This window comes from Streptomyces sp. NPDC058701 (assembly GCF_042715295.1).
In the GTDB taxonomy this organism is placed as follows: Bacteria; Actinomycetota; Actinomycetes; order Streptomycetales; family Streptomycetaceae; genus Streptomyces.
Window position 1 is genome coordinate 56,791 of sequence record NZ_JBHXSY010000009.1, and the last position, 57,317, is coordinate 114,107.

48 protein-coding genes and 5 pseudogenes (2 of these 53 only partly in view) are annotated in these 57,317 nt (G+C 70.0%); 10 read left to right on the plus strand and 43 right to left on the minus strand.

The genetic code is table 11. From position 1 onward, the window contains the following. On the minus strand, positions 1-229 hold the start of the coding sequence (rpsB, locus tag ACFWW8_RS12325; protein ID WP_386527169.1) for a 30S ribosomal protein S2. Its footprint begins 686 nt before the window's first position; 229 of the gene's 915 nt are visible here — the first part of the coding sequence; it begins with the start codon at positions 227-229; the stop codon falls past the left edge of the window. Between the two features lie 249 nt (positions 230-478). On the opposite strand from rpsB, the gene ACFWW8_RS12330 reads away from it, so the two are divergent. After that, on the plus strand, positions 479-958 hold the full coding sequence (locus ACFWW8_RS12330; RefSeq protein ID WP_386527171.1) for a M23 family metallopeptidase: 480 nt from the start codon (positions 479-481) through the stop codon (positions 956-958). A gap of 18 nt (positions 959-976) precedes the next feature. Here the strand turns inward: ACFWW8_RS12330 and ACFWW8_RS12335 are convergent, their stop codons facing one another. The 12 genes and pseudogenes from ACFWW8_RS12335 to ACFWW8_RS12390 all read right to left on the minus strand — a co-directional run. Then, positions 977-1,534: a TetR/AcrR family transcriptional regulator gene (locus ACFWW8_RS12335; RefSeq protein WP_386527564.1), complete on the minus strand. Its 558-nt coding sequence runs from the start codon at positions 1,532-1,534 to the stop codon at positions 977-979. 52 nt (positions 1,535-1,586) lie between these two features. Beyond that, a complete protein-coding gene (gene whiG / locus ACFWW8_RS12340) occupies positions 1,587-2,423 on the minus strand; it encodes an RNA polymerase sigma factor WhiG (protein ID WP_386527173.1) in 837 nt (278 codons plus the stop codon). Positions 2,424-2,632: 209 nt separating this feature from the next. Further along, positions 2,633-3,337: pseudogene (locus ACFWW8_RS12345) on the minus strand (DNA-processing protein DprA); the annotation flags it as partial. Positions 3,338-3,853: 516 nt separating this feature from the next. Further along, a pseudogene (locus ACFWW8_RS12350) lies at positions 3,854-4,024 on the minus strand (transposase family protein); the annotation flags it as partial. Between the two features lie 195 nt (positions 4,025-4,219). After that, a complete protein-coding gene (locus tag ACFWW8_RS12355; RefSeq protein ID WP_386527176.1) occupies positions 4,220-5,254 on the minus strand; it encodes a UvrD-helicase domain-containing protein in 1,035 nt (344 codons plus the stop codon). Then, positions 5,241-6,836, minus strand: coding sequence for an ATP-dependent endonuclease (locus ACFWW8_RS12360; RefSeq protein WP_386527178.1), 1,596 nt, complete (start codon positions 6,834-6,836; stop codon positions 5,241-5,243). Before ACFWW8_RS12360 ends, ACFWW8_RS12355 begins: the two co-directional genes overlap by 14 nt. Before the next feature lie 854 nt (positions 6,837-7,690). Beyond that, positions 7,691-8,119, minus strand: a complete 429-nt coding sequence (locus ACFWW8_RS12365) for a hypothetical protein (protein WP_386527180.1) — start codon at positions 8,117-8,119, stop codon at positions 7,691-7,693. Then, positions 8,116-10,278 (minus strand): hypothetical protein, encoded by a 2,163-nt coding sequence (locus tag ACFWW8_RS12370; RefSeq protein WP_386527183.1) that lies wholly within the window; start codon positions 10,276-10,278, stop codon positions 8,116-8,118. The genes ACFWW8_RS12365 and ACFWW8_RS12370 overlap by 4 nt, the downstream gene beginning before the upstream one ends. Next, entirely contained in the window at positions 10,275-12,119 is a 1,845-nt protein-coding gene (locus ACFWW8_RS12375; protein WP_386527186.1) for a hypothetical protein, read from the minus strand. The genes ACFWW8_RS12370 and ACFWW8_RS12375 overlap by 4 nt, the downstream gene beginning before the upstream one ends. A 53-nt stretch (positions 12,120-12,172) precedes the next feature. Continuing rightward, on the minus strand, positions 12,173-13,561 hold the full coding sequence (locus ACFWW8_RS12380) for a hypothetical protein (RefSeq protein ID WP_386527189.1): 1,389 nt from the start codon (positions 13,559-13,561) through the stop codon (positions 12,173-12,175). A 124-nt stretch (positions 13,562-13,685) separates the two neighbouring features. Continuing rightward, a pseudogene (locus ACFWW8_RS12385) lies at positions 13,686-14,141 on the minus strand (DNA-processing protein DprA); the annotation flags it as partial. 434 nt (positions 14,142-14,575) lie between these two features. Continuing rightward, positions 14,576-15,496: pseudogene (locus ACFWW8_RS12390) on the minus strand (YifB family Mg chelatase-like AAA ATPase); the annotation flags it as partial. A gap of 225 nt (positions 15,497-15,721) precedes the next feature. On the opposite strand from ACFWW8_RS12390, the gene ACFWW8_RS12395 reads away from it, so the two are divergent. Genes ACFWW8_RS12395 through ACFWW8_RS12405 form a run of 3 tightly spaced genes read left to right on the plus strand, consistent with a single transcriptional unit; the run spans position 15,722 to position 19,526 of the window. Further along, complete coding sequence (locus ACFWW8_RS12395) at positions 15,722-16,765, plus strand: tyrosine-type recombinase/integrase (protein ID WP_386527192.1); 1,044 nt, start codon at positions 15,722-15,724, stop codon at positions 16,763-16,765. Positions 16,766-16,767: 2 nt separating this feature from the next. After that, the gene (locus tag ACFWW8_RS12400; RefSeq protein ID WP_386527194.1) at positions 16,768-17,103 is read left to right on the plus strand and encodes a helix-turn-helix domain-containing protein; all 336 of its coding nucleotides are present in this window, start codon (positions 16,768-16,770) and stop codon (positions 17,101-17,103) included. Beyond that, positions 17,100-19,526, plus strand: a complete 2,427-nt coding sequence (locus ACFWW8_RS12405) for a hypothetical protein (RefSeq protein ID WP_386527197.1) — start codon at positions 17,100-17,102, stop codon at positions 19,524-19,526. The genes ACFWW8_RS12400 and ACFWW8_RS12405 overlap by 4 nt, the downstream gene beginning before the upstream one ends. Positions 19,527-19,595: 69 nt before the next feature. On the opposite strand, the gene ACFWW8_RS12410 is transcribed toward ACFWW8_RS12405, so the two are convergent. From ACFWW8_RS12410 to proS, 17 genes and pseudogenes are all read right to left on the minus strand, one after another. Then, positions 19,596-20,831, minus strand: coding sequence for a hypothetical protein (locus tag ACFWW8_RS12410; RefSeq protein ID WP_386527200.1), 1,236 nt, complete (start codon positions 20,829-20,831; stop codon positions 19,596-19,598). After that, positions 20,797-22,050 carry a hypothetical protein gene (locus ACFWW8_RS12415; protein ID WP_386527202.1) on the minus strand — a complete coding sequence of 418 codons (1,254 nt, stop codon included), beginning with the start codon at positions 22,048-22,050 and terminating at the stop codon, positions 20,797-20,799. The genes ACFWW8_RS12410 and ACFWW8_RS12415 overlap by 35 nt, the downstream gene beginning before the upstream one ends. A gap of 319 nt (positions 22,051-22,369) precedes the next feature. Further along, positions 22,370-23,122, minus strand: a pseudogene (locus tag ACFWW8_RS12420) (magnesium chelatase domain-containing protein); the annotation flags it as partial. Further along, positions 23,122-23,493, minus strand: a complete 372-nt coding sequence (locus ACFWW8_RS12425) for a YraN family protein (protein WP_386527204.1) — start codon at positions 23,491-23,493, stop codon at positions 23,122-23,124. The pseudogene ACFWW8_RS12420 and the gene ACFWW8_RS12425, both read right to left, overlap by 1 nt. Positions 23,494-23,665: 172 nt before the next feature. Next, a complete protein-coding gene (locus ACFWW8_RS12430) occupies positions 23,666-23,974 on the minus strand; it encodes a DUF2469 domain-containing protein (protein ID WP_003993268.1) in 309 nt (102 codons plus the stop codon). Positions 23,975-24,029: 55 nt separating this feature from the next. Beyond that, on the minus strand, positions 24,030-24,536 hold the full coding sequence (locus ACFWW8_RS12435; protein ID WP_386527206.1) for an NUDIX hydrolase: 507 nt from the start codon (positions 24,534-24,536) through the stop codon (positions 24,030-24,032). Further along, on the minus strand, positions 24,526-25,305 hold the full coding sequence (gene lepB / locus ACFWW8_RS12440; protein WP_386527208.1) for a signal peptidase I: 780 nt from the start codon (positions 25,303-25,305) through the stop codon (positions 24,526-24,528). The genes ACFWW8_RS12435 and lepB (ACFWW8_RS12440) overlap by 11 nt, the downstream gene beginning before the upstream one ends. 43 nt (positions 25,306-25,348) lie before the next feature. Next, positions 25,349-26,245 carry a signal peptidase I gene (gene lepB / locus ACFWW8_RS12445; protein WP_386527566.1) on the minus strand — a complete coding sequence of 299 codons (897 nt, stop codon included), beginning with the start codon at positions 26,243-26,245 and terminating at the stop codon, positions 25,349-25,351. A gap of 112 nt (positions 26,246-26,357) precedes the next feature. Further along, on the minus strand, positions 26,358-27,212 hold the full coding sequence (gene lepB / locus ACFWW8_RS12450) for a signal peptidase I (RefSeq protein WP_386527569.1): 855 nt from the start codon (positions 27,210-27,212) through the stop codon (positions 26,358-26,360). After that, positions 27,205-27,927, minus strand: coding sequence for a signal peptidase I (lepB, locus tag ACFWW8_RS12455; protein ID WP_386527210.1), 723 nt, complete (start codon positions 27,925-27,927; stop codon positions 27,205-27,207). Before lepB (ACFWW8_RS12455) ends, lepB (ACFWW8_RS12450) begins: the two co-directional genes overlap by 8 nt. 44 nt (positions 27,928-27,971) lie before the next feature. Beyond that, positions 27,972-28,322, minus strand: a complete 351-nt coding sequence (rplS, locus tag ACFWW8_RS12460; RefSeq protein ID WP_383932300.1) for a 50S ribosomal protein L19 — start codon at positions 28,320-28,322, stop codon at positions 27,972-27,974. A 133-nt stretch (positions 28,323-28,455) separates the two neighbouring features. After that, positions 28,456-29,277, minus strand: coding sequence for a tRNA (guanosine(37)-N1)-methyltransferase TrmD (trmD, locus tag ACFWW8_RS12465; RefSeq protein ID WP_386527212.1), 822 nt, complete (start codon positions 29,275-29,277; stop codon positions 28,456-28,458). Further along, entirely contained in the window at positions 29,277-29,828 is a 552-nt protein-coding gene (rimM, locus tag ACFWW8_RS12470; protein WP_383932296.1) for a ribosome maturation factor RimM, read from the minus strand. The genes trmD and rimM overlap by 1 nt, the downstream gene beginning before the upstream one ends. A gap of 93 nt (positions 29,829-29,921) precedes the next feature. Next, positions 29,922-30,161, minus strand: a complete 240-nt coding sequence (locus ACFWW8_RS12475; protein ID WP_330332869.1) for an RNA-binding protein — start codon at positions 30,159-30,161, stop codon at positions 29,922-29,924. 2 nt (positions 30,162-30,163) lie between these two features. Continuing rightward, the gene (gene rpsP / locus ACFWW8_RS12480) at positions 30,164-30,604 is read right to left on the minus strand and encodes a 30S ribosomal protein S16 (protein WP_267717590.1); all 441 of its coding nucleotides are present in this window, start codon (positions 30,602-30,604) and stop codon (positions 30,164-30,166) included. 168 nt (positions 30,605-30,772) lie between these two features. After that, entirely contained in the window at positions 30,773-31,369 is a 597-nt protein-coding gene (locus ACFWW8_RS12485) for a hypothetical protein (protein WP_386527215.1), read from the minus strand. Positions 31,370-31,560: 191 nt separating this feature from the next. Beyond that, positions 31,561-32,973, minus strand: a complete 1,413-nt coding sequence (proS, locus tag ACFWW8_RS12490; protein WP_386527218.1) for a proline--tRNA ligase — start codon at positions 32,971-32,973, stop codon at positions 31,561-31,563. Between the two features lie 131 nt (positions 32,974-33,104). Between proS and ACFWW8_RS12495 the strand changes: the two genes are divergently transcribed. Next, positions 33,105-33,836, plus strand: coding sequence for a methyltransferase type 11 (locus ACFWW8_RS12495; RefSeq protein ID WP_386527221.1), 732 nt, complete (start codon positions 33,105-33,107; stop codon positions 33,834-33,836). Positions 33,837-33,923: 87 nt separating this feature from the next. On the opposite strand, the gene ffh is transcribed toward ACFWW8_RS12495, so the two are convergent. From ffh to ACFWW8_RS12520, 5 genes are all read right to left on the minus strand, one after another. Further along, entirely contained in the window at positions 33,924-35,498 is a 1,575-nt protein-coding gene (ffh, locus tag ACFWW8_RS12500; protein WP_386527222.1) for a signal recognition particle protein, read from the minus strand. Between the two features lie 157 nt (positions 35,499-35,655). Beyond that, positions 35,656-38,082, minus strand: a complete 2,427-nt coding sequence (locus ACFWW8_RS12505) for a [protein-PII] uridylyltransferase (protein ID WP_386527225.1) — start codon at positions 38,080-38,082, stop codon at positions 35,656-35,658. 17 nt (positions 38,083-38,099) lie between these two features. Then, on the minus strand, positions 38,100-38,438 hold the full coding sequence (locus ACFWW8_RS12510) for a P-II family nitrogen regulator (RefSeq protein WP_267717597.1): 339 nt from the start codon (positions 38,436-38,438) through the stop codon (positions 38,100-38,102). Then, complete coding sequence (locus tag ACFWW8_RS12515) at positions 38,435-39,775, minus strand: ammonium transporter (RefSeq protein WP_386527228.1); 1,341 nt, start codon at positions 39,773-39,775, stop codon at positions 38,435-38,437. Before ACFWW8_RS12515 ends, ACFWW8_RS12510 begins: the two co-directional genes overlap by 4 nt. Before the next feature lie 367 nt (positions 39,776-40,142). Next, positions 40,143-41,633: a hypothetical protein gene (locus tag ACFWW8_RS12520; protein WP_386527230.1), complete on the minus strand. Its 1,491-nt coding sequence runs from the start codon at positions 41,631-41,633 to the stop codon at positions 40,143-40,145. Positions 41,634-42,042: 409 nt separating this feature from the next. On the opposite strand from ACFWW8_RS12520, the gene ACFWW8_RS12525 reads away from it, so the two are divergent. Next, positions 42,043-42,711 carry a bifunctional DNA primase/polymerase gene (locus tag ACFWW8_RS12525; RefSeq protein WP_386527572.1) on the plus strand — a complete coding sequence of 223 codons (669 nt, stop codon included), beginning with the start codon at positions 42,043-42,045 and terminating at the stop codon, positions 42,709-42,711. Positions 42,712-42,797: 86 nt separating this feature from the next. Here ACFWW8_RS12525 and ftsY read toward each other — a convergent pair whose 3' ends face one another. Then, on the minus strand, positions 42,798-44,021 hold the full coding sequence (gene ftsY, locus ACFWW8_RS12530; RefSeq protein WP_386527233.1) for a signal recognition particle-docking protein FtsY: 1,224 nt from the start codon (positions 44,019-44,021) through the stop codon (positions 42,798-42,800). Positions 44,022-44,163: 142 nt separating this feature from the next. Between ftsY and ACFWW8_RS12535 the strand changes: the two genes are divergently transcribed. Continuing rightward, positions 44,164-45,624, plus strand: coding sequence for a cytosine permease (locus ACFWW8_RS12535; RefSeq protein WP_386527235.1), 1,461 nt, complete (start codon positions 44,164-44,166; stop codon positions 45,622-45,624). 63 nt (positions 45,625-45,687) lie between these two features. Next, positions 45,688-46,674, plus strand: a complete 987-nt coding sequence (locus tag ACFWW8_RS12540) for an LLM class flavin-dependent oxidoreductase (RefSeq protein ID WP_386527238.1) — start codon at positions 45,688-45,690, stop codon at positions 46,672-46,674. 48 nt (positions 46,675-46,722) lie between these two features. Here ACFWW8_RS12540 and ACFWW8_RS12545 read toward each other — a convergent pair whose 3' ends face one another. The 4 genes from ACFWW8_RS12545 to ACFWW8_RS12560 all read right to left on the minus strand — a co-directional run bounded on the left by ACFWW8_RS12545 (position 46,723) and on the right by ACFWW8_RS12560 (position 53,362). Beyond that, positions 46,723-48,150, minus strand: coding sequence for a sugar porter family MFS transporter (locus ACFWW8_RS12545; RefSeq protein WP_386527241.1), 1,428 nt, complete (start codon positions 48,148-48,150; stop codon positions 46,723-46,725). Positions 48,151-48,405: 255 nt separating this feature from the next. Next, complete coding sequence (locus tag ACFWW8_RS12550; RefSeq protein WP_386527243.1) at positions 48,406-52,311, minus strand: AAA family ATPase; 3,906 nt, start codon at positions 52,309-52,311, stop codon at positions 48,406-48,408. Between the two features lie 201 nt (positions 52,312-52,512). Further along, complete coding sequence (locus ACFWW8_RS12555) at positions 52,513-52,731, minus strand: hypothetical protein (protein ID WP_030032603.1); 219 nt, start codon at positions 52,729-52,731, stop codon at positions 52,513-52,515. Positions 52,732-53,080: 349 nt separating this feature from the next. Further along, the gene (locus tag ACFWW8_RS12560) at positions 53,081-53,362 is read right to left on the minus strand and encodes an acylphosphatase (protein WP_386527246.1); all 282 of its coding nucleotides are present in this window, start codon (positions 53,360-53,362) and stop codon (positions 53,081-53,083) included. A gap of 136 nt (positions 53,363-53,498) precedes the next feature. On the opposite strand from ACFWW8_RS12560, the gene ACFWW8_RS12565 reads away from it, so the two are divergent. Next, entirely contained in the window at positions 53,499-54,473 is a 975-nt protein-coding gene (locus tag ACFWW8_RS12565) for a CAP domain-containing protein (protein ID WP_386527248.1), read from the plus strand. Positions 54,474-54,571: 98 nt separating this feature from the next. Here ACFWW8_RS12565 and ACFWW8_RS12570 read toward each other — a convergent pair whose 3' ends face one another. Next, complete coding sequence (locus tag ACFWW8_RS12570; protein ID WP_386527575.1) at positions 54,572-55,183, minus strand: flavodoxin family protein; 612 nt, start codon at positions 55,181-55,183, stop codon at positions 54,572-54,574. A gap of 131 nt (positions 55,184-55,314) precedes the next feature. On the opposite strand from ACFWW8_RS12570, the gene ACFWW8_RS12575 reads away from it, so the two are divergent. Then, entirely contained in the window at positions 55,315-55,722 is a 408-nt protein-coding gene (locus tag ACFWW8_RS12575; RefSeq protein ID WP_386527251.1) for a winged helix-turn-helix transcriptional regulator, read from the plus strand. On the opposite strand, the gene mutM is transcribed toward ACFWW8_RS12575, so the two are convergent. Continuing rightward, positions 55,695-56,555, minus strand: coding sequence for a bifunctional DNA-formamidopyrimidine glycosylase/DNA-(apurinic or apyrimidinic site) lyase (gene mutM / locus ACFWW8_RS12580; RefSeq protein ID WP_386527254.1), 861 nt, complete (start codon positions 56,553-56,555; stop codon positions 55,695-55,697). The two genes, ACFWW8_RS12575 and mutM, sit on opposite strands and share 28 nt — an antisense overlap. 134 nt (positions 56,556-56,689) lie before the next feature. Then, on the minus strand, positions 56,690-57,317 hold the 3' portion of the coding sequence (gene rnc / locus ACFWW8_RS12585; protein ID WP_386527256.1) for a ribonuclease III. The gene runs 221 nt beyond the window's last position; the window shows 628 of its 849 coding nt (coding positions 222-849); its start codon lies beyond the right edge, outside the window; it ends in the stop codon at positions 56,690-56,692.

The window sequence follows — 57,317 nt, forward strand, 5'->3', positions numbered from 1 at the left end:
GGGCCTGCTTCTTGGTACCGATGAACATGATGGAGCCGCCGTGCGCGACGGTCTCCTTCACGAACTCGTAGGCGCGGTCGATGTACGACAGCGACTGGAGCAGGTCGATGATGTAGATGCCGTTGCGCTCGGTGAAGATGAAGCGCTTCATCTTCGGGTTCCAGCGACGGGTCTGGTGACCGAAGTGGACGCCGCTTTCCAGCAGCTCCCGCATCGTTACGACGGCCATGGCCATCTCCTTGTTTTCTCGGTTTGGTTCCTGACGCCCCACCGCGTCCTGCCCCGCTGAGGGACCGAGAGACGCTGCCACCAGGCCGTTTCGGGCTGGTGCTGGGGCGTGCGAAGTCGACCCGGTGACCCGGATCGCCACAAGAAGTGTACGGGACCCGGCGGTATGCCGGGTGACGCCGTTGTCCACAGCCCGGGCCTTGTCCACAGGCCCCGGCGCGGCCGCCGGGCGCGCGGGACGCTGGGTCCCATGACGATCCTGACGACGCTGCTGTTCGCCCTGTTCCTGGCCCTGACGGGGGCCGCCGCCGCCCCCGGGGTCCGGCCGTTGCCCCCGCCCCTGACGGTTGCCCGCTGGTGGGACCCGCCCCCGACGCCGTACGCGGCCGGCCACCGCGGGGTGGACCTGTCCGCGCCGGTGGGCTCGGAGCTCCGCGCGGTGGCCGACGGCCGGGTGCACTACGCGGGACAGGTGGCCGGCCGGGGGGTCCTCTCCCTCGCGCTGGCGAACGGACTGCGAACGACCTACGAACCGGTGCGGCCCCTGGTCGCGGAGGGCAGGCTGGTCAGGGCCGGCCAGGTGGTGGCGGTCCTCACGGAGGGCTCCCACTGTCCGGCGCCGTGTCTGCACTGGGGGCTGCTGGCGGGCGAGACCTACCTGAACCCGCTGTCCCTGCTCCCCCGCCCGACCGTGCGGCTGCTCCCCTCCTCCGCGCCCGGCGGCCCCTGAGGGAGGCGCGGCCGGGACTCAGCCCCGGACGCCGCGCAGGGCCATGGCGACGGCGGCTTCCGCCACGACACCCGGGTCCTCGGCCGCGCCGAGCTCGATCCGGCGCACCGCCGCGTCGACGACGCCCTGCAGCAGCATCGCGGCCAGCCGGGGCTCCGCCTGCCCCAGGGCGGCCAGCGCCTCGACGATCATCGCCACCAGCCCGCCGTGCGCGGCACGGATCTTCTCCCGGGCCCCGGCGTCCAGCTCGCTGGCCGAGATGGCCACCACAGCCCGGTGCCGGCGGTCGCCCACCAGCGCCAACTGGCTGCGCACATAGGCCTCGATCTTCGCCTCGGGCGACTCGGCCCGCTCCATGGCGGCCTCGATCTCGGCGGCCCACACGGGGAAGTCCACCGCGCACAGCTCCTCGACCACGGCGGCTCGGGAGCGGAAGTACTCGTACACGGAGGACCGGGCGAGGCCGGTCCGCTCCGCGAGGGCGGGGAAGGTCAGCGCTTCCGTCCCGCCTTCGGACAGCAGGGAACGCGCGGCGTCCAACAGGGCGCCGCGCTGCATCGACCGGTGCTCGGCCACGGAGGCCGCTCGAATCCTGGGCACGCGTCCACTCTACGGAGGTCCCGCAAGCTCACCGCCCCACATCGGCCAGCTTCGCGCGCAGTTGCAGCACCGACTTGGTGTGGATCTGGCTGACGCGGCTCTCGGTGACGCCCAGCACGTTGCCGATCTCGGCCAGCGTGAGGCCCTCGTAGTAGTAGAGGGTGACCACCGTCTTCTCCCGCTCGGGCAGCGTGTTGATGGCCCGGGCCAGCAGGCGCCGCAGTTCGCGGTCCTCCGCGACCTCCACCGGGTCGTCGGCGGCCCGGTCCTCCAGGGTGTCCATCAGCGAGAGGCGGTCACCGCCCTCACCGCCGACGTGCAGGAGCTCCTCCAGGGCGACGACGTTCGCCAGGGACAGCTGACTGAAGACGGTGTGGAGGTCCTCCACGCCGATCCCCATCTCCCCCGCGACCTCGCTCTCGGTCGGGGTGCGCCGCAGCTGGGCCTCCAGCGTGGCGTAGGCGCGTTCCACGGCCCGGGCCTTCTGGCGGACCGAGCGGGGGATCCAGTCCAGGGCCCGCAGCTCGTCGATCATCGCGCCGCGGATCCGGGTGATCGCGTACGTCTCGAACTTGATCGACCGCTCGATGTCGAACTTCTCGATGGCGTCGATCAGGCCGAAGACCCCGGAGGAGACGAAGTCGGCCTGCTCCACGTTGGGCGGCAGGCCCACGCTGACGCGGCCCGCGACGTACTTCACCAGGGGCGAGTAGTGCAGGATCAGCTGCTCCCGCAGCCGCTCGTCGCCGGACTCCTTGTACGAGCGCCACAGCACCTCCAGGGACGAGGGTGCGGTGGACCGCACGCCGCCGCGGGCTGCGGGGGGCACCGCAGCGCGGTCAGACCCTGAGGTGTGCTGGGGCATGCTTCGCCTTTGCCGGAGCCGGATTCCTTGGGAGCGTAGCGTGACGGAACTGTCGCGGTGCGCGAAGAGTACGGGATCGCGCGGGGCCTGGACGGCGTCCCGACTCGCGCGGCCGACCCGGGACCGGCGCAGGGCGCACGGTCCCGGCTGCTGCCGCCGGGAGCACCGCGTCTCTCATCGGTTTCACTCTTTCACCGGAACGCCCCAGGTCAACGACCGCCTCGCCGGGCGGCGTCGGTTTGCGTGCGCGTTCCAGGCGTTTGTCTGCTCAACTGCCAGACGTCGCCCTGCCGTTCGACGAACCCCAGAGAGTGAAGTTCGTACAGTCTGCCGATGACTTCATCGGCGCCGGTGCCGGAGGCAAGTGCCAACTCCGCCGCGTCCGCGGGCCGGCCCGCCGGGAACGCTTCGAGTACCCGGGCGGTGTCGCGGTCCAACAGGTCCCGGGCGAGGACCGGTCCGCGCCGTTCGGGGGCCAGCTCCCCGATCGAGCCGACCAGCTCGACGACCTCCGCCGCGTCGGAGACGAGAACGGCCTCGCCCCGCAGCAACTCGTGTACCCCCGCGGAGAGTCCGCTCGTCGCGGGCCCCGGCACCCCCATGGTGAACCGCCCGAGCTGCTGGGCCCGCCGGGCGGTGACCAGGGAGCCGCTGCGGTGCGCCGCCTCCACCACGACGGTGCCCCGGGTGAGGGCGGCGATGACCCGGTTGCGCAGGACGAACCGGCTGGGGGTGGGATGGCTGCCGGGCGGCAGTTCCCCGAGGACCAGCCCTTGGCCTGCGATCCGGCCGAGGAGCCCGGCGTGGCCGCGCGGGTAGGAGACGTCCACGCCGCAGGCCAGCACCGCAACGGTGGCTCCGCCCGAGGCGAGGGCCCCGCGGTGGGCCGCGCCGTCGATCCCGTACGTTCTTCCGCCAGTGTCGTGCGGCGATCGATGAGTTGGATCGAGTGGATGGTTGCAGGTCGCGGAGTAACAGAGGCAAGAGGGCGTGCAACAGGCATGTTGCAGCCAGCGGAGTGCTCACCACACCAGGATCTGAGCACCCTGACACCGGAGCGCGGTGATCAGCGTGAGATGCGTGGTGGTCTCCCTCTCTTTCATTGGGCTAGCAATGTGATCAGGGGAGATAGCCCTGTGACGGGTAGGCAAGGAGCCCTTCCCATCTTGATCAGGTGGCGAGTTCGAGGGCGATGACGGCACGGATGACGGTGGTGATCCGGGTGGTGCGGCAACGGGGCTTCTGCAGGAGCAGCTTTGGCGTCGGCGTCACAACCGCGATCACGCCAAGATCCGCAGCATCGGCGAACGCGCCATGGCCACCCTCAAATGCTGGCCGCGCAGCCCCTTCCCCCGGAACGGGAGCCGATCGGCAGCACGGCGCCGTCAAGGATCACGCACGCCTTCTTCCGCACGGTCGTCATGGCCTATGAAACCTGCCGCAAGGCGGGCGTAGGTGTCGCCGCAGCGCAGATGGGCCAGAACGATTAGGGCCTGCCGGCCACAGGTCAGGCGACGCCACCGGGAGCCGATCCGGCGGCGGTGACCTGCGAGGAGACCGGAAAGGCGGTGCAGATCGAGACCGGACGGGTAGGCAAGCACGCGTGAACTCCTGGCGGACTGGTGATCGTCCGCTGCCGGGGTCCGCCCATCCAACCTCCCGTCAGGTTGGAAACAGCACACTGTGGGGATCAAGCGCGCGTCTGACGATCGATAGACGCTGGTCTTCCGTCATGCATCAACGGTGGTTGTCGGGCATGACAGCCTCCAGCAGGTTTCCAGAGTGAACAGGGTCTCCTACGGCATGACGAACGTGGCGCTGTACTTCGCCCGCGTCACCGCGACGTAAAGCTTCGCCCTGTCTCCGGCCTGGGTGCAGTCTCGGGTCTGGTAGTAGCTGATCATCGGCTTCGTCGGGAAGATGAGCACGCGGTCGAACGTGCTGCCCTTCGAGGTGCCCATGTTCATTGCGTCGAGACCGCATGTATCGGCTCGCTTGTCCCAGCGCAGCACCATAGGTGCGTACTTCTCTGCGTACTCCAGCACGGCCGATTTACTGATCGCGAAGATGCCATCGTGACCAGTCATTTCGATGTTCTTTGACACGGTACGCGCAAGGTTGGGGTACAGATCATCTGCGAAATCACAGATATCCTGGTTGCAGCGGTAACTCTCTACTCGGTTTTCAACGAGGCACAGGTCGGTACGTGTAGCCAACCACTCGACGATTCCGCTCCCCTTGTACTTCGCGTTTTTTGTAGCGTTGTTCGTTGCGAAGGTAGCCTGGCGAGGATCACCAACCACGGTGACGGCAATCGGCGACTTCATCAGAAGGTCCAAGAGTTCGAGGTCGTACCCCGCCATGTCCTGGATCTCATCAATGAAAATGTGGTCGTACATCCGCGAAAGACGGTCGACCACCATACCCTTGCTCAGCCTGTTGGCCTCGAAGGAGAACGCTGATACCCCGTCTCGATATGCCGACTTGCCGCGGTCTAGGTAGTACAGCTGAGGATTGCTTTTGGGGATGTACCTCGAACGCTGTCCAACGAAATTGAGGCCACCCATCATTCCCGCTTCCCCGAGAACAAAGCTCTGATACGGGCGAGCACACTCGTTGAGAAGAAACGTGAACCAGCCCATGACCGTGACGTGCCGCGGTAGCACTCCAGTGCCCGCACTCAGTCGGCTCACGATCTGATGGAGGTTTTCGTTGGTGTAAGTCGTCACCAATACGCGCTTGCTCGGATCGGCAACGACGCAGTCGATGATGTGCTGGGTCTTCCGCGATCCAGCCGCCGCGATGATGGCCAGATTATTAGGCAACTGCATCCCTGATGTATTCCGGCATGTTGATGGTCTGGTCGCTAGAGAAGATCGTTAGAGCGCAGGTTGTCTTTCGATCCTCCATGTACTCAAGCAAGTCTGCTTCGGAGGTAAAGCTCTCTCCGAGGATGGCGTTCATCGCAACTAGCCCGTTCGCCTTAAGGAGTTGCGGCTCGAGGGTCTTGTACGCCTTATCCTGTCCCACGTGAACAGAGATGTTCGGGAAGGCAGTGTGAGAGGCGTACTTTCGCTGCACTTCTGCAGCCTCGGTACCGTCGTTGTCCCTCACGACGGCGACCACATTGCCGGTGAGTGATGCGATATCCAGGAACCGGCGAAATGCCAGTCCGCGAACGCTGATTACGTCTACGCCGTCTTCAATGGGCAGACAGCCATGAACGTCCTTGTAGGCCCGCTGCACGATGAGCTCATCGGATGGCCCTTCCACAAGGATTGACCGTCGAGCAAGCACAAGGCGCAGGGTGTCGTAACCCGACAGCTTACGGAAGTAGTCCTGCGTGTCCGCCGGGAGGCTGTCGAGGCGGAAGCCCTTTGTCGCCGAGAGTAGAACGAGCTTCTCAAGCCCGAGCTTGTTCAGCACGTAGGAACTGTGTGTGGTGATGAAGACCTGCTTGCCGTCGCACTTGTCGCTGATCTTCTTAACCAGCTTGCCCAAGTTGGAGAATGACAGGTGATTCTCCGGTTCCTCAACCAGAACGATGTGCGCGTCTTCAACCTTCTTGTTGAGAGCAAGAAGGATTTTGAGCGTACTCTGCTCTCCCTTGCCGACATACTGAAATGGCAACTCGTCGAGGTGCGGAACGATACTGCTTTCCCAGCTAGACTTCTGCGACACGTCGATACCGAGCGTTAGTTCGCGATCACTAACGTCACTGGGGGCGCCCCGTAGCTTTTCATTGATCTTTACGATCGAGTCGTCTGCTGCAAAATTCTCACGGAGGCTGCGATAGGCGCGCGTTAGCTTTACGCGCTCGTCCGGCGCCAGGTGCGAGTTGATGATTCCGTTCAGGTAGTAGTCGACACCACTCTGAAGGTGAATGTTAGAAGCGTCAATCAGGGAAGCCGTTGCAGGAATGCTGCGGAAGGTGATGCCATTGCCCGAGAAAGCCAGCCAATCGACCTTGTAGTACTCGGTGGGAATCAATCTGACTTGCGTCGGGTCCTTGATGAACTCCTTGTACTCCGGCTCGTAATCTGGGTTAAGCGCAGCACGAATACGCACACCCGACTCATTGGCCTTCAGGAGGTTATTGGTTCCCATCAGCTCAGCAGGCGCAGTTTTACTGTCGAGGAAAAGGTCAATAATAATCTCTGGTGGCCTGGCTTCTCGCCTCTCTCGGAGGGCGGCGATGTACTCGACGGCGGCCTCTTGGTGGAACAGATACGGCGACAACTCCTGGGCAAGGAGTCTGCCTCGCAGCCTGCCTGTGAGCGCAAGGCTGATCGCTTCAAGGATCGTCGACTTGCCGGCGTCGTTATCCCCGACCAGGATGTTCATCCTAGGGTCGAAGTCGAGTTTGAAGTTGCGAAACGCGCGGTAATTCCGAATGACTATCTTCGAAAGCATGTGCCCCCCACTTCAAATCTCTCACCACTCGAAGGCGGGCATTAACGGAATCACTCCGTCACTCGCACCACCACCGCACGCCTTCGAACAAGTGGCGAGGATCGTAGCAGTCATCACTGCGGCTACAGGAGTAGAACCGACAAACTTCTTGACAACACCTATGCATTTGGAACAGATGTGCGAATCCCCCGGCTCGGGGTCTACGCCGCTTGCCCTCACTCGCGCCTCGGGCGACCTCGATGCTGGGGGCAAGCCCCTCCATCGTTCGAGAGCTGCAACGAATACGCCTCTCCCCTAGACGGTGGCCGGTAGCGGGATGTTCTTCATTCCTGAGGGCTAGAAACCCGACTCACCGACGGCCGGCCTCAGCCCTTGGATCGGACACAATCGCTGAGCTGATTCCAACCTGACGGGAGGTTGGGCGGGCCACCTCGGCAGCGGACATGAAGAAAGCCCCTGGCAGACGGGGTCGCGACCAAGATCACCAGCCCGCCAGGAGCTTTAGCGTGCTTATATACCCGCCCGGTATCGATCTCTCCAGCCGTACCCTGCACCACCTCTCCGGTCTCCTCGCATGGCGAACGGACCGACCCCGCCCTCAGCTCCGGCATTCCGGAAGATTCAGCCCCTTCAGCCCCTGTTCCCATGTCCTGGAAACGACGGAAGGCCCGTGACCAGGAGTTTTGAAGTGGAACCAGGTGGCCCGGGGCAGGCTGGGAGCCTGCCTCCGCGCATGTCAGGACGCAGCAATACGTCCGCCAACACCTTCTCCTCGCGTTCCTCGACGCAGAGGAATAGGGGCAAAGTGCGTCACCTGCGTCACCTGCGTCACCTTCTTCTGGCGGCGCGAACCGTCAGGGCAGGCGGCGGCTCCGTGGAAGCGTCCTGACCTTGGCAGCGTCGGCGTCCCGACCCAAGAGAGCGGCATTTTCCAGAGCTAGCCGGTTGAGTGCGGTCGCGTAGATCTCCAGACGGGCCTCCAGGTGGCGGCAGTGCTTACGGAGCTCGGCGTTCTTCTTCTTCAGCTCGGCGTACTCGTCAGCTTGCTGGACGGCTGCTGCCCGTTTGACCTCCGCGCGGGCGACCTCGGCCTGGAACTGGTCCTTGAGGTCGGTGTGCTGGTGGGTGAGGTGCCAGCGTTTGACGTCGGCCTCGACCGCGAGCTGAGTCACGTTCAGACGTCCGTTGGATCTGTGCGGGGTGCCGGCCAGTAGGCGGTTGATGGCGGCGATGATCTCTCGGCGGACGGGGTCGCTCTCGCCGTCGAGTGGGAGAACGGTCATTCCTGGGCTCCGCGCTGGTGGTGTTCGATGATTGCGCGGAGTCGGTCGAGCTCATGCCGCTCGCGCGCGTGACGGATGGGTGGGGCGATGGGGTCGTCGACGATCTCGGCGAGTTCGGCGGCGCGTTCTTTGTTGATCTCGATGTCGCGGTCGGTGCGGGCGAGGCACTGGCAGTTGGGGCGGCAGTCGTCGGTGTCGGGGGTGACCATGGGGTCGTCCGCTGAGCCTCTGAGCTGGCAGGCTGCGACGGTGGGGTTGAGGACGCAGGTCATGCCCTCGCCATGGTGGATCTGCAGGAGCGGGTTGCCGAGCAGGTCGCGCGCCTGCCGCTCGCTGGTCAGGACGCGGCCGGCGAACTCGCGGCTGGCGGCTTGGACGCGGTAGCGGTAGGCGTCGGCGGCAGGTCCGCTGACGTGCTCGCCTGCGAGGAGGCGGCGTTCGTCTTCGGCGATGCCTTCCATGCGGAAGAGCCAGTCCTCGAATGCGTACTCGTCCAGGAAGCCGGCCTCGTAGGAGCCAGCGTATCCCTGCAGCATTTGGGTGTGGGCGTGTCCATACTGGATGGATGCGGCGATCAGGCCGCGGGGCTTGCGCCGGATGAACCAGGCCAGGGTTCGCCGGAAGCGGCTGGCTGCGATCGGTCCACCGGGGTCGGTCGGGATGTGATCCTTTCGGCCCAGCTGCTGGCAGCGCTCGTTGACCCAGGCGATGAACGTGGCCATATCTTCGGCGATGAGGCGGTCTGAGCGGGCTTCGCCGCGGCGTTTCGGTTCCTTGCCGGGTGTCTGCTTGATCGGCATGAGCCGGTTCGGGAAGAGCAGGTGGCTCTTGTGCAGTCGCTCCAGGATCTCAACGGCCCGGGAGACGATCTCGATGACCACCCAGGGGTCCTCACGGACGGTGCCCTCCGGGATCTTGTTGCCGTCCTCGTCCTCGGCGCCCTTGAAGTAGAGCCCCTGGAGCAACCACAAGCTGGTGGCCTTGTCGAAGCTGACACAGCCTCGCCGGAGGTTGAGGACCTCGCCGACGCGGGCGCCCGAAAGGTAGCTGACGATGACGAAGCAGGCTGTGCTCAGCAGCCGAGCCAGCCGCGGGGCCTGGGCGAACGTGACGCGGGGGTGCCAAGGCATCCCGTCCAGCTCGGCGGTGACGGGGCAGTCGAGGTTGATGTCGCCGCTGACGGGCAACCCGGATTCCATGATCATGCGGCCGGACGAGGTGAGCTGAATCGAGTTCGCGCAGTTGAGCAAAGACGCGATGTGGCGCCAGGCAACATCCACAGTGCCGTCGTCGCGGCGGGTGCCGGGCAGGCTCTCGCCCCGGCTGCGGAGCCCGTCGAGGTAGGCCGCGACATCGGCCTGCAGTTCGCCGGGCTTCCGCAGACGCCGTTTGCCCCGCATGCGCTCCGGGCGCCGGGCCAACAGGACCTGGTGCTCTTCCCAGGCGGCCAGGATGTCGTCGCTGAAGTCTTCCAGGAAGCGAATGGCCCACCGCAGCAGCGGCTGCATCGTGTGCTCGCTGATCCGTTTCGTGCGGTTCTCTCGGTCGCCGCGGGTGCGTTCGAGCAGGTCCTTGGTGTCCTCGCCGTCCCAGGGAGGCGCCTCGGGGAGCCGCAGGTAGAACGGCAGAATGCTGCGGTGAACCCACAGCCGCCGGACCTCGGTGATGCGGCGATAGCGCTTGCTAGTGGCGACGCCGTCCGTGTCGAGCGCATCCAGGTACTGCCAGAGCATCTCGTGGGTGACCTGGCGGAACTCGGTGATCCCCTGAGCCACAAACCACTTCATGACGGGCTGCAGGGAACCGTAGAAGAAGATCTCGATTGTGTGGAGCGCGGGCCGGCGCGTTGCCGAGCGCCTCATGGTGCGGGCCTTCGGGTGATTGATCAACTGCCAGACGTAGAACTTCGTGGCCAGTCGCAACGGCTCCGGGATGGTATCGAAGTTCAGGGACTGGGACCGCGCATGGGCCTCGAAGATCCCGGGGTTGAGGTCCCAGCGCATGTCCGCGAAGCGCGACAACCGCGCCGGATTGACGTCACTGGCGATCTCGCGGTTCATCAGCACGATCGTGTCGGGGCCCGGCCAGATGGTGCCTTCCGGAAGTCCTTCGGGAAGGCCGTCCGGCTCGCCGAGCGCGATCGGGGCGGGAGATGTCATCGGATGTCGAGTTCCCTGTTCAGCAGGCGGTCCGCGAGTTTGCGCTCGTCCGGCCCGACGGATCTGCGGGCATCTTCGACGGCCGTGTCGTCCGCCTGGTCCAGCAAGTCGGCCAGCTGTGCGTGCGGGCCGGCGAATCGCTCGGCCCACTGCAGCTTGCTCATCTGCTCGCGCCGCTCGGCGAGCCGGTCATGCACGACGACCTGCAGCGGAAGGTGTCGGGGCAAGGCCCTGGCGCATTCGCAGTCCAGGCAGAGCAGGAGCGAGGCCCGGCAGGGCTCCCCCGGGTTGTAGGGGCCGTTGTTGTTGTCGGTGCAGGCCCCCAGCACCGTATCCAACTCCCCCGCGATCATCTTCTTGAGCACCATCGGCTCCAGCCCCATCTCGGCGGCGACCTCGTCGGCGTTCTCCTGCGCGTGGGCCACCTGCTCAGGGCTCATAGTGATGATCTTGGACCGGGCCCGTGCCTTAGCGACCTCGGTGTTCAGGACCTTGGCGACGACCGCGCGGTATTCGTTGATGTTCCCGCGGTTGCGGACTAGGTAGCGGGTCGCTGTCCGCCGGGTGTGGGCGACAGGCTTCTGGTGGAGCTCGAGGTAGGTCATCCGCAGCGTCTCCAGCCGCAGCGGCCGCAGCGGCAGCGGCTGACCCTCCTTGTCCACCTCGTCCGCGGGCAGCTGCCAGTCCCGGCCGAGCTTGCTGATCAGAGCTCCGTCCGTCGGGATCGGGCGCCATCCGCGGCCCTTGGCCTTCCCCGGACCACCGCCGGTGACCATGTAGGCGACCAAGAGGCGGTTGCCGCCGGCGAAGTGCCTGGCCCGTACGGTCAGTTCGTGGACCAGGACGTAGAGGCCGAAGGGCGTGTGCAGGATGTCCCGGGTGGAGAGCTGATCAGGTTGTTCAGGGATGCTGATCCAGTCCGGGACCTCGGTCAGGGCAAGGTCCATGTAGGCCCGGCTCTGACGACGCGGCTTGCGCAGGCCGACGATCGCCGTGCCTGACCCGACGCCACCGTCCGCCCGGTGGTGGGCGGCCGTCATCTTCAAGATCGGCTCCGGATTCTGGCCCGTCATCACGCCGAACAGCACTGCGGCGGCGGCGATTTCCTCCGGGGTCAGATGGAGCCATCCGACGATGTCCTTGACCTTTCCGCGCTTCATCACCCAGGGCTCGGGCGCGTAGGCAACGACCTTCCCGGACTTGCGCGTTCGGCGGGGAACGTCGCCGACGCGATCCAGGTGGTCGAGGATCTGCAGTCTGCGCCGCAGGTGGAGATCAGTGCTGACGTCGAGGTCTCCCGCACGGAACTTCACCAGCAACTCACGGTTGCTGCGGATCCGTGTCTCCGCCGAGCGCAGGGCCGTCCGCGCGGCCTGCGCGATCCTCTTCAGCTCGTCTCGGCTATAGCTGTGGGCCGGCTCGCCCTCGGGCCGGGCCGGTAGTGCCCCAGCGAGCCGGCCCGCCAGAGCGTCACTGATACCCACCACTCGAAGCAGCAGCAACCGCAGATCTGCCAGCTCGTTCGAGGCGGTCTTAATGCCCTCGTCCTTGCGCTGGTCGTAGAACCCCTCAAAGTGCTCGGGGGTGACCTCGGCCACGCTCCGCGGGACCGATTTCAGGCCCGAGAGGTAGCGGTCGAACCCCATCAGAGCCAGGTAGGACTTCCTGAACGAGTGGAGGGATGTCAGCCCCGCTCCGGGTGCGGTGCGGCCGACCAGGGCCGCGATCAGCGGCTCACGCACGGCTTCGGGCATGGCCAGCTCCGACACATCGAAGTCGACCCGGTCCTCGCCATCCTGGCTGTAGCACCGCACGACCCGGCGGCCGTCCTTGGCCGTCATCAGCCCAAACCGGGTCCTGGGCCCACTCGGCAGGGCGGCCCGCCGTCCCCGGCTCACCGGGACCCCACCAGCGGATCGGTGCGGACCCACGGGTGGTCGGCGAACACATCCGCCATGAACGACGCGACCGGGAAGCCGTCGGCGTGAGCCAGCAGCGTTTCCACCTCCAATGTCCGGAAGGGCTCGAGGTAGACACTCTTGGTCACCTCAACGCTGCGATGCCCGAGCATCGTCTGAACCAAGTGCCAGGTGTTGCCGACCTCCTCGCGGAAGTCGCGCTGTTCGTCCTCGGTCAGGTGCCCAAGCTGTGCATACTTGATCAACTTGCCGACCGCGAACCACCTCAGCGCGAACGAATGCCGCAGCATGTGAGCGGTGCAGCTGAAGTTCTCCAACCCGAGCGACTCGATCCGCGCATTCGCGACGTCGAAGGTGTGCTCCCAGCCGCCGCCGTCACGCGGCAGGCCGTCCTCGTTCAACCACAGAGCCACGGGCTCAAGCCCCTGCGCAGTCTCGCGGAACAAAAGCATCCGGGTCTGCGGCCCGAGGTCGTTCCACTCCTCCCGCTGGGAACCGCCGTCGGCAGAGGACATCGTCACCGAATGCCTGCCGTGAAGGGCCCGCACGATGCGCCGGTTGGCGATCCGCTCGTAACGGCCCGCGGCCTGGGCCCGCCGGATCGCGGCCGCCCTGGCGCCTTCGACGTAACCGAGCACCCCGCGCAGAGAGGACCTCGGCATCCAGTACTTGTGCCCGTACCCACCCTTCGCGCAGGCTTCGGCGAGCTCGCAGGTGAAGAAGCCCCGCCGCCGGTCGTAGGCGGGCAGCTCGGGCAGCACCACGCTGGCCCACTCCGAGACGCGCAGACCATTGCCGTAGAGGCCGTCGCAAAACGCGCGGTCCCGCTGCTCGTTGCGTCCCTTCCACCACGGATCCGGCCGACCATGGAGATCGAAGCCCCGGATGCCCAGGTCCACCCATCGGGTGTAGCCCCCAGGATCGAGCCACTTGACGTCCGCGTGCCGGACGATGCTCGGCGGGTCCATGTCCGCAAACGGATCGGCGACCCCAAAACGCGCGGCCACCTTGTAGAACTTCTTCAGCCCGGCGAAATCACGGGCGAACGTCCCGGTCTCCACCGTGTCCTCGTTCGCAGGATCCGTGACCCGCCAGAACAGGAACTCGGATGCCACCTCGTCATCGGCATCCCACCAGTTCACACCGGTCGTGAGCAGGTAATTCAGCCACACCACCAGCGAGTACGAGTAGTCCCGCTGGGTGCGCCAGGCCAGTCGCCGCCACTTCGGCGACCCCAGGCAGTAGTTCACCCTCAGATCGGGCCGACCGTCGGGACCAATCACGAAGCGCTGGCCGTCATGTACATCCAGGCTCCCCGTACGAGCGGCGCTGCCTAGCAGCACTTCCCCGAGTAGCTCGGCCACAGCGTCCTCCGTACGGCTCGGCGCGTACCGATGAAGCTGCCAACAACGGGCACTCTGCTCTAACTCCGCCATGTGAGTGACCTTAGCGAGCAGTAGCAACAACTGTCACTGGATACAGAACTGCGGCCGCGCCGGAGACGACGACCCAGCCCCGCTCGGCCAGGCCGGCCGCCAGGGTCTGCGCCATGTGGGCGCCGTACGGGGTACAGGCCCGGGCCCCCACGACGGCCACCGAACGCAGCGCCCAGGCCCGCAGGTCGGGCCGGCCCCGCAGCCACAGCCCGACGGGCCGGGCGTCGGCGAGGTCGTCGAGCTGCGTCGGCCACTCCGCGGATCCGGGACACACGAACCGGCCCCCCGCCGCGGCGGCCAGCTCCAGGTCCCGTCGCGGGTCGGCGAGCGCGGCCCGTCTGCGGTACCCGGCGAGCCGGTCCGGCCGCACCCCGGTGAGCACGCCGGCCCCCCGCTCGGGGCCCGTCAGCAGCCGCATCAGCCCCACGGCGCCGTGCTCCCGCAGCCAGCGGCCGCCGCGCTCCTCGCCGGGCTCCAGCACCCGGGTCAGCGCGGCCCGCGCCAACACATCCCCCTCCCACCCGGGCTCCGATCGCGGCCCCGGCCGCCTCCCGGCCGGCCGGCCGGGGCCGGACTCGGGCTGCGGCCCCCGTTCCGGAGGACGGACCGGGTCCGGCTCCGCGTTCGACTGCGGCCCCGGAGCACGGCACGGTTCCCGCTTCCGCTCCCGCACGGGTTCCGGCTCAGGCCGCCACCCCGGCTCCGGCCCGGGTCCCCGCTCCGGCGGCCGGCCCGGGCCGGACTCGGGCTGCGGCCCCGGCGCACGGCCCGCCTCCCGCTCCGCCCCGGGCTCCGGAGCCGGCTCCGGCAGAGGGACCGGGCAGCAGACCGGCTCCGGCTGCGGCGCCGGCAGGTACTCCTGACCCGGTGGATGCCCCGGTGCCCGCTCCTGCGGCCGGACCTGCCCGCGCTCCCGGCGCCGCTCCGCGCCGTCCGTCCCGGTCATGCCGCGGCCCCCGGCTCCAGCGCCGCCCCGCGGGCGATCCCGGTCCGCAGTTCCAGCGCGACGGCCACGTCCAGCGCTTCCGGCCGGTCCCGCCCCCGCAGGTCGGCCACCGTCCAGGCGACCCGCAGCACCCGGTCCAGGCCGCGGGCGCTCAGCAGCCCGCGCTCCAGGTCCCGCTCGGCCTGGGCCAGCGCGCCGGGATCCACCGGCCACCGGGTGCGCAGCTCCTGCCCGGGCACCTCGGAGTTGAGCCGCCAGGGGGTTTCGGCGAGCCGGAGGGCCGCGCGCTCCCGGGCCTCGCGGACCCGGTCGGCGACGACCGCGGTGGACTCCCCGCGGCCGCCCTGCCGGAGCAGGTCGGAACGGGTGACCGGCTCCACCACCACCCGCAGGTCCACCCGGTCGAGCAGTGGCCCCGACAGCCGGGCCTGGTAGCGCCGGATCACCGAGGCGGGGCATTCGCACCCCTGCCCCTGCAGGGTGTGCCGCCCGCACGGGCAGGGGTTGGCCGCGAGGACCATGAGGAACCGCGCGGGCAGCCGCACCACCCCGGCGGCTCGCGCGATCACCACGTGCCCCGACTCGAGGGGCTGGCGCAGCGCGTCCAGCGCCCGGCCGTGGAACTCGGCGGCCTCGTCCAGGAACAGCACGCCCCGGTGGGCCAGGGACACGGCGCCCGGCCGGGGGATCCCGTTCCCGCCGCCCACCAGGGACTGCATCGTGGCGGAGTGGTGGGGCGCGCAGTAGGGCGGCCGGGCGACCAGCGGCTCACCGGGCGGGAGGATCCCCGCCACCGAGTGGACGGCCGTGACCTCCACCGACTCCCGGCGTCCGAGCGGCGGCAGGATCCAGGGCAGCCGCTCGGCCAGCATCGTCTTGCCCGCCCCGGGCGGCCCGCTCAGGAAGAGGTGGTGACCTAACCGGGCGGAATTGCATTGGATGCACGATCGGAAAGGGCTCCACCTGCGTGAGCTGTGAGGATGCTAGGCCCTACCTACAGCGACTGCCAAGCGTCTGAGCTGCCGCTTTGCCGGTGATCGTGCATTGGGTGCATGATTCGGTCACTCAACGGCAAGGGGGTTCGGGTGGGTGGAGGAGAGTCGGAGCCCGCGGGGTCCGCTCGGCTGCAACTGGTCTCTGGAGTGGCGCTACTGCACCCGGAGGACGCCGTCTTCGAGGCGATGCTCGATGGGTGGCAGGCCCAGCAGCGTGGAGGCCGACGCCTGGCGGAGAAGACGGTCACGGACCGCATAGCCCGCGTGCGGGCCTTCACCGAGTTCGCCGGCGAGTACCCGTGGCGGTGGAACGCGGCTCACATGGATGAGTGGTCAGTCCACCTGATCGCCGAACTGCACCGAGCCGAGTCCACGATCCGCAACTATCAGGGGATCATCCGGGGCTTCTGCGACTTCCTGATCAACCCGCACTACCGGTGGGCCGAGGAGTGCGAGGCTCGGTTCGGTACGCACCCGGTGCAGATCTGCCATGAGTGGAACACCGTCGCTCACCTCGTCGAGTACGAGGGCGACGCGGAACGACGGCCGTTCACACGCGAGGAGCTTCAGAGGTTCTTCGACTTCTGCGACGACCGGGTCGACCAGGCCATCCGGAAGGGCCGCAAGGGCGCCATCCACGCCTACCGAGACGCCACGCTGTTCAAGGTCATGTATGCCTGGGGCCTGCGCCGGACCGAAGCGTCCCGCCTGGACGTGACGGACTTCCACCGCAACCCCAAAGCACCCGAGTTCGGTCGGTTCGGCGGGCTGCAAGTCCGCTACGGCAAGCGGACCCGCGGGTCGGCCTATCGGCGCCGAGAAGTGATGTCCCTGATGGACTGGGCGGTCGAGGCCGTCGAGGACTACATCCGCAACATCCGCCCCCGGTTCGGCTTCCCGGACCATCCGGCGCTCTGGGTCACCGAGCGAGGCAGCCGCCTGCGGCCGCGCGAGATCGACGACCGCTTCGCCGACTACCGCAAGGAACTCGGTCTCGCCGAGGAGCTCGTCCCCCACTGCCTGCGGCACAGCTACGTCACGCACCTGATCGAGGACGGCGCCGACGAGACGTTCGTGCAGAAGCAGGTCGGCCACCTCTACAAGTCCACGACCGCGATCTATACGTCTGTCAGCGGCGACTTCATGAACACGATGATGCGCCAGTACCTCGACGTCACCCTGAAGGGATAGCGATGACCGCCAAGCTCGACTTCCGCTGGCACCTGCGTGAGCTCATGGCAGCTCAGGGGATGTACTCAACCTCTGCACTGCGGCCCCTCCTCGCCGAACGCGGCGTCGACCTCTCGACCAGCCAGGTCTATCGACTGGTCACCGAGAAGCCCGAGAGGCTGAGCATGAAGGTGCTCATGGCCTTGCTGGACATCCTCGGCTGCCCCATGGACCAGCTCATCGAGCCCATCACCACGGCCGCACGGACGCGCAAGGCAGCCGGCGGCGACACCGCCGCCGACCCGGGAGTCGGCTCCTTCCGGCCGAAGCGGGCCCGCATCAAGGGAACCGACTCGTGACCTCGCCGGCTCAGGTCGGCCCCGCGCTGGCCGCCGAGACTCGCTGGGACGAAGTGGCCCCAGTGGTCGCACTGGTCCAGGGCCTCGAACCGGGTCTGCGCGAGGCCGTGATCCGGGACCTGCTGAAGAACTTCTGCGTGTCGCGGGTCAAGCGGCGCCGCCTGGTCCGCGCCCTCTATGAGAACCCTGAACTCCTCACCTGCGGAGAGCCCCGGGGGCCGATCGCCGTCGACGACTTCATCCACCGCCTGGTCGCCGCGGGCGCCAAGCGGGTGGTCGTTCCGCTCTGCCCGCTCTGCCGATCGGACTGCACCCTCGACAGCACCCTGAACGGCCAGCGCGTCTGCCTGCCCTGCAAGACCAAGTTCCGGGCCAACACCCGGCCCTGCACGTCGTGCGGTTCGACCCTCAACGTCAACTGCCGCGACCGCCAGGGACGGCCGGTCTGCCTACCCTGCCGCCCCGGACACGGCGAGGACCCCGTCGCCCGGCTCGTCGGGCAGATCTCACCTCTCACCCCGGGGGTTGCAGTTGACCGGCTCCAGGAGGCAATCCGTGCATCGAACAAGCAGCCGTATGCCCTGCTCAAGGTGTCGTGGGAGATCGAGGACCGTCCTGGTCTGCTGACCGGCGAGGGGGCCGAAGGCTCTCCTCACCTGATCCGGCTCCTCGAACGAGTCACGGCGCTGGGCGCGAGCCGTGTCGTGCTGCCGCCTTGCCCGCAGTGCTCCGAGGAGCATCCCCTGCACTTCAAGAGCGGTAGTCAGCGGGTCTGCCGCCGCTGCTACGACAGGCTTGAGCGGACGGAGCAGTGCTCCGGCTGCGGGGAGGATCGAGTCGTGGTCGGCCGCACCGAAGCCGGAGCGGCCCTCTGCGGCACCTGCAACTCGAAGAACCCGGCGAACTTCGAGAAGTGCATCCGCTGCGACAGGACAGCGCCTGTTGGCCGGCGCACTCCCGAAGGCGTCCACTGCCGAGCCTGCTATCGACTCCCCGTTGACCTCTGCTCGGTCTGCTGCCGCCGACGACCCTGCATCGGGGCGAGCACAAGCTCCCCGATCTGCGACTCGTGCTCCCAGGTCAGGCGCCTGTGTCACCGCTGCGGCCGAATCCAGAAGGCTCGGGCCCGGGTTCCCGAAGGTCACCTGTGTCAGTCCTGCTTCGCCAAGGATCCCGTCGCCTTCCGTACTTGCGCCGACTGCGGAGAGGTCGCGGTCCTCTGGGGACACGGCCTCTGCCCCCCTTGCGCATGCCGCAACCGGGTCCGTGAACTCCTCGTCGGCCCCGACGAGGCGATCCGCCCTGGCATGGATCCCGTATTCACCGCCCTGACCGGCACGGAAAACGCCCGAACGGTCCTGAGGTGGCTGGAGCCCGGCCGGAAGGCAGCCGAGGTGCTGGCCCTGCTCGGCACCGATGACGCGCCGATCAGCCACGAGACCCTGGACCGTCACACGCCGAACAAGTCCGTCCAGCACATCCGCGAGGTCCTGGTCACCGCCAGGGTCCTCCCCGCTCGGGACGAGCACATGATCGCCCTTCTGGCGTCCGTCGAAGCGTCTCTGGAGAGCATCGCCGACCCCGAGGACCGCAAGCTGATCACGGCCTTCGCCCGCTGGGACCGCATCGGTCGCCTTCGGCACCGACTCAGCGGCCGGCACGCCACTTATCACCAGATCCGGTCCGTCCGCTGCGAGGTCAAGGCCGCCATCCGCCTCGCCGCCTGGCTACGGCAGCAGGGCACTGAACTGGGCGAATGCCATCAAGGCCACATCGACCGATGGCTGGTCGCCGGAACGAGCGTCTGCCTGCATGCCCGCCCCTTCGTCCGGTGGGCAGTCGCCAACCACCACGCCAAGGGCCTGGAGATCCCGCCGCCCGAGCGAATCCATCCCACCGAACCACTCGACACCGAACGGCGGATCGCTCTGGCCGAGAAGCTCCTGACCGACAGCTCCATCCGGCTCGACGATCGTGTTGCCGGCCTGCTGGTTCTCCTCTTCGCCCAATCGCTCGCGACCGTCGCGGCCCTTCGCACAGATCAGGTGATCCGAGACGATCGCGGAGTCCACCTCAGGCTCGGCGACGAACCGCTCCACCTCCCAGGGCCTCTCGGCGTCCTGGTCGACGAGCTCGTTGCCGCACGCCGGAGCCGGGCCATCATCGGCAGGAAGGCCCCGAACCCGTGGCTCTTCCCGGGCAACCACCCCACCCGCAACCTGACCCCCGCCACGCTGATGACCCGGCTCAAGCGACTCGGCGTTCGAGCACGAGCCACCCAACACGCAGCCTTGCGGGACCTCGGCGCCGAACTACCGGCCACCGTGATCAACCGCCTGCTGGGAATCAGCATCATCTCGGTTGATCGTTGGAGGGACGGTGGTGAGTACGGCGCCTACGCGGCAGAAATCGCTCGCCGTTGACGCGTTTTGGGTAACATCTGATATTCGTACCTACCGATACCGTTACGCGTCGATAGCGAGCCTGCTAGTTCACGATGACGCCGAATCGCCGCCATGGTTTACGACCCTGGAGGCGCCTCCGGATTCCAGCCCGCTCGTCATCACATGTTCTAGTTCGTCAAAACTCGCATCGCATGCCCGCAGGAAAGCTGCGATCAACCGGCGCATATGACCGAACGAGTCCCGACCTAGCCCCAAACGCCCAGCCACGAGCGGATCAATTTCTCTGCCCTTAACCAACCGCTCGAAAATGAAGAGATCGAGCTGCCGTGGAAGCACCCGTGCAACTGGGGCATCACTCTTGAGTCTCCAGCAGAGTTCAGCCAGCGAGCTCGAGTATTGCGGCGGTTCGGGAAGGAAAGCGCCAATCGCTTCGGTGCGAATTTCGGGCGCAACCTTGGCAGCGGAAAGCACGCCAGCCATATATTTGTCGACGGCGTCTGAAATTTTCCTCATCTGATGCATGGGGACAGCGCCTTCTGCCAGTCGCTCAGAAACAAGACTGTCCCAGTCGCTGCGATTAACAGTGACGGCAGTGGAAGCAGCTGCCACGAGTTTCAGAGTGAGGATGCTGACACTTTCAGCTGCCAGCCACCTAACGGCTCGGGCTTCATCGTCCTGAATTCGCGGGGTCCAATGTTGACCAATGCCCTGCAGGAGATCAATCAGCTGCTTGATGGCCAAGAAGGGTTCGAGGAACAGTACTTCCCCACGGAGGAACTTGAAGGACCTATCCAGCGCTGCTTCGCGGCGACACAAGTCGCGGATCTCTCGCTCCAGGTGAAGTGCGCCAACGCCATGCGCTCCAAGATCCGTCAATTTTCCGACGGCATTTCCCTCGCGACGTTCGAAGTCCTCAAGGCTCTGCGCAGTTACGCCAAGGCTGCGACCAAGGTGTCTAATGCGGCCAGTGACGCCCCTGGCCATCGTGAGCTCTGCGGCATCAGCACCGACAAGCTCGCGGAGCCCGCGAAGCCAGACGATGCGATCAAGCGGCTTCTCGGTGTTCTTTCCGGTGCCAGATTTCACTTCACCGATGTATTTAACCTGGGAAAGGTGAGGCGTGAAGTCAAAAGCGAAGAGGTCGAGATCGGTCACCACGAGCGGCTCTTGATAGTACCGCTCAAGGTTGACTCCATACCGCGAATAGAAGCCCTCCCAGAACCAGAGCTGGGCAACCCGAGCTTCCAGCAGTTCGCCGGCCTGTGGTGCCTTGGGGGTCGCAGGCCTGCTACCGCCCGAACGGGCTCTCGTACCTGACTGCACGCTGGACCTCCTTCCTCAGTTCAAGAATCGCGGAGGTGGTGATCTCGTCACTGGCCGCGTCGTCAGTCAGCTTGGAGCGGTCTTCCTCCGGAGTGACGAACAGCCCGGGGGCATTTTCCACCTTAAGGGAGGAGGACCCTCCGGGAATGCTTGCGACACTCGCCTTAAGCCAGTCGAGACCGTCACGGACGATCTCCTTCTTGATCAGTTTGAGGAATGCCCGGCCGTTGGGAAGTTCCTCTACACGCACGACGCCGGCAGCTTCCAGAAGGTGATAGTCGGTGCCGATATTGGTGGCAGGACCGACGGAGCCAGCATTGAGTAGCTTCGATACGAGCACTACCGGGTCATTGATTCGCCCTTTGCTCAGCATCGCCTTCTCACGCCCAAAGAGGATGTGAGCGATGAAAAGCTTGCGCAGATGCAGTGCCTCGGTAGTCGTCGATTGATCGTCTAGGGTCTGCACCAGCGGCGAGAAGACATAAGTTTGCCGGAGCGGCACTCCTGAAGCATTTGACTTTACCGTGCCGGTCTGAATCAATCCGACCTTGCGGGCACTCTTAAGAATGTTGACATCCCCGCCGACCGTATCAAGGGTCGATCCGGGTCGCGTTGTTGCCTGCTCGCAAATAGACAGGAGGGCGTCACGCTCCCCCGGGGGAAGGTTGCGAAGAAATGAAGCGATCTGGATCTGACTGGTCCCCCAGACGTGGGGGTTGAAGACCACTTCTTCGTTCAGATCGCTTGATCGAACTCGACGGTTGATCGACGTTCCCAGGGAGAGTTCGAACCCTCGGAGGGCAGCGGCGTCCGAAATCCCTCGCTTCACAATCTGGTCAAGGTGCTGGGTCTTGGTGAGTGGTGCCCACGATGCGATCTCGATACTGTGCAGAAGCGCCAGCTCTTCCTCGGAAGGTTTCAGCGTGTCCAAGACCCTGAAGGTCTGCTGAATTACCGTTCCGGAGACCCCGACGAACTCCTCGATGCTCTTGACGGCCCCGTCGATGTCAACTTCGAAGTCGATCACGCCTGCTTGCTTGAGTTGCGGAAGGACCTGGAGCGTCAGAATACTCTCAGGAATCCCAGACAACCTTGCGAACTGTCGAATAGCGTCCCGGTTAGTCATCCGGCCGTATCCGTGCATGCGGGACGCGAAGTCCATTGCCTGACCGGCCAAGAGCAGCGTTGCGATATCGGCCCGGATGACGTTGTTCGTCACCAAGGGAGCCTGTTGCTGCAGAAACAGGACGGCCCGCCCCAACCGACGTTCCGTCGCGGCAGAGTCACTCTGCCCAGTCGTTGTCACGACACGCGCCCCCTAGCCCCTCAGCTTGACTTGTCATCCTAGAGCGCCGGGGCCGCCACTCTCAGCTGTTTCCTCAGTACCCATCCGGCCCATCCCGGCCTCCACGGCTGCTTCGCCCGCAGAGGCCCTCAAGCGCCGCCAGGCGCTGCCAGGCGCTGCCAGGCGCTGCCAGGCACCAGCCTCGGGCGCGAGGCCGCCCCTACCTAGCCGGCGGCTCCCACTGCGTGCCTCAGGGGGCATTGCGCAGCTTCTGATATCCGCCTCTACCAATACCCGCGGCCGCCACCTCCAGGGCCCGGCGCGCGCCGAGCTGTCCGGCCACGTCGGCGAGGTCGGGGACCTCGGCGCAGTCGCCCCGGCCCGTGCGGCCCGGGGTGATGCCGGTGCCGAGCCCCGCCCCGGGGAGCACCAGCCCGGCCAGCATCGGATCGGGCCGCCCCGGCGGGCCGAGGTGCTCCTCCTCCGGGACGGCGCCACCCGTCAGTACCGCGATCAGCTGACGCAGGCTGCGTACGCCGAGCACGGACACATCGGGGACGAGCGCGGCCTCGGCAGCGCACTGCTGCGGGACGACCACCTGCCGGTAGCCGGCCTCCGACGCCGCGAGGACGGCGGGCAGGATCCCCCGGACCGGTCGGACCCGGCCGTCCAGGCCGAGCTCGCCGACCAGCACGAGATCGGCGATCGCCGCCGGATCGACCACCTCGGCGGCCCCCAGCACGGCCGCCGCGACGGCGAGGTCGAAGCCGGCGCCGGACTTCGGTACGGAGGCGGGGCTCAGCCCGACGGTGAGCTTCTTCTGCGGCCAGGCCGCCCCCGAGTTCACGACGGCGGCCCGCACCCGGTCCCGGCTCTCGACCAGGGTCTTGTCGGGCAGTCCCACCAGGGTGAAGGCGGCCACTCCCGGCTCCAGGTCGGCCTGGACCTCCACCACCACGCCGTCGACGCCCACCAGGGCCACGGAACAGGCTCGGGCGAACCCCATCACGCCACCCCCCGGACGTGTTCCACCACGGGGGCCCCGCGCCGCGGCAGCACGACCCCGACGAGGTCGATCCGCACCCCGCCCGGGGGCGGTCCGCCGTGGTCGACGAGCCAGCGCCCGGCGAGTCCGCGCAGCCGCTCCGCCTTGCCGGGCCGCACCGCGGCCATGGGGTGTTCGAAAACGCCCGCCCGGCGGGTTTTGACCTCGCAGACGACAAGGGCATCCCCGTCCCGCGCCACGATGTCGATCTCCCCGCCGCGACACCGCCAGTTCCGCGCGATCACGGTCATCCCGGCCTCGGTCAGCCGGCGCGCCGCCAGCTCTTCGCCGTACCGCCCCAGCGCCTGCCGTGCCACGTCCTTCGTGTCCATTCGGCACCACCTCCGGCACCGACGGTCCCGCGCCCCCGCCCACCCTGTGGATCTTGGTGGACAACCGCGGCGTTGTGGATAACCCGGTCACCCTCAGGAGGGAGGGCGGCGGCGCACCGGACGGCGGTCGACGGCCCGGCGGTCAGCCGCTCGGCGGCCGACGGCCCGGTGGTCAGCCGCTCGGGAGTTCGAGGTCGCTCTTGTTGAGCTCCTCGATGTTCACGTCCTTGAAGGTCAGCACCCGTACCTGCTTCACGAAACGGGCCGGCCGGTACATGTCCCAGACCCACGCGTCGGCCATCGAGACCTCGAAGAAGACCTCCCCCTGGACCGAGTGCACCTGCATCTCGTAGTCGTTGGTGAGATAGAAGCGGCGTTCGGTCTCGATCACGTACTTGAACAGCCCGACGACGTCGCGGTACTCCCGATAGAGCTTCAGCTCCATCTCGGTCTCGTACTTTTCGAGGTCCTCGGCACTCATGGCATGTTCCCCTTCAGCCGTGCGTCCCCCTATTGTGCGCCAGGCCCCCGCACCCCTAAACGATTTCCGGGGCCAGGACCACCGGCGCACCCGGAGGGCCGTCGTCGAGCAGCGTACGGAGCAGCTCGGCGAGTCTGGTCGGGTACACCGTCTCACGGGCCGACAGCAGTTCCCCGTAGGTCCACCACCTCGCTCCGCTGACGCTGCGCCGCTCGAGTTCGGTGAGCCCGCCCAGCTCGGTCGCGGTCCGGGCGGTACGGGCCAGGAAGTACCACTCGTCCTGCTCCCAGCGGCGCCCGTCGAACGGGAAGGAGCAGTACCGGCGCCACAGCACCGGCCCGAGCTCGACCTGTGTGATCCCCGTCTCCTCCGCCAGCTCCCGCAGCGCGGCCTCCTCGCGGCTCTCCGCTCCCTCCAGGCCGCCGCCCGGGGTGAACCACCAGGTCTCGGCCGGATCGGCCGGTTCGAAGCCGTGCAGCAGGAGGATCCGGTCCGCGGGGTCCAGCAGGACCACCCGCGCGACCTTGCGCACTTCGGGGGCGGTCGCCGGGTCAGCCGGCATCGGCCCGCTCCCTGCGCCGCTCGCGCCCCAGGACCCGTACGAGCGGCCCGTACGCGGCCCCCAGCACGACCAGCACGGCTCCGGCGGCCACCGCCGCCACCTGGAGCGGCAGCGGCCCGGGCCGGGACACGCCGCCGGGCAGCGCCTCGTACGTCTCCGGCCGCTCCAGCATGCCCGCGGAGGGCCAGGCGAGCGCGTCGACCCGGCCGCTGACCGCCGACCGCGGCACGGTGCCCTGCCCGGCCTCCTGGAGGTGGGACCGGGAGTCCAGCGAGGCGTCCCGCCGGTCGCCCAGCAGGAAGAGGTTCCCCTGGGGCACCGTGACCTCGAAGGGCATGCCGGGGGCGGCCTGCCCGGGCGGCACGGCCGGACCGGGGTCCGGACGGGTGTCGTCGATGTAGGGCTCGTCCAGCGGCGTTCCGTTCACGGTCAGCTCACCGGCCGCGCCGCAGCACTTCACGGTGTCGCCGCCGATGCCGACGACCCGCTTGACCATGGGCAGGTCGCTCCAGTCGGTGTCGGTGAACACGACCACGTCCCCGCGGCGCACCTCACCGCCCCCGATGCGCTGCGCCAGCACCCGGTCGCCGGGCCGCACCGTGGGCATCATCGAGTCGGTCGGCACGGTGTAGGGGCGGTAGACGAGCGCCCCCCACACGAAACCGCCGAGGAAGAGCGCGAAGCCGACGGCCACGGCGATCCCCGACAGCACGTTGCCGAGACCACCGTGGCCGTTCCTGCCACCGCGTATTGCTTGTGTTCCGCCCATTACAGCGCCCCCACACTCGGAGATCGTCGACCTGGGCGGCACCCTACCGGGCGGTACGACCGCTGGTCAGCCTCCGGCGGCGCCACATCACGAGCGGTACCGCACCGGTGAGACCCAGTGCGGCCGGGCCCATCCCGACCGGCGCCAGCCCGGACGCCCCGAGGCCGAGCGCGGCGGTCGCGGCCTGGTTGCCGATGCCGGGCTGGTCGAAGGTGTCCGGGATCGGCAGGGTGGACCAGCGGGTGATCGGCCACGCGACCACCACGGCCCGCCCGACGACCTTGTCGACCGGCACGAAGCCCTTGGTGGAGTCCTGCATGTGGTAGCGGGAGTCCTGGGAGTTCTGGCGGTGGTCGCCCATCACCCAGATATGGCCCCGGGGCACGGTGATCGGGCCGAACGGCATGTCGTCGCACGGGGTGTTGCCGGGGAAGATGTACGACTCGTCCAGCTCTTTGCCGTTGACGACGACCGGTCCCCCCTTCTTGCACTCGACCGTGTCCCCGCCGATGGCGATGGTCCGCTTGATCAGGTCCTTCTCCTCCGCGGAGGGCATCAGACCGATCCAGCTCAGCGCCTTCTGCGCGATGTTGGGCTCCGGGGTGGGCTCTCCGGACAGCCAGGCCGCCGGGTCGTGGAAGACCACGACCTCTCCGCGCTCGGGCTCGGAACCGAACCAGGGGGTCAGCTTGTCCACCAGCACCCGGTCGCCCCGCTGCAGGGTGTCCTGCATGGAGTCGGACGGGATCGAGAACGCCTGCACCAGGAACGTCTTGATCAGGAGGGCCAGCAGCAGGGCGATGCCGATGAGGAGCGGCAGCTCCTTCCAGAACGAGCGGTGCGGATGCGCCGCGGTACCGCCGTCCTCGGCCTCGCGCTCGACGGCGTCGTCCGGCCGCTCCTCGCCCTCGTCGCGTCCGGATCGTGCGCCTACCGCCACATCCCCCACATCCACTCCTCACTCGGAAATCGCCGCCCGCCGAAATCAGACGCGGGCCCTCCCCTCCCCTAACGAGCGGGAGTTCCCTAAGGCGCGGGAGACCGAGGACACACTATGCGAACGGCGTGTCCCGTCCGCGCCCACGGCGGTCGCGTCCCCCGCGGCGTGCCTGATCGGGCACCGTGCGGAAGGTCGCGGGCTGTTCCAGCCGGCGCCAGTGGCCGAAGGGCCAGGCGATCACGACGGCCTCGCCCACGACGCCGTTCTCGTCGATGGTGCCCTCGAAGGCCTCGTCGAGGTGGAAGCGGGAGTCCGCCGACCTGGCCCGGTGATCGCCCATCACGAACAGCCGTCCCGCCGGCACCCGCACCTCGAAGCGGATCTCGGAGGGCGCGTTGCCCGCGTTCACGTACGGCTCATCGAGCGGCGCGCCGTTGACGGTGACCCGGCCCCGGCCGTCGCAGCACGCGACGGTGTCGCCGCCGACGCCGATGACGCGCTTGATCAGGTCCTGCTCGTCGGCCGAGGGCAACAGGCCGATGAAGGTCATGGCCTGCTTGACCTGTTTGACCCCGACCGGGTCCTGGGCGGGCCGGGCCGCCTCGCCCTGGAGCCATCCGCCCGGGTCCTTGAACACGACGACGTCCCCGCGCCGGACGTCGGAGCCGAACCACGGGGTGAGCTTGTCCACCAGCACCCGGTCGCCGATCCGGATGGTCTGTTCCATCGAGCCGGACGGGATGAAGAACGCCTGCACCAGGAAGGTCTTGAGCACCAGGGCTATGCACAGCGCCACGACCACGAGCAGCGGCAGCTCGCCGGCCCGCCGGGTGCGGCGGCGGCGCCGTACGCGGCGTGCCAGCTTGCGCCGCTGGGCACGGCCGCCCTCCGCCGCGACGGGCTCCGGCTCCGGCTCGGGGGGCGGCTCGGGCTCCCGGTCGCGTCTCGACCGCCCCCGGCTACCCATGGCCACCGCCCGCGGAACCCCAGCGCGACACCGGCCAGCCGATCCAGTCGGCCCGCCCGATCACGTTCTCCACCGGTACCATCCCCCCGCCCGGTTGCCCCAGGTGGTCCCGGGAGTCCCGGGACTGGGAACGATGATCCCCCATCACCCACAGGGTTCCGAGGGGGACCACGATCCGGAAGGGCACCTGTGACGGCGCGTCACCGGGGTACAGGTACGGCTCGTCGAGCGCGACCCCGTTGACCCGCATCCGCCCGTCCGCGTCGCAGCACACCACGTCGTCTCCGCCGACCCCCACGACCCGCTTCACGAAGTCGGAGTCCGAGGGCTCGGCGAGTCCGAGCGCGGACGCCGCGCCGTGCAGGGCCCCGCCGATCGGGCTGCCCTCGGGACGCTCCGGTACGAAGGAGCCCGTGCCGTCGAAGACCACGAGGTCCCCGCGGCGCGGCCCGTCGCCGAAACGGTACGCCAGCTTGTTCACCAGGACCCGGTCCCCGACCTCGAACGCCGGCTCCATCGAGCGGCTCGGGATCAGGAAGGGCTGCACGACGAAATTGCTGAACAGGATCAGCAGGACGGTGCAGACCACGCCGAACGCGACGGGCCGCCGCCAGGTGAACGGACGCCGGCCCCCGGACAACGCACAGCGCGGCCGTTCCTCCCCCTCGACGGGGGAGGAACGGCCGCGCTGCGTGTGAGGTGCTTCGGTGTCCATCGGGAACGAGCCTATCCGGCCGCCCCCGGACCCCGGAGGTGACCTCAGAAGTCGCGCTTCTCCTTGATCTTCGCGGCCTTGCCGCGGAGCTCACGGAGGAAGTACAGCTTGGCGCGGCGGACGTCACCGCGGGTGACGAGCTCGATCTTCTCGAAGATCGGGGAGTGCACCGGGAAGGTACGCTCCACGCCGACGCTGAAGGACACCTTGCGGACCGTGAAGGTCTCGGAGACACCGGCGCCCTGGCGGCGGATGACTACGCCCTTGAACTGCTGGATACGGGAGCGGTTGCCCTCGATCACGCGGACGTGGACGTTGACGGTGTCACCCGGGCGGAAGGCCGGGACGTCCGAGCGGAGCGCGGCGGCGTTGACGCCATCGAGCAGGTGAGACATGTTCTTCGTCTGCTTTCTTCGCACGGCGCCACAGGTCGCCGGTGCGGGTTTCCGGAGAGAATTCGGGAGCCGTGCCACCCTGCGGACGACGGTCCCCCTGTGGCAGGGGCGTCCACGAGCACACAGCAGCCGCCTATTCTTCCACGGCCGGTGGCCTGAGCCAAAATCGTCCGTCGCCGGACGGCTTCCAGCCCAGGATGGAGAGGATCTCGCGGTCCTTCTTGTCGAACGCGGCGGCCTCGCAGCGCTCGATGAGGTCCGGGCGGTTGCGGGCGGTCCGCCGGAACGCCTCGTCCCGCCGCCAGCGGGCGATCTTCCCGTGGTGCCCGCTGACCAGCACGTCCGGGATCTCCCGGCCGCGCCACTCGGGGGGCTTGGTGTAGACGGGCCCCTCCAGCAGGTTCGCCATCGCGCCGGGCGCGAAAGAGTCGTCCCGGTGCGACTCGGCGTTGCCGAGCACGCCGGGCAGCAGCCGCGCCACCGCCTCGGTGATCACGAGGACGGCGGCCTCGCCGCCCGCCAGGACGTAGTCGCCGATGGAGACCTCGTACACCGGCATCCGCGTCGCGTATTCGTCCATCACCCGGCGGTCGATGCCCTCGTAGCGGGCCGGGGTGAAGACCAGCCAGGGCCGCTCGGAGAGCTCGACGGCCAGCTCCTGGGTGAAGGGGCGGCCGCTGGGCGTGGGGACGACCATGACCGGCCCGCGCGCCCCCGACTCGTAGCCGTCGGCGAGCACCGCGTCCAGGGCCTCGCCCCACGGGCCGGTCTTCATGACCATGCCGGGGCCGCCGCCGTACGGGGTGTCGTCGACCGTGTTGTGCCGGTCGTACGTCCAGTCGCGCAGGTCGTGCACCTGCACGTCGAGCCGGCCGCTGGCGCGGGCCTTGCCGACGAGGGAGACGTTCAGCGGTTCCAGGTACTCGGGGAAGATCGTGACGACGTCGAGACGCATCAGGCTTCGTCTCCGGCGTCGCGCGCCGAGGCGACCTCCGCCCGGTCGTCGATCAGCCCGGGCGGCGGCGTGATGACGCAGCGCTGCTCCTCCAGGTCGATCTCGGCGACGATCTCCTCGACGAAGGGGATCATCACCTCGGTGCCGTCCGGCCGTTCGACGATGAAGAGGTCCTGCGAGGGCAGGTGGGAGATCTCGGTGATCCGCCCGACCTCGGTGCCGTCGGCGAGGACCACGTCGAGGTCCATCAGCTGGTGGTCGTAGTACTCGTCGGGCTCCTCCGGCAGCTCCGCCGGGTCCACCTCGGCGATCAGCAGGATGTTGCGCAGCGCCTCGGCGCCGGTGCGGTCCTTGACGCCGGCGAAGCGCAGCAGCAGCCGCCCGCTGTGCACCCGGCCCGTCTCGATGGTCAGCGGTCCCGCCGACGCCGGGTCGGTGCGCAGGACGGCGCCCGGACCGAGCCGCAGCTCGGGCTCGTCGGTGCGCACCTCCACGGTGACTTCACCCTTGATGCCGTGGGCGCGGCCGATCCGCGCGACTACCAGCTCCACTGTGCTCTCCTGTTCAGACGACGACGGGCCGGGGCGGGCACGTATGCCCTCCCCGGCCCGTGCCGGTGATTCATTCTTGCGATGGACGCGGTCTCAGCGGACCTGGTCCACGTCGACGAGGTCGACGCGGATGCCACGGCCGCCGATGGCGCCCACGACGGTACGCAGAGCACGTGCGGTGCGGCCGTTGCGGCCGATCACCTTCCCGAGGTCGTCCGGGTGGACCCGGACCTCGAGAACCTGTCCGCGACGCAGGGTGCGCGAGGCGACCTGCACTTCGTCGGGGTTGTCCACAATGCCCTTCACGAGGTGCTCAAGAGCCTCCTCGAGCATGCTCAGGCCTCGGTCGACTCGGCGGTGGCCTCAGCCTCGTCCGCCTTCTTGTCGGCCTTCTTCGCCTTCTGCGTGATGGCGTCGCCCTTGCCCTCGCCGATGCCCTCGAGGGCCTTGGCGAACTCGTCGAAGGTGCGGCGCTTGCTCTCCTTGGTCTCCGGCTGCAGCAGCGGCGCGGGGGCCGGGAGGCCCTTGTGCGCCTGCCAGTCACCGGTCAGCTTCAGGATGGCGAGCACAGCCTCGGTGGGCTGGGCGCCGACGGACAGCCAGTACTGCGCACGCTCGGCGTTGACCTCGATGCGCGACGGGTTGTACGTCGGGTGGTAGATACCGATCTCTTCGATCGCGCGACCGTCACGGCGGGTGCGGGCGTCGGCGACGACGATGCGGTAGTGCGGCTGGCGAATCTTGCCGAGGCGCTTGAGCTTGATCTTGACTGCCACTGGAGTGGTGTCTCCTGAACTTGACGTGGTTGGGCACATGAGATGCCACGTGGGGTTGCGGTACTCGGGTGCCCGATGGACGCGTCAGCCGGAGGAGAGAGGGGTCCTATGCGACTGTCGAGTACAGCTGTCCATTGTGCCATACGCCCGCGGGGGTGCCGCGCGGGGTCAGGAGGCGGCCGCGATCGCGACCTCGGGGATGCGGAACGGCTTCATGCAGCCCCCGCAGACGATCGGCGCCTGGGCCAGCACGGAGGGGACGACCCGTACGTTGCGCCCGCAGTCGCAGACGGCCTTGACGCGTACGCCGCCGCCGGATGAGCCGTGCCGGGCGGCCGGTCCGCGGAAGCTGCGCTTGGTGTCGGCGGCGGTCGCGGCCGTGTGGGCCTTCAGGGCCCGCTGGAGGCGCTCCATCGTGGGCCGGTAGCGCTTCTTGGCCTCGGGGTTGAGCGTGACCAGGGAGAAGCCGCTGCTGGCGTGCGGCTCGTCGGAGTGGTCCAGCCCCATCTCCTCGGCGATCGCGAGGAATCTGCGGTTGTGGTACCGACCGGCGCGCGAGGTGTCACGGACGCCGCGGGCGGCGGCGATGCCGTGGACTGCCTCGTGCAGCAGTCGCTCGAAGGAGAGGGCGGCGCCACAGGCGGACGACGACTCTCCGATCAGGGACTCGGGCGCGGCAAGGTCAGGCAGCTCGGGGTGGTACCGCTGAATATCGGCCCACGCCTGCGCCAGCTCTGCGGCGAGAACAGGGGGTGTCGTGCTCACGTCGTAACAACGAGCCGGGGTGCCCCGGTGTTCCGATTCCGGGCCATTCCAAATTTTTTGCACGTACCAGTCAGTTCAGTCTCATGCGTCCTGACGAGGACGGGTGCGCCGATCCCCGGAGGAGTCGGTACGTAACGACGACTACGCCCCGGCGCACGGCCTGAGCCGTGCGCCGGGGCGCAGTCGGCCGGTCAGTACGAGCGCGCGACGATCGCGAGGGTGCCGGGCGCGTCGTCCGTCTCCGGGACCGATCCGTCGGCGGCGATCAGGCAGCGGACGGAGACGGCCTGCTCGGCCAGCTTCGCCTCGCCCTCGGGACCGAGGTCCGCCCACGGGATGCGCGCCCAGCCGCCGGCGATGGCGGCCTCGGCGGCCTCCTCGATGGTCGCCACGTCCGACGTACGGGACTCGCGGCGCTCGCGGGACTCGCGCAGCAGCTGCGCCTGGTCCTCCTCCAGCACCTTGGGCAGCAGGTCGGCGAGCGCGTCGATCCGGACCGGGGTCTTGCCGCCCGGGATGCGGCGGGCCAGCATCGCGGTGCCGGCCTCCAGGTCGCGGGGGCCGATCTCGATGCGGACCGGTACGCCCTTGAGCTCCCAGTCGACGGCGCGGCGGCCGAAGGGGGTGTCGACGCGGTCGTCGACGTGCACCCGCAGGCCGGCGGCCTTCAGCTGGGCGCCCAGTTCGCGGACCTTGGTCACCGCCTCGTCGCCCTTGATCGCCATGACGACGACCTGGACGTGCGCGAGGCGCGGCGGGACCCGCAGGCCGTTGTCGTCGCCGTGCGACATGATCAGACCGCCGACCATGCGGGTCGAGACGCCCCACGAGGTCTGCCAGACGAGCTCCTGCTTGCCTTCCTTCGACAGGTACTGCGTGTTGAAGGCCTTGGCGAAGTTGGTGCCCAGCTCGTGGCTCGTGCCCAGCTGCAGGGCCTTGCCGTCGCCCATCATGCCCTCGAGGGTGAGGGTGTTGATGGCGCCGGCGAAGCGCTCCTTGGCGGTCTTGCGGCCGAGCACGACGTCGATGCCGAGCACGTTCGTCATGAAGTCGCCGTACACGTCGCGGTGGATCCGGGCCGCGTAGTCACGGGCCTCCTCGTACGTGACGTGGGCGGTGTGGCCCTCCTGCCAGAGGAACTCGCTCGTACGGAGGAACACGCGCGGACGCATCTCCCAGCGGACCACGTTGGCCCACTGGTTGATGAGGAGCGGCAGGTCGCGGTAGCTCTGGACCCACTTCGAGAAGTAGTCGTTGATGATCGTCTCGGAGGTGGGCCGGACCACGACCGGCTCTTCCAGCTCCTTGCCGCCGCCGTGCGTGACGACCGCGAGCTCGGGGGCGAAGCCCTCGACGTGCTCCGCCTCCCTCGTCAGGTACGACTGCGGGATGAACAGCGGGAAGTACGCGTTCTGGGCGCCCGCGTCCTTGATGCGCGCGTCCATCTCCTGCTGCATCCGCTCCCACAGGCCGTAGCCGTACGGCCGGATGACCATGGTGCCGCGGACCGGACCGTTGTCGGCCAGCTCGGCCTTGTTGATCAGATCCTGGTACCAGCGGGGGAAATCCTCCGCCTGCGGGGTGAGAACGGGTGCCTTTGCCATGGCGCGAATGGTACGGCGCGGGGCGCGCCGAGCGTGAATCGGGTGGCTCCCTCCTCTGGACGCGGGGGCAAATGGGGAGTTCCCTGTCAACGGGGGCATGGGGGCGACACGGAATCAGGAGCGCTCTTTCGATGACATCGACGCCGACGGCGACGCTCGTCGCCCGGGACTGGGCGGAGATCCAGGAACGGATGCTGGTACCGCTGTACGAGGCGGTCTACGACCGGCTGGAGGTCGGGCCGGGAGACCGCCTGCTGGACCTCGACTGCGGGGCGGGGCTGCCCCTGCTGCTGGCGGCCGGGCGGGGAGCCGCGGCCACGGGCGTGGAGGCGGATCCGGCCCGGCGGGCGCTGGCCCGCGAACGGCTGCTGGAGGTGTTGGCGGACCCGCCGGCGCCGGCCCGCCCGTACGACGCGCTGCTGGCCTTCTCGCCGGAGCCGGAGGCCCTGGCCGCGGCCCTGCCGGCCGTCCGGCGGGGCGGGGCGGTGGTATTGGCCGACTGGGGCCCGGCGGAACGCTGCACGGTGCCGTCGGTGATGGGCGGCGGTCCGGCGCCCCGGGACCTGGACGCACTGGTGGAGCGGGCCGGGCTGCGGCCGGAGGGCTCGGGGCGGGTGTTCTGCCCGTTCGGGTACGCGGACGTGGACAGCGCGGTGCGCGGGCTGCTGTCGACGGGGCTCTACCCCGTCGGGGACGAGAGGGCGGCCCGGGCGGCCCGGGCGGTCGGCGCCGCGCCCTGCGGGACGGTCGACTCCTCGCTGGCGGAGAAGGAACTGACGGAGGCCCTTCACCCGTACGAGCGGACCGACGGCGCCGTCTGGCTGCCGAACATCTTCCGGTACGTGATCGCCCGGGTGGCGTAACGGGCCGCCGCGAAAACGGGAGGGCCCCGTCCGGTGCCTTCCCGGACGGGGCCCTCCCGCGCGGCGGTCGGGCGACCGCCGCGGCCGTTACTTCATGAACTTCTTGAACTCGTCGGGAAGGTCGAAGTCCCCGCCGTCCTGGCCGACGCCCGCGGGAAGTCCGAAGGGGTTGCCGCCGGGCGCGGGCTCGATCGCCTGCGGTCCCTGCTCCCGGCGGGCCGCGGCCGCGGCCTCCTCTTCCCTGCGCTTCATCGGGTTGCCGCTCTTGCGCTTGCCCTTGGCCTGCTTGATCTGCTTCTTCTGCCGGCCGGGGCCGCCGCCCATCCCGGGGATGCCGGGCATCCCCGGCATGCCGCCGCCCTGCGCCATGCGGGACATCATCTTGCGGGCCTCGAAGAAGCGCTCGACGAGCGACTTGACGGCGCTGACCTCGGTGCCGGAACCCTTGGCGATGCGGGCGCGGCGCGAGCCGTTGATGATCGTCGGGTCCTGGCGCTCGGCCGGGGTCATCGACTTGATGATCGCGGCGGTGCGGTCCACGTCGCGCTCGTCGATGTTGTTGATCTGGTCCTTGATCTGACCCATGCCCGGGAGCATGCCGAGCAGCTTGGAGATGGAGCCCATCTTCCGGACCTGCTCCATCTGGGCCAGGAAGTCGTCGAGCGTGAACTCCTTGGGGCCCTTGGCGAGCTTGGCCGCCATCTTCTCGGCCTCGGCCTGCGAGAAGGTCTTCTCGGCCTGCTCGATGAGGGTGAGCATGTCACCCATGTCGAGGATGCGGCCCGCCATGCGGTCCGGGTGGAACGCGTCGAACTCGTCGAGCTTCTCGCCGTTCGAGGCGAACATGATCTGCTTGCCGGTGACGTGCGCGATGGACAGCGCGGCGCCGCCGCGGGCGTCGCCGTCGAGCTTGGAGAGCACGACGCCGTCGAAGCCGACGCCGTCGCGGAAGGCCTCCGCGGTGTTGACCGCGTCCTGGCCGATCATCGCGTCGACGACGAACAGGATCTCGTCGGGGCTGACCGCGTCACGGATGTCGGCGGCCTGGCGCATCAGCTCGGCGTCGATGCCGAGGCGGCCGGCGGTGTCGACGATGACGATGTCGAACTGCTTCGTGCGCGCGTACTCGATGGAGTCCTTGGCGACGGCGACCGGGTCTCCGACGCCGTTGCCCGGCTCGGGCGCGTAGACCGCGACGCCCGCGCGCTCGGCGACGACGGAGAGCTGGTTGACGGCGTTGGGGCGCTGGAGGTCGCACGCCACGAGGAGCGGGGAGTGGCCCTGCCCCTTCAGCCACAGGCCGAGCTTTCCGGCGAGGGTGGTCTTACCGGCGCCCTGGAGGCCGGCCAGCATGATCACGGTGGGGGCGGTCTTGGCGAACCGGAGCCGGCGGGTCTCGCCGCCGAGGATCGTGACGAGCTCGTCATTGACGATCTTGAGGACCTGCTGGCCCGGGTTCAGCGCCTTGCTGACCTCTTCACCGCGCGCGCGTTCCTTGACGTTCGCGATGAAGGAGCGGACGACGGGCAGGGCGACGTCGGCCTCGAGGAGCGCGATACGGATTTCCCGGGCCGCCGCGTCGATGTCAGCCTCGGACAGCCGGCCTTTGCCGCGCAGGCCCTTGAAGGTATTCGCCAAGCGGTCGGAGAGCGTATCGAACACGGTGGTCGCGATTCCTCGGGTCGGGGGCGGTGTGGTCGTCCACCAGGGTATCGGGCCGCGCCGCCGGCCCGGCCCTTCGGGCCGCATTCCCCTCGCCGCACCCTTCCGTTCCCCGGGGGCGGACCCCCGGGGAACGGGCCGGGGCGGTGTGCGGCGCTCAGGCCAGCGCGGCCTGCACCGAACGGGCCAGGGCCGCCGCTCCCGCGGCCGGCAGGGGCTTGCCGTCGCCGTCGACCACGTACACGGTGTCCACCGCGTCGGCGCCCGGCGTCGAGACGTGGGCGCTGCGCACCCGGACGCCGGCCGCCTCCAGGGCGCGGCCGATGCGGTGCAGCAGCCCGACCGCGTCGGGGGCGCGCACCTCCAGGACCGTGGCCAGGGAGGACACGTCCGGGACCACGGTGACCCGGGGCGGCGGGGGCACGACCCCGCGCCGCCGCGGGTACGCCGCCTCGCGGTCGGCCAGCTTCGCCGGGACGTCCAGCGAGCCGTCCAGGGCCCGGATCAGGTCGGTGCGCAGCCGGGCCGACTCGGGCAGCGCGCCGTACTCCGCCGCGACCCGCCAGCGGAACACCAGCACCTCGCCCAGCTGGTCGGGCAGCTCCAGGGAGCGCAGTTCGGCCGCCCGTACGGTGAGCCGGTGCAGGGCCAGCACCCCGGCCACCGCGGGGAGGAGCCCCGGCTGGTCCGGGACCGCGACGACCAGCTCCACGCCGACCGCGTCGTCCTCCTCGCGGCGGGCGTGCAGCGCGAGCACGGGCTCCCTGGTGCGCAGGGCCTCGATCGCGAGGCGCTCCTGCTCGGTCGTGGGGATCTCCAGCTCCCGTACCGCCGGGGTCCCGCCCCGCAGTACGGCGGCGACCCGGGCCACGAGGTCGGCGACCAGCGATCCCCGCCAGGTGCTCCACGCGGCGGGCCCGGTGGCCAGGGCGTCCGCCTCGGTGAGGGCGTGCAGTATCTCCAGCGTGGACGGGGACCCCACGGCCTCGGCGACCGCACGGACCGTCGCCGGGTCGTCCAGGTCGCGCCGGGTCGCGGTGTCGATCAGCAGAAGGTGGTGGCGTACGAGCGTGCCCAGCACGGCCACGTCCTCGGCGCCGAAGCCGACGCGGGCGGCGACGTCGCGCGCGATGGTCTCGCCGGCCACCGAGTGGTCCCCGGGCCAGCCCTTGCCGATGTCGTGGAGCAGGGCGGCCGTCAGCAGCAGGTCGGGGCGGCCGACCCGACGGGTGAGCGCCGCGGCCCGCACGGCCGTCTCGATCAGGTGGCGGTCGACGGTCCAGGTGTGGACGGGGTTGCGCTGCGGGCGGCAGCGGACCCGCTCCCAGTCGGGCAGCAGGCGGGTGATCAGCCCCTCCGCCTCCATGGCCTCCCAGACGCCGACCATCGGCTCCCCCGCGCCCAGCAGCGTCAGCAGCTGTTCCCGGGCCTCGGCGGGCCACGGCACGGGCAGCGCCTTGGCCTGCGCCGCGAGCCGGCGTACGGAGTGCAGGGAGACGGGCAGGCCCGCCTGCGCGGCCGCCGCGGCGAACCGCAGCGGCAGCACCGGGTCCCGGTCGGGCCGGGCGGCCAGGGCCAGTACGGCCTCGCCGTCGGCCTCCACGACGCCCTCCGCGAGCGGCGCCCGCTCGGTGGCGGCCTGGCCGCGGCCGAGCAGGCCGCGCAGCCGGGGTCTGGCCGCGCGGGCGCGCAGGACCCGCCCGACTTCGCGCCAGGTCACGTCGCCGGCGTACGAGACCACACGCGCGGCCTCGTAGACCTGGCGGAGCAGGGCGTCCGCGTCCAGCAGTCCGAGGTGGTCCGCGACCTGATCCTGTTCCTGGAGCGAGAGCCGGTCGGTGGCCCGGCCGGTCACCAGGTGCAGGGCGTCGCGGGCGTCCAGCAGGCGGCGCCGGGCTTCGCCGAGGCCCTCGCGGGGGGCGTCGGCCAGCCAGGAGGCGGCGACCGCCCGCAGCGCGGTGACGTCACGGAGGCCGCCGCGGGCCTCCTTGAGGTCGGGTTCGAGCAGGAAGCGGAGCTCCCCGGCGCGCTCGGCCCGTTCGCGGCACAGCGCGTGCAGCTGCGGGAGCCGCTTGGCGGCCTGGTTGCGCCAGTCGGCGAGGACCGAGGTCCGCAGTCCGGCCAGCAGCCCGGCGTCACCGGCGACGGGCCGGGCGTCGAGCAGTCCGAGGTGCGCCTTCAGGTCCTCGGCGGCGGTCTTGCGGGCCTCCGCCGGGGTCCGTACCGAGTGGTCGAGGGCGAGGCCGAGGTCCCACACGGGGTACCAGATCCGGTCGGCGAGCGCGCTCAGCGCCTGCGCGCCGGCCTTGCCGTCGTGCAGCAGCAGGAGGTCGAGGTCGCTGCGCGGGGAGAGCTCCCCGCGTCCGTACCCGCCGACGGCCACCAGGACGGCGCCCCGGACGCCCGTCTCCCGTGCGGCGGTCTTGAACAGGACGTTCAGCCAGTCGTCGGTCAGCCCGGCCAGGGCGGAACGCCGTGACGGCCCGGACCGCGACTCCTCCTGGAGGAGTCGCAGCCGGGCCGCGGCGTATCCGCTGGGTCCCGAGTCGGCCGTGTGGTCCGTGGTCTCTTCGACGCTCGTCACCCGGGAGCTCCCGTCACCTAGAGCGCGTCAGCGCCGCGCTCGCCGGTGCGGACCCGTACGACCGAGTCCACGGGGACGCTCCACACCTTGCCGTCGCCGATCTTGCCGGTCTGGGCGGCGCTCACGATGACCCGGATCAGCTCCTCGGCCTCCGCGTCGTCGACCAGGACCTCGATGCGGATCTTGGGGACGAGGTCGACCTGGTACTCGGCGCCGCGGTAGACCTCGGTGTGGCCGCGCTGGCGGCCGTAGCCGCTGGCCTCGGTGACCGTGAGCCCCTGCACTCCGAAGGCCTGGAGGGCTTCCTTGATCTCGTCCAGCTTGTGCGGCTTGACGATCGCGGTGATCAGCTTCATGCGTCAACCTTCTTGCTCGCGGCGGGGGCGGGGGCGGTGGTGTTCCGCGAGGCGGCGCCGCCACCGGCTCCGCTGAAGTCGTAGGCGGTCTCGGCGTGCTCGACCTGGTCGATGCCGGCGACCTCGACGTCCTCGGTGACCCGCATCCCGATCGTCTTGTCGAGGAGGAGGGCGAGGACCGCGGACACCACGAGAGAGTAGGCGAGGACGGCGAAGACGCCGATGGCCTGCTTGCCGAGCTGCTCCAGGCCGCCGCCGTAGAAGAGGCCGGCCACGTCGGACTGGACGCCGCCGGTGGCGAAGAGGCCCACCAGCAGGGAGCCGGCGACGCCGCCGACGAGGTGGACGCCGACCACGTCGAGGGAGTCGTCGTAGCCGAACTTGTACTTGAGGCCGACCGCCATGGCGCACAGCACACCGGCGATGGCGCCGACGGCGATCGCGCCGAGCGGGCTGACCGCGCCGCCGGAGGGGGTGATGGCGACGAGTCCGGCGACCGCGCCGGAGGCGGCGCCGAGGGTGGTGAAGGAGCCGTGGCGCAGCTTCTCGTAGGCGAGCCAGGCGAGCATGGCGGCGGCGGTGGCGACCTGGGTGTTGACGAACATGACCGCGCCGACGCCGTCGTCGTTGCCGAGCCAGGAGCCCGCGTTGAAGCCGAACCAGCCGAACCACAGGAGGCCGGCGCCGAGCATCACGAGCGGGAGGCTGTGCGGGCGCATCGGGTCCTTCTTGAATCCGACGCGCTTGCCGATGACCAGGATCACGCCGAGGGCGGCGGCGCCGGCGTTGATGTGGACGGCGGTGCCGCCGGCGAAGTCGATGACGCCGAGTTCGAAGAGCCAGCCGCCGGCGCCCCACACCCAGTGGGCGACGGGGAAGTAGACGACCGTGACCCACAGGGCGGTGAACAGGGCCCACGCGCTGAACTTGACGCGGTCGGCGAGGGCGCCGCTGATCAGGGCGGGGGTGATGACGGCGAACATCAGCTGGAAGACGGCGAAGACGTAGACCGGGATGGTGTAGCCGTCCCACAGCTCGGTGACGCCGATGCCGCTGAGGCCCACGTAGTCGGAGTTCCAGCCGATCAGGGAGCCTGAGTCGGTGCCGAAGGCGAGGCTGAAGCCGTAGAGGACCCAGAGGATCGTGACGATCCCGAGGCTGATGAAGCTCATCATCAGCATGTTGAGGCTGCTCTTGACGCGGACCATGCCTCCGTAGAAGAAGGCGAGTCCCGGGGTCATCAGCATGACCAGGGCGGAGCAGATGAGCATGAACCCGGTGTTCGCGGCAGACAGCGTCGGGGCGTCTGCCGCGAGGGTCGTGATGGCTGATGCCATCGGCGTCTCCTCGTCGTCGGTACGTTCGCGTGCGGGCGATCGTGAAAACCTGAGCGGCGTTAAGGGCTCCGGCCTGGTGGGAGCTGGCCGGTTATTGCCCTGAGATTCACGCAGGCCGGTTTCCGGCGGCGCCGCTCAGTGTTTCGCCGCGATGACGAAGAGGTCGGGGCTGTTACGGGACGATGAACGCCGTATCCGCCGATCGGGGACCGCGGCGGCGGCCCGCCGTCCGCGCGGGAGCGGCCGCGGTGCGGCGGCGAAGAGCAGCCGGCCGCGGCAGTACCCGGACGTCCTGGCTGGGGGAGCCTGATCGGGCTTCACGGGGTGAGCTGCCGCGGCCGGGGCCTCGGGGACGGCCGCGGGGCCGTCAGACGGCCTCTGCGGCTTCGGGGAGCCGGGAGGCGAGGTGGTCGGTGAGCCGGACGATGTCGGCGACGTCGCCGTATTCACGGGCGGCGGCGTCGACGGTCTTGCGCAGGCGGGTGTTCACCCGTTCGGACCGCACCTTTCCTGCCACGTCGAGGGCCCGGCCGACGAGGGCGGCGGCCTGTTCCGGCTCGCGCTGGAGCAGGTGGACGGTGGCCATGCCGACGAGGTTGAGGGCGTAGGAGCGCTGGTGCACGTCGTCCTTCTCGAACAGCTCGACGGCCCGTGCCATGACGGGCTCGGCGAGCGAGGCGTACGTGGGGCTGCGCCCGGCGACGTAGGCCAGATCGCGGTACGAGTGGGAGTTCTCGCCGTTCAGCTCGGCCTCGGAGAAGAAGCGGATCCAGTCGGGCTCGGGCTCGTCGGCGAAGCCGACGTCGGAGAAGGTGTCCTCGGCCATCCGCACGGCCCGCTTGCAGCGGCTGGGCTGCCCCATGTTGGCGTAGGCGCGGGCCTCCATCGCATACAGCATGGCCTGGGTGCGCGGGCCGGCGCAGTCACGGCTGCCGTACTGGGCGAGGTGGATGAGTTCCAGGGCGTCGTCGGGGCGGCCGAGATGGATCATCTGGCGGCTCATGCCGGAGAGGATGTACGAGCCCAGCGGCTTGTCCCCGCCCTCCTTCGCGGCGTGCAGCGCGAGGACGAAGTACTTCTGCGCGGTGGGGTGCAGGCCGATGTCGTAGCTCATCCAGCCGGCGAGCTCGGCGAGCTCGGCGGCGACCTTGAAGAGCCGCTTCATGACCGGAGCGGGATGGTTCTCCTGGAGCAGGTCGGTGACCTCGTGGAGCTGGCCGACGACGGCCTTGCGGCGCAGGCCGCCGCCGCACTGGGCGTCCCACTGGCGGAACATCACGGTGGTCGCGTCGAGCAGGTCGAGTTCGGGCTCGGACAGGCGGGGCGCCCGGGGCCCGCCCGTGGAGCCGGACGGGCCCGCCTCGCGCTGGCCGGGCTCGGCGGGCGGCACGGGGACGAGCCAGCGCTGCATGGGCTCGATGAGGGCGGGGCCGGCGGAGAGGGCGAGGGAGGGCCCGAGGAAGCCGCGGCGGGCCAGCATCAGGTCGCTGCGGGAGAACTCCCCGAGCAGTTCGACGGTCTGCGGGCCGGCCCACGGCAGGTCGACTCCGGAGACGGAGGGGGTCTGGTGGGCGGTGCGCAGCCCGAGCTGCTCGATGGCGACGACGGAGCCGAAGCGCTCGGAGAACAGTTCGGAGAGGATCCGCGGGACGGGCTCGCGGGGCTGTTCGCCGTCGAGCCAGCGGCGCACGCGGGAGGTGTCGGTGCTGATGTGGTGGGCGCCCATCTGGCGGGCCCGGCGGTTGACCTGGCGGGCGAGCTCGCCCTTGGACCAGCCGCTGCGGACGAACCAGGAGCTGAGCTGTTCGTTGCGCGCAGCAGACTCGTCGTTCGTTCCGCTTGCGCCGTTGCCGCTCACTGGAACGCCCCCATCCACTCACGCCTCTTCCACACGAAACCCTGGCCGGGACGGCACCTGCCGCCATGGACCTTCACAAGTCCTTCACACATTGCCTCCGGCATACCCACGAACGGGTCCACTTTCGGGCTTCGTGCACCGAAAGTAATCCTACGATCACCCCTTGCGCGAGGTCGACCGCGGAAACGCCACCATTCGCCACCCCTTCTAATGAACTCGCCACTCGCCAGGCGCGATTCACTTGACACCGAGGTGAAACGGATCGGTTGGACTGGAGTGCGCCAGGGGCGCGCGCGGCGAGGAGTGCGCCGGGCAGCCCCACGGGGGCACCCCGCGGCGGAGCTCCGCCGGCAGGTCGGGCCGACGTCGTAACCACCGGCGCGTCCGACCCGTTGGAGGGGGCATGGGCATGGGCTTCACGATCGGCGGCAGCCGAAGCACCAGGGAATTCCGTTCCGGCGCCCGGCGCCGCGGCCGGACCGCGGAGTGCACCGCGGTGGCGGAGTACACCGGGCTGTGGGGCTGGGACGCCGTCCCCGGGGCCCGCGCCGCCGCACCCGGACGCGACTGCTCCTGCGGCGACGCACGGTGTACGGCGCCCGGGGCGCACCCCCTGGCGTTAGCCCCCGCGGTCCCGGCCGGAGCCACCCTCGACGAGGTCACCGAGGTGTGGGGCGACTACCCGGGGGCGGCGGTGCTGCTCCCGGCGGGCCGCTCCTTCGACGTCATCGAGGTCTCGGAGGAGGCCGGTCGGCGGGCGCTGGTCCGGCTGGAGCGGATGGGCCTGCCGCTCGGCCCGGTCACCGCGACCCCGGACGGCCGGGCGCAGTTCTTCGTGGCCCCGGGGGCGGCGGCGGGGCTGCCCCAGCTGCTGTACCGGATGGGCTGGGACGACGCCGACCTCGATTTGCGGGCGCTGGGACAGGGCGCCTTCGTGACGGCCCCGCCCTCCGACCGGGGCGGTCTCGGGCCGGTCGGCTGGCTGCGCCCGCCGTCGCTCGACTCCGCCGGCGACCCGCCGCCGGCCCGGCTGCTGCTCGGCACCCTCGCCTACATCTGCCACCGCCTGCGCGACTAGGAAGGCGGGCAGGGGCCCCGGACGTGGCGGTGGCCCGTGATCCGGTCGGATCACGGGCCACCGCCACGTCCGGGGGCGAACCGGGTTCAGTCGCCGATCAGGGCGTCCACGAACGCCTCCGGCTCGAAGGGGGCCAGGTCGTCCGGGCCCTCGCCGAGACCGACGAGCTTGACGGGGACGCCCAGCGCCCGCTGGACGGCGACGACGATGCCGCCCTTGGCGGTGCCGTCGAGCTTGGTCAGCACGATGCCGGTGATGTCCACGACCTCGGCGAAGACGCGGGCCTGGGTCAGGCCGTTCTGCCCGGTGGTGGCGTCCAGGACCAGCAGGACCTCGTCCAGCGGGCCGTGCTTCTCCACGACGCGCTTGACCTTGCCGAGCTCGTCCATGAGGCCGGTCTTGGTGTGCAGGCGGCCCGCGGTGTCGATGAGCACCACGTCGGCGCCCTCGGCGATGCCCTCCTTGACCGCGTCGAAGGCGATCGAGGCCGGGTCTCCGCCTTCGGGGCCGCGCACGGTGCGCGCCCCGACCCGGTCGCCCCAGGTCTGGAGCTGGTCGGCGGCGGCGGCACGGAAGGTGTCGGCGGCGCCGAGCACCACGCTGCGGCCGTCGGCCACCAGGACGCGGGCGAGCTTGCCGGTGGTGGTGGTCTTGCCGGTGCCGTTCACGCCGACGACCATCACGACGGCGGGGGTGTCCACGCCGCTCTCGGTCTTCACGGCGCGGTCGAAGTCGGTGCCGACCAGGGTCAGCAGCTCCTCCTTCAGCAGGGTGCGCAGGTCCGCGGGGGTGCGGGTGCCGAGCACCCTGACCCGTGCGCGGAGCCGGTCGACCAGTTCCTGGGTGGGTACGACACCCACGTCGGCGATGAGGAGGGTCTCCTCGATCTCCTCCCAGGTGTCCTCGTCGAGGTGCTCGCGGGAGAGCAGCGTGAGCAGCCCCTTGCCCAGCGAGTTCTGCGACCGGGCGAGGCGGGCGCGCAGCCGGATCAGGCGTCCGGCGGTGGGCTCGGGCACCTCGATCCCGGGTGCGGCCGGCGCCTCGACGACGGGGTCCTCGACGGCGACCGGGGTATCGGTGGCGGCCGCGGTGTCGGGGAGGGCGACCTCCTCGATCGTGCGGCGCGGCTCTTCCGCCGTCGGTGCGGCGTCCTCCCCCACCTGCGGTTCGGCGGGCGGGGCAGTGATGGTCGGCGTGCTCGACGGCGCCGAGGGCGGCAGCTGCTTCTTCTTGCGGCTGCTGACCACGAGCCCGCTGATCATGCCGACCGCGACCAGGGCGATGACTACAGCAAGGATGAGGATTTCCATAACGTCCCCAGTATCGGCCACGGGCGCTCCGGACCCGGGACCCGGGAGCGCCGCACCGGGACCGAATCCTCTATTTGTGGTCTTAGCGGCACATCTACAATGATGGGCGACTCCCCGCCCATCTCCCCCACCGGAGTACCGCATGCCCGCCGAGCCCGCCGAGGGTGCGATAGAGACCGCGATCGAGACCCGTGGGCTGGAGCCCGTCCCGGACGGCGAGCGCACCGGCCGGGTGCGCGAGCTCGTACCGACGTGGGTCGCCGCCAACATCAGCGTGCTGCTGCTCACCATGGGCGCCGGCCTGGTGATCTTCAACGGGCTCAACATCTGGCAGGTGCTCGTCGTCGCGGTGGCCGCCCCGGTCGTCTCGTACGGGATCGTCGGCGTGATCTCCATCGCCGGCAAGCGCGGCGGCTCCCCGGGCATGGCCCTGTCGAGGGCGGTGTTCGGACAGCGCGGCAACCTGTTCCCGGGGGCGCTGATCTGGGTGGCGCGCTGGGGCTGGGAGACCATCAACGCGGTCAGCGGCGCCTACGCCGTGCTGACCGTGCTCGATCTGCTCTTCGGCGTCGAGAGCAGCACCGCCCTGATCGTGGTCACCCTGCTGTTCTTCGTGGGCTGCACCTTCGCGGTCTCCGGTCTGGGCATCAACGCGCTGCGCGTCTGCTCCACCTGGTCCACGTACCTCTTCGGGGCCTTCAGCGTGCTGGTCCTCGGCTACCTGGTCGCCACGACCGACTGGTCCGCCGTCTTCGGGAAGCCGGCCGGCTCCACCGCGATGATGATCGCGGGCATCGGCACCATCGCGGCCGGCGGCATCAGCTGGGTCCCGTCCGGTCCGGACTTCACCCGCTACCTGCCGCGCACGGCCTCGTCCAAGGGCATGGTCGGTGCCACGATCGGCGGCGCCGGCGTGGTCGTCCTGCCGATGGTCCTGATGGGCGCGGTCATGGCCGTGAGCACGCCCGGCCTGGCCACCGCGCAGGACCCGGTCTCCTTCATCGGCGAGTTGCTGCCGACCTGGATCGCGGTCCCGTACCTGCTCGTCGCGGTCGTCGGCATGCTGCTGATCAATTCGATGTCGATGTACTCGGCCGGGTTCACCGCACAGACCCTCGGCATCAAGGTGCCGCGCGCCTGGGCCGTCAGCGTGAACGCCGTCATCAGCCTGGTCTTCGGCTTTCTGCTGATGGTGGTCGCGACCAGCTTCTTCGGCTCGTTCATCTCCTTCCTGACCCTGCTCGCGGTGGCGTTCTCCGCCTGGATCGGCGTCTTCGGCGTGGACATGCTGCGCCGCGAGACGTACGACGGCCCCGCACTGCTGGACACCACGCGGACCAGCGCCTACTGGTACAAGGGCGGGTTCGCCTGGCAGGCGATGACCGCGTGGGCGCTCGCGCTGGTGGTGGGCCTGCTCTTCACGTCGGTGGACTGGTTCAGCGGGCCGCTGTCCGCCACCTGGATCGGGGAGAACGGCCTCGGCTGGGTGGCCGGCATCGTGACCTCCGCGGTGCTGTACGCGGTGCTGCCGCGCACGCCCGCCCCGGTCGCGGCCGGGGCTCCGGCCGAGGACCGCGAGCCCGCCGGGACCCTGTCCAACTGACGCTGCGTCAGCTAACGTCCCCCTTCGCCCGCCCACCCGCATCCGGCGAAGGGGGACTCCTCCATGCCCATCACCGTGGCCCGGTTCAATCTCGTCGACCCGAACGGCACCCCCGAGTCGCTCTCCGCCCGCTACCGGACGGCCCTGGAGATGGCCCGGTACGCGGACGACCGCGGGGTCGACACCGTCCAGACCGAAGAGCACCACGGCACCGCCAACAACTGGCTGCCCTCCCCCTTCGCCTTCGCGGGCGCGGTCTTCGGTGCCACCCGCCGCATCGCGGTGACCGTTTCGGCGATCATCGGCCCGCTGTACGACCCGCTGAAGGTGGCCGAGGACATCGCCGTGCTCGACCTGCTCAGCGGCGGCCGGCTGGTGACCGTCGCGGGCATCGGCTACCGGCCCGAGGAGTACGAGCAGCACGGCGTGGAGTGGGGCCGGCGCGGCCGGCTCCAGGACGAACTGCTGGAGACGCTGCTGAAGGCGTGGACGGGTGAGCCGTTCGAGTTCCGCGGCCGGACCGTACGGGTCACCCCGCGGCCCTTCACTCAGCCGCACCCGCTGCTGCTCGTCGGCGGCAGCTCCGAGGCGGCGGCGCGGCGCGCGGCCCGGCTGGGGCTGCCGTTCTTCCCGAGCGCGCACCTGCCGGAGCTGGAGGCGTACTACCGGGCGAAGCTGGCGGAGTACGGGACGGAGGGCTTCTGCATGATGCCCGCCGCCGAGACTCCGCTGCTGCACATCGCGGAGGACCCGGACCGGGTCTGGGCCGAGCACGGCGGGCGCTTCCTGCACGAGGCGGGCATGTACGCGTCCTGGCAGTCCAAGGACATCCGCAGCGCCGTGCGGTCGGGCGCGCGCACGGTGGACGAACTGCGCGCGGAGGGCGTCTACCGCGTCCTCACCCCGGACGAGGCGGTCGCGTACGCGAAGGGCGCCGGCGAGGCGGGGAACCTGGTGCTGCACCCCCTGTGCGGCGGGATGCCGCCGGACGAGGGCTGGCGCAGCCTGCACCTGCTGTGCGAACGGGTGCTGCCCCGGCTCAAGGACTGAGCCGGGGCAGCACCCGTACGAGAGGAGAAGGGGTGGTGGCGGGGGTGGTCACCCCATCTCCTCCAACGCCTTGCCCTTGGTCTCCGGCACCCATTTGAGGATGAAGGGGATCGAGAGCACGGCGAAGACCGCGTAGATGACGTACGCGCCGGACAGGTTCCAGTCCGACAGCGTCGGGAACGTGACGGTGATGACCCAGTTGGCGATCCACTGGGCGGCGGCGGCCACGCCGAGGGCGGCGGCGCGGATGCGGCCCGGGAACATCTCGCCGAGCAGGACCCAGACCACGACGCCCCAGGACAGGGCGAAGAAGAGGACGAAGAAATTGGCCGCGATGATCGCGACGAGTCCCTGGGTGTGCGGCAGGGTGATGTCGTCGCCGACGCCGGACCGGAAGGAGAAGGCCCAGGCGGCGATGCCGAGGGAGATCGCCATGCCGACGGAGCCGATGAGGGCCAGCGGCTTGCGGCCGATCCGGTCGACGAACAGCATCGCGATCACCGTACCGATGATGTTCACGACCGAGGTCTCGAAGGAGTACAGGAACGAGGAGCTCGCGTCGACGCCGACCGACTGCCACAGCGAGGAGCTGTAGTAGAAGATCACGTTGATGCCGACGAGCTGCTGGAAGACGGAGAGGCCGATGCCGATCCAGACGATCGGCAGGAAGCCCATGCGGCCGCCGAGCAGGTCCTTGAACGTCGACTTGTGCTCCGAGTGGATGGCGGCGTCGATCTCCCGGACCCGGGCGTCGGCGTCGATGCGCTCGCCCTCGACCTCGCGCAGGACCGTCTTGGCCTGGTCCATCTTGCCGACCGAGACGAGGAAGCGCGGGGACTCCGGGATGGCGAAGGACAGCAGGCCGTAGAGCACGGCCGGGACGACCATGACGCCGAGCATCCACTGCCAGGCTTCCAGGCCGCCGATCTCACCGCGCTGGTCGCCGTCGGCGAGGTTGAGGATGCCCCAGTTGACCAGCTGCGAGACGGCGATGCCGATGACGATGGCGGCCTGCTGGAAGGAGGCGAGCCGGCCGCGGTAGGCGGGCGGGGAGACCTCGGCGATGTAGGCGGGGCCGATCACCGAGGCCATGCCGATGCCGAAGCCGCCGATGATGCGCCACATGGCGAGGTCCCACAGGGCGAACGGCGTCGCGGATCCGATGGCGCTCGCGGTGAAGAGGACGGCGGCGATCTGCATGCAGCGGATGCGGCCGATCCGGTCGGCGATGCGGCCGGCGGTCGCCGCGCCGAAGGCGCAGCCGATGAGGGCGGCCGCGATCACCTGGGCGAGGGCCGCGGAGCCCACGTCGAACCGGTCGCGGATGGCCTCGACGGCGCCGTTGATGACGGAGCTGTCGTAGCCGAAGAGGAAACCGCCCATGGCCGCGGCCGCGGTGATGAAGATGACGTGCCCGAGGTGCTCGGGCTGGGCGTTTCCACCGCCCGCCGCGGATGCGTTCGCTGTGCTGGTCAAGGTGCGCTCCTGGGCCCGGCGCCGACGGCGGGCAGCGTGAGGGGTGGTGGTACTCGTGTCGTCGCCTGATCGTGTTCCTCACAGTGGCGCACACCAAACGGTGTGCCACCACTTGAAGCTGCGGGCGACAGAGGAGAGCTTATGACTTCACTTCTTGAAGTCAAGAGCCCATGAAGAACCGATTTCACCGACAGGAACGCGACAGTGGCGGCGACAGCGAGGGCCTGATGTTCAAAGCTTGAAGGTGTCGCGTCCCTAACGGAGTCTCTGACTGATCACTTTGGACACTCCATCTCCCTGCATGGAGACGCCGTACAGGGCATCGGCGACCTCCATCGTGCGCTTCTGATGGGTGATGACGATCAGCTGCGAGCTCTCCTGGAGCTCCTCCATGATCCGGATCAGCCGCTGCAGGTTGGTGTCGTCGAGCGCGGCCTCGACCTCGTCCATCACGTAGAACGGGCTGGGCCGTGCCTTGAAGATGGAGACCAGCAGCGCCACGGCCGTCAGGGAGCGTTCGCCGCCGGAGAGCAGTGAGAGCCGCTTGACCTTCTTGCCGGGCGGACGGGCCTCGACGTCGACCCCGGTGGTGAGCATGTTGTCGGGGTCGGTGAGGACCAGCCGCCCCTCGCCGCCGGGGAACAGCCGCGAGAACACCCCCTCGAACTGCCGGGCCGTGTCGTGGTACGCCTCGGTGAAGACCTGCTCGACGCGCTGGTCGACCTCCTTCACCACCTGAAGGAGGTCGGCTCGCGTCTTGCGCAGGTCCTCCAGCTGCTCGCTGAGGAACCGGTGGCGCTCCTCCAGCGCCGCGAACTCCTCCAGCGCGAGGGGATTGACCTTGCCGAGCTGCTGGTAGGCGCGCTCGGCCGCCTTCAGCCGCTTCTCCTGCACCGCCCGTACGAAGGGACCCGGCCGGTTGCGGGGGTGTTCCGGATCGTCGGGGAGCTCCTCGCCGTCCGCGGCCGGCGACGGGGGCACGGGCTGCTCGGGCCCGTACTCGGCCACGAGTCCGGCGGCGTCCATGCCGAACTCCTCCAGTGCCCTGGCCTCCACCTGTTCGATGCGCAGCCGCTTCTCCGCCCCGAGCACCTCGCCCCGGTGGACGGAGTCGGTGAGCTGGTCGAGCTCGGCCTTCAGGTCGCGGCCGCCGGTCCTGGCCCCGGCGAGCTCCCGCTCGCGCAGGCCCTTGGCGTGCTCGGCGCCGGCGCGCTCCTCCTCGGCCCGGGCCAGCGACACCTCCACGTGCGCGAGCAGCTGCCGGGCGCCGTCGGCCACCGCGCGGGCCACCTCGGCCTCGTACCGCAGCCGGGCGCGGCGGCGCTCGGCGCGGGCGCGCGCCTCGCGTTCCGCGCGGGCCCCCCGGTCGAGTGAATCGGCCCTCCCCGCCAGCGCCTTGACCCGTTCTTCGTGGGTACGGAGCTGGAGGCGGGCCTCCATCTCGGTCTGCCGGGCGTTCGCGCCGTCGGCGGCCAGCCGGTCCCGCCGCGAGGCGTCCGGCTCGTCCTCCACCGGCAGCTCCTCGGCCGCCGCCAGGCGTTCCGCGCACTCCTCCACGTCGAACCGTGCCTGCTCCAGCGCGTCCTGGGCCTTGGCAGCGGCGGTGGCGGTGCGCTCGGCCTCCCCCTCGGCGCCCTTCGCCTGCCCCGCGAGGCGGCCGAGCTGCTGAGCGACCCCCGCCCGGGCCCGCTCCCCCGCCCGGCGCCGCTCGGCGAGCTCGTCGGCCAGCGCCGCCGCGTCCCGGTGCCGGATCAGGGCGGCCTCCTGGGCCGCGCCGAGTTCCGCGCACCGCAGGTCCAGGTCGGCCAGTTCCGCGGCCGCCTCGTCGACGGCGGCCTGGACCTCGATCAGGCTGGGCGCACCGGCGGAGCCCCCGTGCGCGAGGTGCGCCCCGAGGACGTCGCCCTCGACGGTCACGGCCACCGCGTCGGGGTGCTCCGCGACGAGGGCCTCGGCCGCGTCGAGTCCGCCGACCACGAAGCAGTCCCGCAGGACCCAGGCGACCGCCCGCAGCACGGCGCCGTCCCCGCCGACCAGCCCGGCGGCGGCGACGGGAGCCGCGGTCGCGGCGCCGCCGGCCGTACCGGGCCGGGGCCGCGTACCGAGGGCGGCGCCGGGTACCGGTCCCCCGGGCGGGCAAAGCGCCGGGCCCGGAAGGACCGGCGGTCCCGGCAGGACCGGGCCGGTGCCCGCGGCGGGCCCTCGGGCGGCGAACCCCGCCGGCTCCGCGGTCCCGAAGTCCTTCCGGCCGCCGCCGGTACCGGGTGCGTACGGCTCGGGATCCGCGTCCGGGGAGGGGGCCGGACGGGGGAACGCTCCCCCGGCGGCGTCCGCCACCCGGTGCGGAAGGCCGCCGCCGGCGTCGGCACCGCCCCCTTCCTCCGCCCCCGCACCGGTCTCGCCCCCGGACCCGGCCGGCTCGGCGGACGGTTGCGGGAGCGTCGTCCCCGGCGCGGCGATCAGGAGCGTGGCCCGGCCCCCGTCCCCGTCCCGGAGGTGCCGGATGGCCTCGGCGGCCGCCCGCGGCGAGGCCACCGCCACCGCGTCCGCCGCCGCGCCCAGCGCCGCGGCCACGGCGACTTCGTACCCCGGGGCCACCGTCAGCCGCTCGGCCGCCGGCCCCAGCAGCCCCGCCAGCCGCTCCCGCGCCGCCAGCAGCGCGCCCGTACCGTCCTTGCGGCGCAGCCCGAGCGCGAGCGCGTCCCGGCGCGCCGTCACGGCCGCGCGCGAGCGCTCCGCCGCCGTCGCCGCCTCCCGCGCCGCGGCCAGTCCGGCCTCCGCGGCGGCCAGTCCGGCCCGCGCCGCCTCGTACTCGCCCTCCACCGCGGGGTCGTCGAGGCCGCCGACCTCCTCGGCCAGCGCCTCGTACTCCTCCCGCGCCAGGGCCGCCCGGGTCCGGGCCTCGTCCCGCGCGGCGACCAGCCGGTCGATCTCGGACTGCGCCGCCCCCGCCCGGGAACGGGCCGCGCCGAGCCGGCCGGTCAGCCGGGCCAGACCCTCGCGCCGGTCGGCGATGGCCCGGGCCGCGTCCCGCAGCCGCCGTTCCTCCTCGGCCAGCTCCCGCTCCAGCTCCGCCCGGTGCCCGGCGGTGTCCTCCAGGGCGCGCGAGGCCGCCTCCAGAGCGGCCGTCAGCTCGGCCTCCTGCTCGCGGACGCGCGCGGCTTCCTTCTCCATGTCCTCCGGGTCGCGGCCGCGGCGCTCCTCCTCCACCGGCGCCGTCGCGCTCGTGACCCGTGCCTGCGCCAGGGACGCGGTCCCCCGTACCCGCTCGGCCAGCTGCGACAGCTCGTACCAGGTCTGACGGGCCCGCGTGAGCCGCGGAGCCAGGTCCCGCACGGCCTCCTCCAGCTCCGCCTCACGGCGCAGGGCCTCCGCGAGGCGTGCCTCCGCGGCCTCCTTGCGCTCCTTCAGGGCGGCCTCGTCCGCGATCTCGGCGTCGAGCGCCCGCCGCAGCGCCGTCAGGTCGTCGGCGAGCAGCCGCAGCCGCGCGTCCCGCAGGTCGGCCTGGATGACGGCCGCCCGCCGGGCCACCGCCGCCTGCCGTCCCAGCGGCTTCAGCTGCCGCCGCAGCTCGTCGCCCAGGTCCTGGACCCGCGCGAGGTTGGCCTGCATCGCGTCCAGCTTCCGCAGCGCCTTCTCCTTGCGCTTGCGGTGCTTCAGTACGCCGGCAGCCTCCTCGATGAAGGCCCGGCGGCCCATCGGGTCGGCGTGCAGGACGGAGTCCAGCTGGCCCTGGCCGACGATGACGTGCATTTCCCGGCCGATGCCGGAATCGGAGAGCAGTTCCTGGATGTCGAGCAGGCGGCACGTGTCACCGTTGATCTGGTACTCACTGCTGCCACCGCGGAACATGATCCGGGTGAGGGTGACTTCGGCGTACTCGATGGGCAGCACGCCGTCGGAGTTGTCGATCGTCAGCGACACCTCGGCGCGCCCGAGCGGCGGGCGCCCGGTGGTGCCGGCGAAGATGACGTCCTCCATCTTTCCGCCGCGCAGGGATTTGGCGCCCTGCTCGCCCATGACCCAGGAGAGCGCGTCCACCACGTTGGACTTCCCGGAGCCGTTCGGACCCACGACGCAGGTGATGCCGGGTTCGAAACGCAGCGTCGTGGCGGAGGCGAAGGATTTGAAGCCACGCAGGGTCAGGGACTTGAGGTGCACGCCGCCGGACTCTACCTTTTGCGTGCGGTTTCACCCGTGAAGGTGCCGGGCGTCACCGGCGTCGACGGGTGCGGCCCCCCGCCTGGCTCCACGCCGTGCGGCGCGGCGTCCAGGCGTTCGGACGTCCAAGAACGAAGGGACGCCGAAGCGTCCCTTGCAGATCAAGCGGGGCTGAGAGTCCAGCGACCTGGGGAGCGCGAATCAGGTGAGCGCAGGCTCCGCCTGCGGTACGTCGATATCGATGCTGTCCAGCAGCGAGTCTCCGTCGTGCTGAGCGGCGGCCGCGTTCAGCGCGTCATTTTCGGACTGAATCCGTACGAGCTCGGACTCGAGGTCCTGGACGCGCTGCTGAAGCCGTCGCATCTCGGCGAGGAGTCGCGGATCGGAACCGCCGACGTAACCGAGAAGCGCCTTTGCCATGATGGATGGTCCTCCACACTGAGTGACCGACCGAAGCGGTGTGGGTCGTGAGGGAATCGCACCCGCGGATGTCCGGCAGCGACTGACAGTCACTGCGCTTACTAATGCCAACACTGCCAAACAGCTCAGGTGCGCGGGGCTTCCAGCGTCTCACCAAAAAGTTTGACGGTCAACACGATCACGCCCCGTATCGGCGGGCGACCCGGCCCCCGCAAGGGGCGTGGAGATCATCCTCGTCTCCGAGCCTTCCACGGATCGCGTCCGTCGGCAACGCGTCGGCGACGAATGCGCAGTTCCGACCGGGTGCCGCCGCCGGATGCATGTGATCAGTACATGATCAGTCGATCGATCACCGGATCGCGAATCCGTCGTAACCGCCTCGCGGTGTGCCCCAGATCTCCGTCACACCGTCCACCCGGCCGGGCGTGTCGGCGGACCGCAGCCATTCCAGCAGCCGGTGGCAATTCTCACGTTGACCTTCGGCCACCACCTGCACCCGCCCGTCGTCGAGGTTGAGGGCGAAGCCGACCACTCCTCCGAGCTCCAGGGCATTGGCCCTGGTGAACCAGCGGAAGCCCACTCCCTGTACACGGCCGCGCACCCAGGCGGTCAGGCGGACATCGTCATCCATGCGTGAACGCTAACCGGACGGGCCCTTTCCGGGCACATCGCCCCCCTGGACCCATGGCGTACAGTCGCGCAGCAATGAACTCACCCATTTGGGTGAGTAACGGATGATCTTGAGCTCCGAGGAAGGCACGCCGCCGATGGGACGCCACCGACTCAACGCCGCGCCGCGCCGCGAAGGCCGGCGCGGAACCGCCCTGCGCACCGGCCTGCTGGGCGCCTCGGTCGCCGTGGCCCTCGCCGCCGCGGCCGTCACCACGGGCATGGTGCCGGTCGGCGGCTCCTTCCCCTATGTAGGGGTCAGCGGTACGGACACCCCCGGCGGGGCGGAAGCCGGTGCGGCGTCCACCCCGGCCCGGGACAGCGCGCTCGACCAGCAGGGCGGCCTCGCCAACCTGTCCGGCCGGGCCCCTTCGGGCGCCGCCGCTCCGAGCCCGTCCGGCAGTCCGTCAGCCGCCCCGACGCCGTCGGCATCGGCATCGGCATCGGCATCACCCAGCCCATCCGCTTCCGTCTCGGCATCCGCTTCCGCACCGGTGTCACCCTCCTCCCCGGAGGAACCGCCGGCCCCCTCCGCTCCCCCGGCCCCTTCCACCAAGGCTCCGCAGAAGAGCACCGCCCCGGCCCCGGCGAAGCCGGTACCCCCGAAGCCGGTGCCCGCGAAGCCGGTGCTCCCGAAGCCGGTGCCCCCGAAGCCCTCCGCCCCGGCGCCGACCGCGCCCGCCCCCGCGGACGGGCACTCCGCCGAGGAGGCGGCCGTGGTCGCCCTGGTGAACCAGGCCCGCGCGCAGGCCGGATGCGGCCCGGTCCGGGCGAACCCGCCGCTGGCCGCGCTGGCCGGCGCCTTCAGCAAGGACATGGCGGTCCGCGGCTTCTTCGACCACACCGACCCCGACGGGGACACCCCGTGGGACCGCGCGTCCCAGGCGGGCCTTTCCGGCCTCGGCGGCGAGAACATCGCCCGCGGCCAGGGTGATGCCGCGTCCGTGATGAACTCCTGGATGAACAGCCCGGGCCACAAGGCGAACATCCTCAACTGCGAGTTCCGCACCCTGGGCGTCGGCGCCCACTTCGCTTCCGGCGGCCCCTGGTGGACGCAGGACTTCGGCTTCTGAGACCCGACGAGACGAGCGTACGGACGGGCCCCGCCGGCCCCCTCGGGCAGGCGGGGCCCGTCCGCGTTCCGGATGGCAAGCCGACCGGCCGGGGACCCTCAGACGGAGACGAGCACCGCGTCCGCCAGGGCCGCACGGCCCGCGATGACGACGCGCGCGTGCTCGGTGACGCGGCGGCCCAGGTGCTCGGCCGTGGCGATGTCGGCGCGGTGGACGCCTTCCGGACCCTCGTCGGAGTTGGTCTGGGCGGCCGCGCCGGAGAAGAAGCCGAGGCGGTTGAGGTCGTCCTCGGAACCGGCGGTGGAGTTCCAGCCCGGCTTCAGACCCAGATTGACCCAGCTCATGCCGTGCTGGGCGGCCAGCGTCTGGAAGAACTGCAGGGTGTGGAGCTTGTCACCGCTCTTGGAGCCGGAGTTCGTGAAGCCCGCCGCGACCTTGTCGAGCCAGACGTCACCGAACCAGCGCTTCGAGGTGGCCTCCGCGAAGACGTGGAAGGCGCCGGACGCCGTGCCCATGTAGGTCGGTGATCCGAAGACGATCGCGTCGGACGCGTCGAGCAGCTCCCACTGGGCGTCATCGATCGCGTCCACCGCGATGAGGTGCACGGTCGCGCCGGCCTCGACGGCTCCGTTGCGGACGGCCTCGGCGACGACGGCGGTGTGGCCGTATCCGGAGTGGTAGGCGATCGAGACGACGGGGGCATGCGTGATGGCGGACAAAGCGGTCTCCCTGGACAGGTCTGGGCCGTCCCACGGGTGTGGTCCGACAAGAGAAAGGAAAGCACTTACTTTTCGAAAGCGCAATACGACAGTTAGCGCTGCGTGGGGGTACGCTTGAGGGCATGGAGACACCAGCCGTCTGTACCGAAGCCGCCGGATCTGAATTTCCGTTCGACGTTTTCGCGCGCGCGTGCCCCTCCCGGGAGACCCTGGAGCACGTCACCGGACGCTGGGGCAGCCTCACCGTGGGAGCACTGCGCGAGGGCCCGTGCCGCTTCAACGAGCTGCGCCGGCGCGTGGAGGGCGTGAGCGAGAAGATGCTCTCGCAGACGCTGCACGCGCTGGAGCGCGACGGCATCGTCAACCGCGAGGCGCAGCCGACGAACCCGCCTCGCGTCGACTACGAACTGACCCCGCTCGGCACGGAGGTCGCGGACCGGCTGCTCGCCCTCATCCACTTCCTGGAGGGGAGCATGGCAGACGTACTGGCCTCCCGGCGGACCTACGACGCGGCGCGCGCCGGCCTCTGACAGCGCGGGCAGAAGTAGCTCGACCGGTTCATCCATGGCCTGCGCCGCATCGGGGTGCCGCAACGGCGGCAGGGCTCGTCCTCACGGCCGTAGGCGTCGAGCGAACGGTCGAAGTAGCCCGACTCCCCGTTCACGTTGACGTACAGGCTGTCGAAGCTGGTCCCGCCGACGTCGAGGGCCGCGTTCATGACGTCCCGGACATGGCCGAGGAGTTCCGCACTCCGGGGGCGCGCGAGGGTGGCGGTGGGGCGCTCGTAGTGCAGCTTGGCGCGCCAGAGCGCCTCGTCGGCGTAGATGTTGCCGACCCCGCTGATCAGCGACTGGTCCAGCAGCGCCCGCTTGAGCGTGGTCCGCTTGGCGCGCAGGGCCAGGTGGTACCGGTCCTCCTCGAACAGCGGGTCCAGCGGGTCCCGGGCGATGTGCGCGATGACGTCGGGCAGCCCGTCGGGCGTGTTCTCGTGCAGGGAGAGCCCGCCGAAGGTCCGCTGGTCGACGAAGCGCAGCTCGGTGCCGAGGTCGTCCGCGAACCGCACGCGGATGCGCAGGTGCTTCTCGTCGGGGGACCCCTGCGGCTGGACGAGCAGCTGCCCGCTCATCCCGAGGTGCCCGAGCACCGACAGGTCCCGCCCCTCCAGGGGCAGCCACAGGTACTTCCCGCGCCGCTGCGGCACACCGACGGTCTGACCGCCGAGCCGTGCCGCGAAGTCGGCCCCGCCCCCGGGGTGACGGCGGACCGCGCGCGGGTGGAGGACCTCGACGGACGCCACGGTCCGCCCCGCGACCCAGCGCGCCAGCCCCCGTCGCACGACTTCGACTTCGGGCAGCTCGGGCACGGCTTCTCCTCGGGGCGGCGCGCCGGTTCCGGGCGCGGGGTCCGAGCCTACCGGCCCCCTTCCCGGGCCCCGGAAACGGGTCCGCCCCGCCACCTGCGGACAGGTGGCGGGGCGGGGAGCTCCCGAAGGAAGGATCAGGCGTCGGGCTGCGGGTCGGCGGGCGTCGGCGCCCCGCCTTCCCCGGCCCCGGCCGGGGCCTTCGCCGCTGCCGCAGGAGCCGGTGCGGTCGCGGTGGGTGCCGCGTTCCGCTCGTCCGCCTTGGCGCGAATGCCGCGCCAGGCCGACTCGGCGGCCTGCTGTTCCGCTTCCTTCTTGCTGCGGCCGGTGCCGGTGCCGTACGAGACACCACCGACGCGAGCAGCAGCGGTGAAGGTCTTCTCGTGGTCCGGGCCGGTCTCCGAGACCAGGTATTCCGGTACGCCAAGACCTTCGGACGCCGTGAGTTCCTGGAGACTGGTCTTCCAGTCCAGGCCGGCACCGAGGTTCGAGGACCTGTCGATGAGCGGGTCGAAGAGCCGGTGGACCAGCTCCGAGGCCGCGTCGAGGCCCTGATCGAGGTAGACCGCGCCGATCACCGCTTCAAGGGTGTCGGCGAGGATGGATGCCTTGTCCCGGCCACCCGTGCCCTCTTCGCCGCGGCCGAGCCGGACGAAGGAACCGAGTTCGAGGCCGCGCCCGACCTCCGCCAGTGCGCGCGAGTTGACCACCGCGGCCCGAAGCTTGGCCAGCTGGCCTTCGGGGAGGTCCGGGTGGGTCGTGTAC

Excerpts from the sequence above, each read along its gene's own strand:
- ACFWW8_RS12330 (WP_386527171.1), top strand. The coding sequence starts at position 479 with ATGACGATCCTGACGACGCTGCTGTTCGCCCTGTTCCTGGCCCTGACG.
- whiG (WP_386527173.1), bottom strand. The coding sequence starts at position 2,423 with ATGCCCCAGCACACCTCAGGGTCTGACCGCGCTGCGGTGCCCCCCGCA.
- ACFWW8_RS12355 (WP_386527176.1), bottom strand. The coding sequence starts at position 5,254 with ATGCAGTTGCCTAATAATCTGGCCATCATCGCGGCGGCTGGATCGCGG.
- ACFWW8_RS12360 (WP_386527178.1), bottom strand. The coding sequence starts at position 6,836 with ATGCTTTCGAAGATAGTCATTCGGAATTACCGCGCGTTTCGCAACTTC.
- ACFWW8_RS12365 (WP_386527180.1), bottom strand. The coding sequence starts at position 8,119 with ATGACCGTTCTCCCACTCGACGGCGAGAGCGACCCCGTCCGCCGAGAG.
- ACFWW8_RS12370 (WP_386527183.1), bottom strand. The coding sequence starts at position 10,278 with ATGACATCTCCCGCCCCGATCGCGCTCGGCGAGCCGGACGGCCTTCCC.
- ACFWW8_RS12375 (WP_386527186.1), bottom strand. The coding sequence starts at position 12,119 with ATGACGGCCAAGGACGGCCGCCGGGTCGTGCGGTGCTACAGCCAGGAT.
- ACFWW8_RS12400 (WP_386527194.1), top strand. The coding sequence starts at position 16,768 with ATGACCGCCAAGCTCGACTTCCGCTGGCACCTGCGTGAGCTCATGGCA.
- ACFWW8_RS12425 (WP_386527204.1), bottom strand. The coding sequence starts at position 23,493 with ATGGACACGAAGGACGTGGCACGGCAGGCGCTGGGGCGGTACGGCGAA.
- ACFWW8_RS12430 (WP_003993268.1), bottom strand. The coding sequence starts at position 23,974 with ATGAGTGCCGAGGACCTCGAAAAGTACGAGACCGAGATGGAGCTGAAG.
- ACFWW8_RS12435 (WP_386527206.1), bottom strand. The coding sequence starts at position 24,536 with ATGCCGGCTGACCCGGCGACCGCCCCCGAAGTGCGCAAGGTCGCGCGG.
- lepB (WP_386527208.1), bottom strand. The coding sequence starts at position 25,305 with ATGGGCGGAACACAAGCAATACGCGGTGGCAGGAACGGCCACGGTGGT.
- lepB (WP_386527569.1), bottom strand. The coding sequence starts at position 27,212 with ATGGGTAGCCGGGGGCGGTCGAGACGCGACCGGGAGCCCGAGCCGCCC.
- lepB (WP_386527210.1), bottom strand. The coding sequence starts at position 27,927 with ATGGACACCGAAGCACCTCACACGCAGCGCGGCCGTTCCTCCCCCGTC.
- rplS (WP_383932300.1), bottom strand. The coding sequence starts at position 28,322 with ATGTCTCACCTGCTCGATGGCGTCAACGCCGCCGCGCTCCGCTCGGAC.
- trmD (WP_386527212.1), bottom strand. The coding sequence starts at position 29,277 with ATGCGTCTCGACGTCGTCACGATCTTCCCCGAGTACCTGGAACCGCTG.
- ACFWW8_RS12475 (WP_330332869.1), bottom strand. The coding sequence starts at position 30,161 with ATGCTCGAGGAGGCTCTTGAGCACCTCGTGAAGGGCATTGTGGACAAC.
- proS (WP_386527218.1), bottom strand. The coding sequence starts at position 32,973 with ATGGCAAAGGCACCCGTTCTCACCCCGCAGGCGGAGGATTTCCCCCGC.
- ACFWW8_RS12495 (WP_386527221.1), top strand. The coding sequence starts at position 33,105 with ATGACATCGACGCCGACGGCGACGCTCGTCGCCCGGGACTGGGCGGAG.
- ACFWW8_RS12510 (WP_267717597.1), bottom strand. The coding sequence starts at position 38,438 with ATGAAGCTGATCACCGCGATCGTCAAGCCGCACAAGCTGGACGAGATC.
- ACFWW8_RS12515 (WP_386527228.1), bottom strand. The coding sequence starts at position 39,775 with ATGGCATCAGCCATCACGACCCTCGCGGCAGACGCCCCGACGCTGTCT.
- ACFWW8_RS12525 (WP_386527572.1), top strand. The coding sequence starts at position 42,043 with ATGGGCTTCACGATCGGCGGCAGCCGAAGCACCAGGGAATTCCGTTCC.
- ftsY (WP_386527233.1), bottom strand. The coding sequence starts at position 44,021 with ATGGAAATCCTCATCCTTGCTGTAGTCATCGCCCTGGTCGCGGTCGGC.
- ACFWW8_RS12535 (WP_386527235.1), top strand. The coding sequence starts at position 44,164 with ATGCCCGCCGAGCCCGCCGAGGGTGCGATAGAGACCGCGATCGAGACC.
- ACFWW8_RS12540 (WP_386527238.1), top strand. The coding sequence starts at position 45,688 with ATGCCCATCACCGTGGCCCGGTTCAATCTCGTCGACCCGAACGGCACC.
- ACFWW8_RS12555 (WP_030032603.1), bottom strand. The coding sequence starts at position 52,731 with ATGGCAAAGGCGCTTCTCGGTTACGTCGGCGGTTCCGATCCGCGACTC.
- ACFWW8_RS12560 (WP_386527246.1), bottom strand. The coding sequence starts at position 53,362 with ATGGATGACGATGTCCGCCTGACCGCCTGGGTGCGCGGCCGTGTACAG.
- ACFWW8_RS12565 (WP_386527248.1), top strand. The coding sequence starts at position 53,499 with ATGGGACGCCACCGACTCAACGCCGCGCCGCGCCGCGAAGGCCGGCGC.
- ACFWW8_RS12575 (WP_386527251.1), top strand. The coding sequence starts at position 55,315 with ATGGAGACACCAGCCGTCTGTACCGAAGCCGCCGGATCTGAATTTCCG.